Source organism: Streptomyces bugieae (assembly GCF_036352915.1).
Lineage (GTDB): Bacteria > Actinomycetota > Actinomycetes > Streptomycetales > Streptomycetaceae > Streptomyces > Streptomyces endophytica.
The window spans coordinates 1-56,302 of record NZ_JAZBJP010000043.1 but is presented as its reverse complement, the minus strand read 5'-3'; the positions used below and the strand labels follow the sequence as shown (position 1 = coordinate 56,302).

Below are 56,302 nucleotides of genomic sequence, written 5' to 3'. Positions count from 1 at the left end.
TTCCGGCGGGGCGGGGGGCGGGACCCAGGTGGGGTTCCCAGGGGCCCCGGGGGGGGCGGAAGCCCCCCGGGGTGCGCCCAGGGGCAGGAGCCCCGGGGCGGACGGGCAGGCGGGTGGGCGAACGGAACTCGTAAGGGTTGACCCGTAAGGGGTGGGAAGGCCCCCTGCGGGCCACAACGTGGCGTCAGGAAGCGGTATTCCCGGGTGCGGCAGCCCCAGGGGCCGGGTTCGCGAAGGTGGTGCGGACCCTCAATGCGCGTCGCAGGTCGTCGAGTTGGTCGGTGAGTTTGCGGCGGAGGGCGGGGGTGGGGTTGCGGTCGGTGAGGCAGGCTTCGCCGAGGTGGAGGGTTTCTTCGTCGACGAAGGTGGCGGGGAAGGCGTAGCGGCCGGCGGCTTCGGCGAGGGCGGCGCCGCGGGCGGCGGCGAGGCCGGGGACGTCGGTGAAGTAGCGGGCGACGTAGGGCCGGAGCAGGTCGTGGTGTTCGGGGGCCCAGAAGCCGGTGGCGGTGGCGGTGAAGAGGTAGTTGGAGAGGGCGGTGTCCTCGTCGGTGGTGAAGAGGGCTTCCCAGGCGGCTTGTTTGGCGGCGGGGTCCGGGAGGGCGGCGCGGCAGCGGGCGGCGCCTTCGCGGCCGGTGGCGCTGGGGTCGCGGGCGAGTTCGGCGTCGATCGTGGCGTGAAGTTCGGCGGGGGGCGCGGCGCCGAGGGTGGCGAGCCGGCCGAGGATGCGCCAGCGCAGTTCGGGGTCGAGGTGGGGGCCGCCGGGGACGCTGCCGTCGTCGAGCCAGTCCTGGATGCCTTCGGGGGTGGTGGCGCTGTCGATGAAGGCGCGGACGGCGGTGAGCCGGAGGCCGGCGGCGGTGCCGTGTTCGGGGCCTTCGGTGCGGCGGAGTATGTCGCGGCTGAGGCCGGTGAGGGTGGTCAGGGCGGTGTGGCGGTCGGTGGGGGTGAGGTAGCGGTCGGCGATCTGGGTGCGGGCGAAGGAGAGGACGCCCTGGAGGATGGCGAGGTCGGTCTCGTGCGGGAGGTGGGCGCGGGCGGCGTCGAGGTAGGCGGTGGGGGCGAGTTCGCCGTCGCGGACCATGTCGCGGGCGGCGTTCCAGACGACGGCGCGGGTGAGCGGGTCGGGCAGGCCCGACAGGGCGGCGAGGGCGGTGTCCCAGGAGGCGGGGTCGAGGCGGACCTTGGCGTAGGTGAGGTCCTGGTCGTTGAGGAGGAGCAGGGCGGGGCGGCGGCCGGTGCCGGTGTGGGCGGCGTCGTCGGGGACGTCGAGGGTGAGCGGGGTGCGGGCGACGAGGCGGCCGGGGGTGTGCGGGTCGGGGTCGTAGAGGCCGACGGTGAGGCGGTGCGGGCGGGTGCCGTCCTGGCTGCCGGTCTGTTCGACGGTGAGGTGCCAGTGGCCGTCGGTGTCGCCGACGACGGGGGTGAGGGTGTCGACGCCGGTGGTGCGCAGCCAGCGGGCGGCCCAGGTGTGGACGTCGCGGTGGGTGGCGCGGGCGAGGGAGTCGATGAAGTCGGCGAGGGTGGCGTTGCCGAAGCGGTGGCGGGCGAAGTGGTCGTTGATGCCGGCGAGGAAGTCCTTCTCCCCCATCCAGGCGACGAGTTGGCGCAGGGCGGAGGCGCCCTTGGCGTAGGAGATGCCGTCGAAGTTGAGGAGGGCGGAGGCGGTGTCGGGAACGTCGTCGGGGGCGGGGGCGACGGGGTGGGTGGAGGGGCGCTGGTCGGCGTCGTAGCCCCAGCCCTTGCGGGCGATGGCGAAGTCGGTCCAGGTGTCGGTGAAGCGGGTGGCTTCGGAGAGGACCTGGTAGCCCATGTATTCGGCGAAGGACTCGTTGAGCCAGATGTCGTCCCACCATTGGAGGGTGACGAGGTCGCCGAACCACATGTGGGCCATTTCGTGGGCGATGACCATGCCGCGGGTCTGGCGTTCGGTGTCGGTGACGGCGGAGCGGTAGACGAATTCGTCGCGGAAGGTGACCAGGCCGGGGTTCTCCATGGCGCCGGCGTTGAATTCGGGGACGAAGGCCTGGTCGTAGGAGTCGAAGGGGTAGGGCTCCTCGAAGATCTGGTGGTAGCGGTCGTAGCAGCGGCGGGTGAGGTCGAGGATTTCCTCGGCGTCGGCGTCGAGGTGGGGGGCGAGGGAGCGGCGGCAGTGGATGCCGAAGGGCAGTCCGGCGTGTTCGGTGCGGACGGAGTGCCAGGGGCCGGCGGCGACGGCGACGAGGTAGGTGGAGATGAGGGGGGTGGGGGCGGCTTTCCAGTGGCCCTCCCCCAGGTGTTCGGTGATGCCGTTGGCGAGGACGGTCCAGTTTTCTGGGGCCTGGACGGTGAGGGCGAAGACGGCCTTGAGGTCGGGCTGGTCGAAGGCGGCGAAGACGCGCTGGATGTCCTCCATGAACAGCTGGGTGTAGACGTAGGCCTCGCCGTCGGCGGGGTCGGTGAAGCGGTGCATGCCCTCGCCGGTGCGGGAGTAGCGCATGGTGGCGTGGAGGTGGAGTTCGTGGGGGCCGGCGGTGAGGCCGGTGAGGGGGAGGCGGTTGTCGTCGAGGGTGGCCGGGTCGAGGGGCCGGCCGTCGAGGGTGGCGGTGTGCAGCTCGGCGGGGCGGAGTTCGACGAAGGTGTCGCCGTCGGTGCGTGCGGTGAAGTGGATGACCGTACGGGAGCCGAATCGCTCGTCGCCCTGGGTGAGGTCGAGGGCGATGTCGTAGCGGTGGACGTCGATGTGGCGGGCTCGGGTCTGCGCCTCGTCGCGCTGCAGTTGGGGCATGGTGGCCATGCTGCCGTACGGTCGCTCGGCGGCGCACGGGGGTTTGCCGGGGGCGGTGGGCGGGGCGGGTCAGCCGACGAGGGGTGGGTTGTCGGGGTCGGGGATCTGGGTGGACCAGCCGCCGGGGACGCTTTTGACCTGGCGGTCGCGGAAGCGGACGGGGGCGGTGCCGACGCGGCGGGTGAAGAGGCGGCTGAAGTAGGCGGGGTCGTCGTAGCCGACGCGGCGGGCGACGGCGGCGACCGGGAGTTCGGTGCCGACGAGGAGTTCCTTGGCGCGGCCGAGGCGGATGCCGAGGAGGTAGTCCTTGGGGCTGCAGCCGGCGCCGCGGCGGACGGCGGTGCGGAGTTCGGTGGGGGTCATGCCGTGGCGGGCGGCGTGTTCGGCGACGGAGAGGGGGAGGAAGGCGTCGCGGGCGAGGGCGGCCAGGACGGGGTCGCCGTCGGCGTCGGTGTCGGCGCGGGCGCGGCGCAGGGCGACGAGGAGTTCGTGGACGGCGGCCGCGGTCTCGACGTCGAGGAGGGGGTTGCCGCGGCGGGCGGCGCGGGCGATCTTGCCGATGGCGGTGCGGGCGGGGCCGGTGTCGGCGAGGGGGACGACGGGCCGGTCGGGGTCGATGTAGCCGAGTTCGGTGTAGGTGGCGGTGGCGGGGCCGGTGAAGTCGACGAAGCTTTCGTCCCAGCCGGTGTCGGGGTCGGCGCCGTAGTGGTGGGTGACGCCGGGGAGGATCCAGAGGAGGGCGGGGGCGGTGAGGGTGTGGCGGTGGCCGTCAGGGGTGGTGTACCAGCCGCGGCCGGCGCGGATGACGATGGCGACGTGGTGGTCGAGGGTGCGGGGACCGACCGGGGGGAGGGTGCCGTGCTGGAGGCCGACGCCCAGGCAGACCAGGCCGAGCCGGTGGTGGACCGGGCTCGGGGTGAAGTAGCGCATCCAGGTGTGGTACACGCCGGGGCTCCCGTCGCTCCGTACCGGGCGGTGTCTTCCGGGTCGTTCGGGTCTGGTTGATCCGGGGGCACGCCCTGACCGCTTCCGTCCAAACAACGCCGATCTTTGTCCATGGACCGGCGGGCCGCCAGAGGGCGAGGGTGATCGGTGAGGTGAGCGCGCCCGCGCGTGCCCGGCCGGCCCGGTCGGGCGGGTGCGGGCGGCCCGGGAGGGGGCGTGGTGGCGCGGTTCGTGGTGGGTGAGCGGGATTTCGAGCTGGACGGGCGGCCGGTGCGGTTGCTGTCGGGGGCGCTGCACTACTTCCGGGTGCACGAGGCGCAGTGGGGGCACCGGCTGGCGATGCTGAAGGCGATGGGTCTGAACTGTGTGGAGACCTATGTGCCGTGGAATCTGCACGAGCCGCGGCCCGGGGAGTTCCGGGACGCGGAGGCGCCGGGCCGGTTCCTGGACGCGGTGCGGGCGGCGGGGCTGTGGGCAATCGTCCGTCCGGGGCCGTACATCTGCGCGGAGTGGGAGAACGGCGGGCTGCCGGAGTGGCTGACGGGGCCGCTGGGGTCGCGGGTGCGGACGTGGGACGCGGCGTATCTGCGGGCGGTGGAGGGGTGGTTCGGGCGGTTGCTGCCGCAGGTCGTGGCGCGGCAGTGCACCGTCGCGGGGCCGGACGGGCGGGACGGCCCGGTGGTGATGGTGCAGGCGGAGAACGAGTACGGCTCGTACGGCAGTGATGTGCGGTATCTGGAGTGGATCGTGGGGCGGCTGCGGGAGCTCGGGGTGGAGGTGCCGCTGTTCACGTCGGACGGGCCGGAGGACCACATGCTGACGGGTGGTGCGGTGCCGGGGGTGCTGGCCACCGCGAATTTCGGCGGTGCGGCGCGGGAGGCGTTCGCGGCGCTGCGGCGGCACCGGCCGGCGGGGCCGTTGATGTGCATGGAGTTCTGGTGCGGGTGGTTCGCGCACTGGGGCCGGGTGGCGGAGCCGCGGGAGGCGGCGGACGCGGCCGGGGCGTTGCGGGAGATCCTTCAGTGCGGTGCCTCGGTGAACGTCTACATGGCGCACGGCGGGACGAGTTTCGGCGGGTGGGCGGGGGCGAACCGGGCGGGTGAGCTGCACGACGGGGCGTTGCTGCCGACGGTGACGTCGTACGACTACGGGGCGCCGGTGGACGAGCGGGGGCGGCCGACGGAGAAGTTCTGGCGGTTCCGGGAGGTGCTGGCGGAGTGGGCCGGGGGGCCGCTGCCGGCGGTGCCGGAGCCGCTGCCGGTGCTGTCGTCGCCGGCGGTGGTGGAGCTCGCGGAGTGGGCGCCGGCCGGGGCGGTGATGGACGCGCTGGGCGGGGCCGAGGTGATGGGCGGCGGTCCGGCGACGTTCGAGGAGCTGGGTGTGGACCGGGGGCTGGTCCGTTACCGGGTGGCGGTGCCGGGGCCGCGGGAGGGGTATCCGCTGCGGCTGCGGGGGTTGCGGGACCGGGCGGTGGTGTGTGTCGACGGGGTGCGGCGGGCGGTGGTGGACGGCGAGGACGCGGTGGTGGGGGACGTGGCGGGGCCGGCGTCGGTGGAGGTGTGGGTGCAGTCGCTGGGGCGGGTCAACTACGGTCCGCGGCTGGGTGAGCCGAAGGGCATCACGGGCGGGTTGCTGCACGAGCGGCAGTTCCTGCACGGGGTGCGGTCGCGGGGGCTGCGGCTGGATGCGCTGGAGGGGCCGGGGGCGCTCGCCGAGGTGCCGTTCGGGCCGGTGGCGCGGGCGGCGGGCGGGGCGGGGCTGTACCGGGGGGTGGTGACGGTGGCCGGGCGGCCGGGGGACGCGGAGGTGACGCTGCCGGGCTGGGTGCACGGGCTCGTGTGGGTCAACGGGTTCTGTCTGGGCCGCTATCGGGCGATGGGGCCGCAGCGTTCGCTGTACGTGCCGGGGCCGGTGCTGCGGGCGGGCCGCAACGAGGTGCTGGTGTGGGAGTGGGAGGGCGCCCCGGCCGCTGTGGGGGAAGGGGCCGGGGCGCCCGGTCTGGTGCCCGCGGCGGGTTGACCGCCGCGGGTGGGGAGCCGTGGGGGCGCACCGACCCGCTCCCACGGCCCCGACTACACCTCGCGCACCTCGAAAGAGTCCAGGACGAACTCCGCGGTTCCGTCGTCGCCGATTTTGTGCAGCCCGATCCATGCCTCGCCGGTGGCCGGCGCGGTGAACTCGTAGGTGTGGGTGGCGGGTCGGGTGGCGACGGGGAGCGGGGCGCGGGTCAGTTCGCGGGGTGCGGGGTCGTCGACGGCGGTGATCCAGGCGTACTGGTCGGCGCGTTCGTTCTCGTAGCGGAAGGTCACGCGGTAGCGGTGGCCGGGGGTGAAGCGGACGGTGTGCGGGACGGTGCGGTAGACCAGGCCGGTGTTCTCGCCGCGGGACTTGAGGGACTGGCCGCCGTCGATGACGTCGTCGATGGCTTTGCCGTTCCAGCCGGCCTGGGTGTAGGGGGCGTGCCGCTGGGCGATGTGGGTGCGGGGGTCGGTGCTGCCGCCGGCGTCGCCCTTGACGAAGACGCCCCAGCCCTGGGGGACGTGCTCGAAGTCCTCGTATACGAGGGTGCCCTGCTTGGTGGTGGGGGTGGCGGGGACGACGCGGACGTTGTCGAAGCGGACCCGGGCCGCTCCGGCGGCGGCGGTGAGGGCGAGGGTGGTGGGGCCGCCGCCTTCGGGGACGGTGAAGTGGGTGAAGAGGCGCTGGAAGCGGGTGCCGGACTTGCGGTCGGCGGCGACGTAGTTGCCGGCGGTGGAGGTGTCGGTCCAGTTGGCGGTGGTGAGGCCGTCGGCGGTGCGGATCTCCAGGGCGGCGCGGCGGCGTTCGCCGGGGGTGGCGCCGACCTCGACCTGGACGGAGGCGGCGTAGCTGCCGGGGGCGAGGCGGGTGAGGTTCTGGGCGACGCGGGCGGCCGGGCCGGCGCCGATGACGAGCTCGTGGTCGCCGCGGTCGTTGGCCCGGACGGTGGCCGGTCCGGTGGTCCGCCAGGCGTCGAGGGTGCCGGAGTGGAAGCCGGGGTCGGTCAGCGGGGTGCCTTCGCCCCAGCGGGGGTCGGGCTGGGCGGGGGCCGGGTCGCGGTGGACGACGTACGGGACGCCGGCCTCGGCGGTGAGGGTGATCCGGCCGGCGCGGACCGGCAGCCGGGTGTGCCGGGTGCGGCCCTGGTCGGTGAGCCGGTAGGCGTGCACGGTGGTGGCGGCGGACCAGCCGCGGGGCAGGTCCCAACTCGTGGTGCCGCCGCGGGGGTTGTAGTGGTAGAGCTTGCCGGGGTCGGTGGCGCGGCGGGGTTCCCAGGGGAGCAGGTAGCTGCCGCCGTCGTAGACCAGCCGGCCGTCGGTGGTGATCCGGCGGGTGCCGCCGGTGTCGCTGACGGCGGTGTGGGTGGGGCCCTCGAAGGTGATCTCGTGGTCGGTCCAGGTCTTGATCGGGTAGGCCTGGAGGTATTTGGCGGGCAGGGCGTCGGTCCAGATGATGGCGTAGAAGGCGTGCCAGTCGGTCTTGCCGACCCAGCCCTCGAAGTTGCCCATGCGGCCGCTGCCGAGGAGGGTGGGCCACTTGTTGGCGAAGACGTCCTTGTGGTGGTTGCGCAGGAAGCGGATCAGCCGGGAGTTGATGCCGCGGGAGGTGTCGGGGCCGTAGTCGGTCTCGTTGGCCCAGTGCGACCAGAGGGAGGACCGTTCCAGGCCGTGGCCCCATTCGGTGGCGATCTGCCAGCCCTGGTCGCGCAGATGGCGCTGGAGGCGGTCGGAGTTCCAGCCGGATTCCCGGAAGACGTCGAGGTAGAGGGTGGTCAGGGCGGGGTCGGTCTCCTTGCGGAGCCGGGCGAAGCGGGCGGCGATGGTGCCGGCGACGAGGTCGCGGCGGGCGTCGATGCGGTAGGACTGGTCGAGCCAGTCCCACTGCTTGTCGTCCTTGTTGACGAGCTGCTCGGAGAAGGCGTGCGCGACGGGGTAGGACTCGGTGGCGTTGACGTGCACCGCGAAGTCGCTGTTCCACTTCTTTCCGGCGCGCAGCAGGGTGTTGAGGTCGGCGAGGCCGCCGGCCCGTTCGTTGTAGTTGCCGCCGTAGTCGGGGTGCGCGGAGTCGTGGCCTTCGGACTGGTAGCCCTTGAGGAGGGTGAACTGCCGTAGTCCGTCGGTGGCCAGGGCGATCCGTTTGACGTGGTCGAGGGTGGCGAGGAACGGGTTGGTGGCCTGGCTGGCGAAGTTGAACGGGATGTGCGGGACGACGCGGAGGTGCTGGTCGTCGGCGCCGAGCGGCATGACCATGATGTCGCGCAGGGCGATCGCGGCGTCCTGCCAGTCGATGCGGCCGTCGCCGTTGCGGTCGCCGGTGACGATGACGGTCGCGTACGGCAGCGGGTCGGTGGCTCCGGTGGGCTGGCCGGCCGCGCGGTGGGTCCACTGCCCGGGGGTGAGGGTGGCCGCCACGAAGCCGTCGCCCCGCACGGTCTGCCGCCACAGCCGGCCGTTCTCCCAGGTGGTGGCGCCGGTGGGCTTGTCGTAGACGGTGTTGGTCTCGATGCCGGCGGCCAGTTGGTCGGTGGCGACGACGGCGTAGGCGCAGCCGGTGGGGGCGGCCTCGGCGGGGGTGTGGTCGGTGACCTCGACGAGGGTGTCGCCGCTCTTGGCCTTGTCGAGTTCGATGCGGGCCGCGAGCAGGGTCGCGCCGGGCTGGTCGCTGCGTACGGAGAGCAGGGCGAGGCCGGGGATCTGGAGGGTGCCGATGCGCAGGGCGGGGGTGTCGGCGATGCGGGTGACCCGCCAGGTGGTCCGCCGGTCCTGGACGGTGATCTCGACGGTGACGGTGGTGCCGCCGTCGAAGGTGAGGGTGTAGGTGGCGCGGTCGGCGCGGGCGAGGTGGGTGACCTGGGGGGTGCGGGCGGTGCCGTCGACGAGGACCTGGGTGACCGGGGTGTGCTGGCCGTGCAGGACGGCTCCGGTGGCGCGGTCGGTGTAGGAGACGATGCGCGGGAAGGCGGTGTCGACGCGGACCTCCAGCGCGGCGGACCGCAGCAGGGCCTCGGCGGCGCGGGGCGCGGCCTCGGCGGCGCGGGGCGCGGCCGCGGCGGTGCGGGCGCCGAGCGGGAGGGCCCCGGCGACCGGGGCGAGCGCGGTGGCGGCGACGACCTTTCTGCGGCTGGGCCCGCGCGGGGCACCGGTCTGTTCGTTCACGCGCGCTGTCCTCCTTCGTGCGGCACTGCCTGTCGGCGGACAGCGTGCTGCGGGCGCGGGGGGTGCGCCTATGGACAAAGGAGGGGGAGGTGTTGGACAGATGTGGCGGAGGGGCGGGTCGCGGACCGGGGCGGCGGCGGGGGACGGCGGTCGGTCGGGGGTGCGGCTGGCGCGGTGCGGCCGGCGGTCGGTCGGGGGTGCCGCTCAGCGCGGTGCGGCGGGCGGCCGGGCGGGTTGGGCGGTGCCGGCGGGGCATTCGACGGGTCCGTGGTGGCCGCCGAGCAGGACGTAGGCCAGGGCGGCGGCGGACGCGGCGAGGAGGACGGTGGCGAGGACGGTGGCGCGGCGGTCGCGGTCGGGGTCGGGGCCCGGGGGCCGGGTACGGGGGTCGGTGGGCATGCCGTTCACGCTAGGCAGCCGGGCGCCGCCCGCCCAGGGGCCCTACGGTCATCGGCGGCGGCAACAAGCCCCGGCCGGAGGGGTGAGCTCGGTCCCGGGCGGGGCGGGACGAAGGTCCCGGCGGGCGGGGACCGAGGTCCCGGGCGTCCGGGCACGGCGAAGGGCCCGGGAGCGGCTCCCGGGCCCTTCGGTGCGTGGGTGGTGCGGGGCGGGGGTCAGCCGCCGAGCTCGCCCGCGGCCTTCTTGATGTCCGCGGCGAAGGTGCTCACCTCGGAGTAGACGCCGGGCTTGCCGGGCCGTGCGCAGCCCTCGCCCCAGGAGACGATGCCGACCTGGAGCCACTGGCCGGCGTCGTCCTTGCGGAACATCGGGCCGCCGGAGTCGCCCTGGCAGGTGTCGACGCCGCCGGTGTCCAGCTTGCCGGCGCAGATCTCGTCGCCGGGCGTGAGCTGGTCGCCGTACGCCTTCTGGCAGGTGGCGTCGTCGACGAACGGGACGGTCGCCTTGAGGAGGTAGCGCTGCTGGTCGCCGCCCTCCTTGTCGGCGCCCCAGCCGGCGATGGTGAAGTCGCCGTTGTTGAGCTTGGTGTCCTCGGCGATCTTCAGGGTGGGCTGGTCTATCGGCTTGGCGAGCTTGATCAGCGCCCAGTCCTTGCCCTTGCCGTTGTAGCCGGGGGCCTGCAGCACCTTGGTGGAGTTGACCTTGACGGCGGCGGAGTCCTGGAGGTCCACCACGCCGGCGGTGGCGGTGATGGAGGTGTTGTCGCCGCTTCCGTCGACGCAGTGCGCCGCGGTCAGCACGATGTCCTTGGCGTAGAGGGCGCCGCCGCAGCCCATCGACAGCCGGACCATGAAGGGGAATTCGCCCTGGTCGGCCTTGGTGCCGCCGACGACCTTGGTGTGCACGGAGCCGGACGGGTCGGGTGCGGGGGCGGCGGAGGCGGTGCCGGGCTGGAGGCTGAAGGCCGCCAGGGCGACCGCGCCGAGGGCGGTGGTTCTCGTGAGGAGCTTCCGGTAGCTGCGCAACGGGCTTCCTTTCGTGGGGGGTTGCACGTCGCTGACGAGCCCATGCCAACACCGGAGCCCAGGTGGCCGTCGAAGGATCGATGTGGAGGACGACAGCCCGCCGCTTGGCGTCCGGACCCAGTGGGGGATGAGTCCGTGGAGCGCCCTGTGATTATCCGGAGTGTCAGATCGGGGTGACAAGGGTGCGCATCCGGCCAACTCCCCGCGGCAGCCACGCCCCGAGGGCCGTACCGGACATTCCCGGCGGCGCCGTACAGTGGCCGGATGACGACCGGTGACCGCGGCATCGAGCACGGCTATCCCCACCTCGACACGGTCCGTTCGGCCGTCCACGCGCTGTTCGCCCGGCTGTCGTACGACACGATGAGCACCTTCGGCACCAGCGTGCTGCCGGTCGACGTGGCCTTCGACGACACCGAGGACCTGCATCTCGGCGCCCAGCGGGTCGCCCGGGCGCTGGTGCGGCAGCTGCATCTGCCCGACGCGCGGATCGTGGTGACCTTCCGGGAGATGGAGCACGCCGCGAACGTCGAACTCACCGCGGGGCCCGAGTACTTCATCGAGCTCAACGACCGCTTCCGCTCCCACCGCAAGGACATCGGCGCCGCGCTGGCCCACGAGGTGATGCACGTCTACCTGCACCGCCTGGACCTGTCGTTCCCCGGCACCCGCGACAACGAGATCCTCACCGACACCGCCACCACCTACCTCGGCGCGGGCTGGCTGCTGCTGGACGCCTACCGCGAGCACGGCCCGTTCTCGCAGAAGCTCGGCTATCTGACGCCGGAGGAGTTCGGCTATGTGCTCGCCAAGCGGGCCGCGTTCTTCGGTGAGGACCCGGCGCCGTGGTTCACCAGCCCGCAGGCGTACGACGCGTACACCGCGGGCGCGGCGCGGGCCCGGCAGGACCTGCGACGGCCGCCGCTGGCCGCCGCCGGGTGGGCCGCCCGGCTCCGCTACGCCAAGGACCGGCGGGCGGCCCGGGATCCGCAGCGCTCCGGCCGGCCGTCCGGGCCGGGCGGGGACGACTACGCCGTCGAGGGCCCGGACCCGCTGCGGGTGTCGTTCCCCTGCCCCGCCTGCCACCAGCGCCTGCGCCTGCCGGTGCGGGGGCGGCTGCAGGCCCGGTGCGGGCTGTGCAAGACGCTGCTGGACTGCGACACCTGACGCCTGGCCAGGAGGCCGAAGCCGGCGGCTAGACCCAGCCCTCCAGCCCCGTCAGGAAGCCCTGGAGGTCGTCGCGGTGGATGGTGTGGCCGGCGCCGGGCACGGTACGGACCTCGAAGCCGCGCCGGGTGAGTTCGGCGGCCGCCTCGTCGGTGAAGAGGAACCCCTCCCCCGCGATCTGCACCAGCGAGGGGACGACCGGCTTCTCCGGCGTGCGGTCCGTGCGGTGCTCGGCGGACAGCGCGAGCGCGGTCGCGGTGTCCCAGTCGGCGAGCGTGGCCAGTTCGATGTCGACGTCGGCGTCGGACCAGCGCGGGTTGAAGCCGCGCACCATCGCCCGGTCGGCGTTCTTGAACGGCAGGAACACGGCCGGGTCGACGGGCTGCCCGGTGCGGCCCAGTGCCCAGGCCGGATCGCAGTAGACCGCGCGCCGCGGCTGCAGCCGCTCCACGGCCAGGGAGAGCGCGAGGCCGCCCAGGGAGTGGCCGATGACGACCTCGGGCGCGGCGGGCAGGGTCTCCACGAGGTCCTCGGCGAAGAGTTCGGCGCCGTACTCCCCGCGCGGGCTGCGGCCGTGGCCGCGCAGGTCGACGGCGAGCACGCGGTAGCCCCGTTCGGCGAGCGCCGGGCCGACCCGGTGCCAGGTGCGGTGGTCGGACATCATTCCGTGGACCAGCACCGCGGTCCGGCCGCCGGCGCCCCATTCGTGGGTGTGCAGCTGCATGCCCGTACCTCTCTCCCGTACGTCCGCGCTCCGGTGGGCGGCGCCCCGGGCCGGCTCTCCCCGGCAGAGGGCGCACCCGGCCGACGTTACACGTGTAATTAGGGGCGGGGAACGAGCCGCGCCCGGGCCCGCCGGGCAAAACCCCTGTGCGAGGATGCCCCGCAGGATGACTGACCCAGCCGGCCCCCGGGCCACCCCGACTCCCCCGACCAGCGCGGCCGTTGCCCGGCTCGCCGGGGTCTCGCGCGCGACGGTCTCGTACGTCCTGAACGGCCAGGCCGAAGGCCGGGTCGGGGCCCGCACCCAGGCCAGGGTCCGGGCCGCCGCCGAGGAGCTGGGGTACGTGCCGCACGCCGCGGCGCGGACCCTGCGGGCCGGGCGGGGCAGCATCGTGCTGCTGGCCGCCCCCGCCGACACCGTCCCGGCCTTCGGCCCGCTCTTCACCCGCTTCCTGGCCGGCTTCCAGACCGCGCTGCACGGCCTCGGCTACACCGGCGTGCTGCACGGCGCGCCCGCCGCCTCGCCGATGGCGGCCGCCCGCGCCTGGGCCGAACTGCGGCCGGCCGCCGTACTGGCGCTGCACGGCCCGCCGTTGGACGCCGCCGCGGTCGACCTGCTGCACCGCGCGGGCACCGCCGCGGTCCTCACCCACGGGCCGTCCGCGCCGCCCGGCGCCCATGCCCTGCTGCTCGACCAGCGGGAGGCCGGGCTGCGGGCGGGCGCGCACCTGCTGGCCGGCGGCCGGCGCCGGATCGGGGTGGTCCGGCCCGCCGATCCGGGTCTGGCGGACTTCGCCGGGGCGCGCCTGGCGGGCGTACGGGAGGCGGCGGCCGGCCGGCCCGGCGCCGAGGTGCGTCCGCTCGACCTGGAACCGACCGAGGAGTCCGCGGCCCGGCTGGCGGCCCGCTGGCCCGGGCTGGGCCTGGACGGGGTGTTCGCCTACAACGACGAGTACGCGATGCTGCTGATGCGGGCCCTGCAGGACGCCGGGCACACCGTCGGCACCGGGCCGGACGAGATCGGTGTGGTCGGCGCGGACGATCTGCTGCTGGCCCGGCTGCTGCGTCCCCGGCTGACCAGCGTCCGCGCCGAGATCACCCCGCCGGACCGGATCGCCGCCCTGGTCGCGGCGCTGATCCGCGACCCGGACCGGGCCCCGGCGGTCCACCGGTTGGGCACGTTCCGGGTCGAGGCGCGGGAGTCGGGGTGAGGGGCGGCGCCGGGTGGGGCACGGGCCTGTGGTGCGGCTACCGCCAGTCCTTCTCCGGGGTGGCCGCGGCCAGCACCGCCCGGGCGTTCTCCCGGATCGGCCCGCCGTGCGCGACGCACACCGTCCCGACGTCGTCGAGCGCGGCCAGCCGCCGGAAGGAGGCCTCGGCCTGCTCCCGTGAGACGTTGAACGGCCCGAGCACCGCGCGGTCGCCGTCCGGGGAGGCGCCGATGACGTCCCCGGGGAACAGCAGCCCGCTCGCGGGCAGATGCAGGGCGATCCCGCCGGGCGTGTGACCGGGGACCGCGAGCACCCGGACCGGCTCCGGCCAGCCGTCGAGGGTGTCGCCGTCGTGCAGTTCCCGGTCGACGGCGAGGTGCCGCAGCGGCGGGACGCCGGCGGCCGCGAAGTCCGCCATGACGCTTTCGTGCAGCCGGCGTTCGGCCGCGGTGAGGACGGGCGCGGGCTCGGCGGCGGTGCCGCGGACGTAGGGGGCGTCCGGCGCGCCGGCCAGCACCTCGGCCCCGGTGGCCTCGACCAGGTCGGCGGCGGAACCCATGTGGTCCACGTGGCAGTGGGTGAGCACGATCTGCCGCAGCCGGTCCGGGCGGCCGCCGAGCCGGGCGAGCGCGTCGAGGACGGCCGGCGCGGAACCGGGGACGCCGGTGTCGACCAGGGCGAACCCGTCGTCGGGCAGCGCGATCAGATAGACGTGCCCGGTGGGGAAGGGGAGTTGCCAGACGGTACGGCTGATACGGGTGAGTGGGTCCATGGCCCGGACGCTAACCGCGGGGCGCGGCACCGGTCGCCGGGTTGCGCCGTGGGCGGATTGAGCGAACGGCGAACGGCGAGCGGACGGGCGCGGGCGCGGCACCGCTCATCGGGGCGGCGAAGGCTATGGGCAGTCCGGGGAAATCCGGCCGGAACCGGTCTTGCGTCTGCCACGTCCCATCCGTGAACCAAGGAGGCATGTCATGCGAGGAATCCCCCACTCCCGCACCCGTACGCTCACCGCCGCGCTCGCGCTGGCGGTGTCCGGCGCCGTCGCCCTGTCCGGCTGCGGCAAGCCGCAGCAGAAGGTCGGCAGCGCCCCGCCGCCGAAGAAGCCGGACGCGTTCGAGCAGCGGGCGGACCAGATCGTGCGGGACTGGCCGAAGATCTCGCCGGTGCACGGCCGGCAGCAGGCGCTGCTGCCGCTGGTGAAGGCCCAGCCGCCCAAGGACGGCGGCAAGGCCCGGGAGATCACCGTGACCGTCGGGCACAGCCCCTGCGACGCCCACTTCGGCGCGCGCAGCCACGAGTCGAAGGGGCTCGTGGTCGTCACCGGCTGGGGCAAGCGCAAGAGCTCCAAGGGAATGTGCACCGAGATGCTGGCCACCGACAAGGTGACGATACGGCTGAAGGACGCCCTCGGTGACCGCAAGGTCGTCGACGCGGCCACCGGCAAGCAACTGCTGAAGGGCTGACCGGAGAAGGGCCGAGGGCTGACCGGCCGGCGGGGCCGACGGGCCGACAGGCACGGCGCTGCGGCATTCGCCTTGGAGCGCGCTCCAGCGCCTACCCTCGCCGTATGAGCCCTTCCCTCGCCACCACCACCCGTGTCGACCTGCCCGAGCTGCTGGAGTTCGTCCGCCCCCGGCACCGCGCGATCCTGCTCACCCGCCGCTCCGACGGCACCCCGCAGGCGTCGCCGCTGACCTGCGGGGTGGACGACTCCGGCCGGCTGGTGATGTCGACGTATCCGGAGCGGGCCAAGGTCCGCAACCTGCGGCGGGTGGCGTCGGCCAGCGTGCTGGTGCTGTCCGACGAGTGGAACGGCCCGTGGGTGCAGATCGACGGGGAGGCGGAGGTCATCGACGCGCCGGAGTCGGTCGAGCCGCTGGTCGAGTACTACCGCAACATCGCCGGTGAGCACCCGGACTGGGACGAGTACCGCGAGGCGATGCGCACGCAGGGGAAGTCACTGATCCGGGTGACCCCGCTGCGCTGGGGCCCGATCGCCACCGGCGGTTTCCCGGCCCGCCTCGTGACCGGCGACGACCGGTCGTCGGACAGCCGGGAATCCGGCGACCAGGCATCCGACGAGCGGACTTCCGGGGACCGGGCATCCGACGACCGGGCCTGACCGCGGTCAGCCGCGCGGGGCGGGGAAGGTCAGGGAGGGTGAGAGGGCCTCGTCGGGGAGGCCGAGGCGGTCACGGAAGGCCGTGCGGCCGGTTTCGGTGACGCTGAGGATGCGGGTCGTCGGGGACTTGACGATCCATCGGCGCTCCAGGGCATGGCGGTAGAGGGCGGCGCCGAGCGCACCGGAGAGATGCGGGCGCCGCACCGTCCAGTCGAGGCACGTACGGACATGCGCGCGGTGGGCGAGGGACGGGCCGGTGTCGGGGATGCCGAGGGCGGCCAGCCAGTGGGCGCCGGCGGCGGTGAGGACCAGGCCGTATTCCCGTGCCAGCAGGCCGCGTTCGGTCATCACCTCGGCGAGGGCGCAGCCCAGGGCGCCGGCGATGTGGTCGTAGCAGGTACGGGCGTGGTGCAGGGCCCGGCGCTGGTTGGCCTCGGCCAGTGAGCGGATCGGGACCGGGCGGTAGGGGGCGAGTCCGGCGAGGTTCTCCAGGGTCTCCGCGGTGTCCGGGCCGGCCAGGCGGACGTAGCGCCGCCGCCCCTGGCGTTCTTCGGCGAGCAGCCCGCCGGCGACCAGGAGGTTGAGGTGCTCGGTGGTCGTGGAGGGTGCCACCGCGGCGTATTCGGCGAGTTCTCCGGCGGTCCAGGTGCCGCCGTCGAGCAGGGCCATGCAGATGGCGGCGCGGGTGCGGTCCGCGAGCAGCGCCGCGAGCGCGGCGAGATCGGGGGTCTCCGCGAGTTTTTCCTGATCTGCGTCCCATCGGTTCATGTACACAGAGTAACCTCTGATAACATTTCGGTGAGCACCGAATCATCCGGCTTCTATCCTCGACGGCATGAGAGGCGCGCTGGAGAAGAGCAGTTCGGTCACCCCGGCGCTGCTGTCCACGGAGAACGACGACGGAACCTTCGTCCTGGTCGAGCTGCGGATCCGGTGGGAGCTCGGCCCGGTCGTGAGCCTCTGGCTGCCGGCCCGGGGGCGTACCGCCAGGAACCTCGCGGTACGCCCGGACGTCGTGTTCAATCTGCCGCCGGACGCGACGGGGACCGAAGAGGGACCGGGGGCGCTGCCGCCCTCGACGGACGCACCGTGGACGGAGCCGTCGGAGCTGGTGCGGCCGCCCCGACTGGCGCACTGCCCGGTGCAGTTGGAGGCCCGCCGGGTCGGCGAGCGTACGGTGACCGACGGGGCGTGGACGCAGATCGAGGCACAGGTGCTGCGGGTGCACGCGGATCCGCGGTGGGTACTGCCGCTGAGCGACCGGCGGATCGACCTGGGGGCGTGGCATCCACCGGTGCACGACTTCCGACCGTCGGCCGCTCCCCCGGCCCAGACCGCACCGGCCCCCGCCCGGGAGATGGCCCGCCAGCTGGGCCGCCGCTACCCGACGTCCGAACGCAGCGGTTCGTAGGGGGAGTTGAGGGGGGCGCGGGGGCGTCGAGGGGGGCGGACGGGGGGCCGGCAAGCCGACTCGGCCGGTCCGTCGCGGAACATCCCCTCGACGAACCGCCGCGTCGCCGTCTCCGCCATGACGGCGCTTCCCCTTTCGGGATCCGCGGGTCAGAGGCTGCGGGCGGTGATGTCGCCGTGGGCGGTGGTCGCGCGGAAGTTCAGACCGGCCGCGCCGTCGGTGTTCCGCAGCGCGTTGTGGATCCGGCCGGAGGCGGTGCCGGCGTCCAGGGAGGCGGAGACGCCGCGGGCGGCGCCGACCGAGATGTCGCCGGACTCGGTGCGCAGCGTGACGGTGCCGCGCACGGCCTCGGTGACGCGGAGGTCGCCCTTTTGGGTGCTGATCTCCGCGGGACCGCCCAGGCGGCCGACCGTGATGTCGCCGGCCTGGGTGGTGAGGTCGGCGCTCGCGGTCTCGTCGAGCTCGACCGTGGCCTGCTGGCCCTCGAAGGCGACGTCACCGAGGCGTCCGACACCCCGGAGTTCGGCGAGGGCGGCCTTCGCCTCGACGCGGGAGCCGGCGGGCAGCTGGACGGTCACCTCGACGGATCCGGAAGCGCCGAGGAGCCGGTTCTTCGGCGGTGCGGCCTCGATCCGCAGGACGCCCTCGCCGTACGCGACCGTGATCTGCTCCGCCGCCTTCACGTCGCGGCTCTTCGAGGCGTCCGCGGGCAGGACCTCGACCGTGGTGTCGGCCCGATCGGCGGCGACCAACCGGATGCGTCCGGCGGGGATGTCGAGGACGGCGGAGACCGGGGCGGGGGTGTCGAACTTCTGCATCGTGCGCTCCTTCAGCTCGTTGTTCCTTATGACGGAAACGCTACGTTGCATTCCAAGTTCTAGCAACAAGCTTGTTGCGCCAAATCAGCATCAGTGCAGGTGGAAGCCTGTAATTCGTTGCAACGCTTTCCAGGCTAATGCAACGACATGGACCCCAAACGTTGCAATGAATTGAGGGTGAAGGCTACGGCGAAGGCCCAGGGCCACGAAGTGGAGGCCGCCTCCGCCGGGAACCGGGCGAACGCCGCCGCGAGCGCTGCGTCGACGACGACGTCCGTGGGGGGGGGGGGGCGGGGGGGGGGCTCGTGGGGGGCGGGGCCGGGGCCCGTCAAGGGGTGGGCCCGTGGGGAGGCGGGGCCCGTAGGGGTGGGGCGAACGGATTCCCTAGGGGATGCGAGCGCCCCCTTCGGGGCCCTCAACGGGGAAGGGGGCGTGGGTATTCCGGCAGATGTGGCGGTTGCGGAAAGACCCGCGGCGCCTGCCCTCCGGTCGGGGAGAAAAGACAGGCGCCGCGGACGGGATCCGGGGCGGGCCCCGGATCCCGTGCCTCCGTACGACGTTGTACGGGACATTCAGGGACGGTCGCGCGAAGTGCGCGGCCGGGTCAGACGGCCAGTGCGCGGTCCGTCGGCTTGATGGGGGCCGGCAGGGCGCTGGCGCCCGTCAGGAAGCGGTCCACACCGCGGGCGGCGGAGCGGCCCTCGGCGATGGCCCACACGATCAACGACTGGCCGCGGCCGGCGTCACCGGCGACGAACACGCCGGGGACGTTGGTGGCGAAGTCGGCGTCGCGGGCGACGTTGCCGCGGGCGTCGAGCTCCAGGCCGAACTGCTCGACCAGGCCGTTCTGCTGGTCGGTGCCGGTGAAGCCCATGGCGAGGGTGACCAGTTGGGCGGGGATCTTGCGCTCCGTGCCCGGCTTCTGCTCCAGCTTGCCGTCGACGAACTCCACCTCGATGAGGTGCAGCCACTGGACGTTGCCGTCCTCGTCGCCCTCGAAGTGGGTGGTGGAGACGGAGTAGACCCGCTCGCCGCCCTCCTCGTGCGCGGAGGTGACCTTGTAGAGCATCGGGAAGGTCGGCCACGGCTGCGTCACCGCGTTCCGCTCCTCGCCCGGGCGGGGCATGATCTCCAGCTGGGTGACGGAGGCCGCGCCCTGGCGGTGGGCGGTGCCGACGCAGTCCGCGCCGGTGTCGCCTCCGCCGATGACGACCACGTGCTTGCCCTCGGCGGTGATCGGGGCAACGGTCAGGTCACCCTCCTGCACCTTGTTGGCGAGCGGCAGGTACTCCATCGCGAAGTGGATGCCCTTGAGCTCCCGGCCGGGCACCGGCAGGTCGCGGGAGGTGGTGGCGCCGGCGGCGATGACGACCGCGTCGTAGCGCTTGCGGAGCTTCGCCGCGTCGATGTCGCGGCCGATCTCCACCTCCGTGCGGAACTTGGTGCCCTCCGCGCGCATCTGCTCGATGCGGCGGTTGATGTGGCGCTTCTCCATCTTGAACTCGGGGATGCCGTAGCGGAGCAGGCCGCCGATGCGGTCCGCGCGCTCGTACACCGCGACCGTGTGGCCGGCCCGCGTCAGCTGCTGGGCGGCGGCGAGACCGGCCGGGCCGGAGCCGATGACGGCGACGGTCTTGCCGGAGAGGCGCTCGGGCGGCTGCGGGGTGACGTCGCCGTTGTCCCACGCCTTGTCGATGATGGAGACCTCGACGTTCTTGATGGTCACCGGCTGCTGGTTGATGCCCAGCACACAGGCGGCCTCACAGGGCGCGGGGCAGAGGCGACCGGTGAACTCCGGGAAGTTGTTGGTCGCGTGCAGCCGCTCGCTGGCCTCGGTCCAGTCCCCGCGGTAGGCGTAGTCGTTCCACTCGGGGATGAGGTTGCCGAGCGGGCAGCCGTTGTGGCAGAAGGGGATGCCGCAGTCCATGCAGCGCGACGCCTGCTTGCTGATGATCGGCAGCAGGGAGCCGGGCTGGTAGACCTCGTTCCAGTCCTGGACGCGCTCCTCGACGGGGCGGGTCTTGGCAGTCTCGCGCTCGTGGGTCAGGAAGCCCTTGGGGTCAGCCATTGGTCGCCGCCTCCATCATCTTCTCGTGGGTCTCGGACTCGGAGAGCCCGGCCTGCTCGGCGGCTTCCTTGGCGGCGAGCACTGCCTGGTACGTGGGCGGGATGACCTTGCTGAACCGCGGGGCCGCGGCATCCCAGTCGGCGAGGAGCTTCTCGGCGACGGTGGAGCCGGTCTCCTCCTGGTGGCGGCGCACCACGTCGTGCAGCCACTGCTTGTCGTTCTCGTCCAGCGGGTGCACCGCGCCGACGAGTTCCTTGTTGACGTTGTTCTTGTCCAGGTCGATGACGTAGGCGAAGCCGCCGGACATGCCCGCCGCGAAGTTGCGGCCGGTCTCGCCCAGGACGACCGCGTTGCCGCCGGTCATGTACTCGCAGCCGTGGTCGCCGACGCCCTCGGAGACCACCGTGGCACCGGAGTTGCGGACGCAGAACCGCTCGCCGACCCGGCCGCGCAGGAACAGCTCGCCGCCGGTGGCGCCGTAGGCGAGGGTGTTGCCCGCGATGGTGGAGTACTCGGCGAGGTGGTCGGCACCGCGGTCCGGGCGGACCACGACCCGGCCGCCGGACAGGCCCTTGCCGACGTAGTCGTTGGCGTCGCCCTCCAGGCGCAGCGTGATGCCGCGCGGCAGGAACGCGCCGAAGGACTGGCCGGCCGAGCCGGTGAAGGTGATGTCGATGGTGTCGTCGGGCAGGCCGGCGCCACCGAACTTCTTCGTCACCTCGTGGCCGAGCATGGTGCCGACGGTCCGGTTGATGTTGCGGATCGCGACCTGGGCCCGGACCGGCTGGGCGGCCTCGGCGGTGTCCGCGGCCAGCGCGTCGGCGGCGAGCTTGATCAGCTCGTTGTCGAGCGCCTTCTCCAGGCCGTGGTCCTGCTCGACGACCTGGTGGCGGACCGCGCCGTCGGACAGCTCGGGGACGTGCAGCAGCGGGGCGAGGTCGAGGCCCTGCGCCTTCCAGTGGCTGACGGCCCGGGTGGTGTCGAGGATTTCGGCGTGGCCGATGGCCTCGTCGAGGCTGCGGAAGCCCAGCTCGGCCAGGAGCTCGCGGACCTCTTCGGCGATGAACTGGAAGAAGTTGACGACGTATTCGGCCTTGCCGTTGAACCGCTCGCGCAGCGTCGGGTTCTGGGTGGCGATGCCGACCGGGCAGGTGTCCAGGTGGCAGACGCGCATCATGACGCAGCCGGAGACGACCAGCGGTGCGGTCGCGAAGCCGTACTCCTCGGCGCCCAGCAGGGCGGCGATGACGACGTCGCGGCCGGTCTTGAGCTGGCCGTCGGTCTGCACGACGATGCGGTCGCGCAGGCCGTTGAGCAGCAGGGTCTGCTGGGTCTCGGCGAGGCCGAGCTCCCAGGGGCCGCCCGCGTGCTTCAGCGAGGTCAGCGGGGAGGCACCGGTACCGCCGTCGTGGCCGGAGATGAGCACGACGTCCGCGTGGGCCTTGGAGACGCCCGCGGCGACCGTGCCGACGCCGACCTCGGAGACCAGCTTGACGTGAATCCGCGCCTGCGGGTTCGCGTTCTTGAGGTCGTGGATCAGCTGGGCGAGGTCCTCGATGGAGTAGATGTCGTGGTGCGGCGGCGGGGAGATCAGGCCGACGCCCGGGGTGGAGTGCCGGGTCTTGGCGACCCAGGGGTAGACCTTGTGGCCGGGCAGCTGGCCGCCCTCGCCGGGCTTGGCGCCCTGCGCCATCTTGATCTGGATGTCGTCGGAGTTGACGAGGTACTCGCTGGTGACGCCGAAGCGGCCGGAGGCGACCTGCTTGATGGCCGAGCGGCGCGCCGGGTCGTAGAGGCGCTCGGGGTCCTCGCCGCCCTCACCGGTGTTGGACTTGCCGCCCAGCTGGTTCATGGCGATGGCGAGGGTCTCGTGCGCCTCCTGGGAGATGGAGCCGTACGACATGGCGCCGGTGGAGAAGCGCTTGACGATGTCGGCGGCCGACTCGACCTCGTCCAGGGGGAGGGACGGGCGGTCGGACTTGAAGCCGAACAGGCCGCGGAGCGTCATCAGGCGCTCGGACTGCTCGTTGACCCGCTCGGTGTACTTCTTGAAGATGTCGTAGCGGCGGCTGCGGGTGGCGTGCTGCAGCCGGAAGACGGTGTCCGGGTCGAAGAGGTGCGGTTCGCCCTCGCGGCGCCACTGGTACTCGCCGCCGATCTCCAGCGCGCGGTGCGTGGCGGCGATGCCGGAGGCCGGGTAGGCCTTGGCGTGCCGGGCCGCGACCTCCTTGGCGATGACGTCCAGGCCGGCGCCGCCGATCTTGGTGGCGGTGCCGTGGAAGTACCGGTCGACGAACTCCTCGTCCAGGCCGATGGCCTCGAAGACCTGCGCGCCGCGGTAGGAGGCGACGGTGGAGATGCCCATCTTGGACATGACCTTCAGCACGCCCTTGCCGAGCGCCTTGATGAGGTTCTTGATGGCCGTCTCGGGCTCGACGTCGGGCAGGAAGGTGCCGGCGCGGACCAGGTCCTCGACGGACTCCATGGCCAGGTAGGGGTTGACCGCGGCGGCGCCGTAGCCGATGAGCAGGGCGACGTGGTGCACCTCGCGGACGTCGCCGGCCTCGACGAGCAGCCCGACCTGGGTGCGGGTCTTGGTGGCGATGAGGTGGTGGTGGACCGCGGCGGTCAGCAGCAGCGAGGGGATCGGCGCGTGCTCGGCGTCGGAGTGCCGGTCGGAGAGCACGATCAGGCGGGCGCCGTCGGCGATGGCGGCGTCGGCCTCGGCGCAGATCTCCTCGATGCGGGCGGCCAGCGTCTCGCCGCCGCCGGAGACCCGGTAGAGGCCGGAGAGGGTCACGGCCTTCATGCCGGGCATGTCGCCGTCGGCGTTGATGTGGATGAGCTTGGCCAGCTCGTCGTTGTCGATGACCGGGAAGGGCAGGGTCACGCTGCGGCAGGAGGCCGCGGTGGGCTCCAGGAGGTTGCCCTGGGGGCCGAGGGAGGAGATCAGCGAGGTGACCAGTTCCTCGCGGATGGCGTCCAGCGGCGGGTTGGTGACCTGCGCGAAGAGCTGGGTGAAGTAGTCGAAGAGCAGCCGGGGGCGCTCGGAGAGCGCGGCGATCGGCGAGTCGGTGCCCATCGAGCCGATCGGCTCGGCGCCGGCCTTGGCCATGGGGGCGAGCAGCACCCGCAGCTCTTCCTCGGTGTAGCCGAAGGTCTGCTGGCGGCGGGTGACCGAGGCGTGGGTGTGCACGATGTGCTCGCGCTCGGGCAGGTCGGCGAGCTCGATCAGGCCGGAGTCCAGCCACTCCTGGTAGGGCTGCTCGGCGGCGAGCTGCGCCTTGATCTCGTCGTCCTCGATGATGCGGTGCTCGGCGGTGTCGACGAGGAACATCTTGCCGGGCTGCAGGCGGCCCTTGCGGACGACCTTGCCGGGGTCGATGTCGAGGACGCCGACCTCGGAGGAGAGCACGACCAGGCCGTCGTCGGTGACCCAGTAGCGGCCGGGGCGCAGGCCGTTGCGGTCGAGGACCGCGCCGACCTGGGTGCCGTCGGTGAAGGTGACGCAGGCGGGGCCGTCCCAGGGCTCCATCATCGTGGAGTGGTACTGGTAGAAGGCGCGCCGGGCCGGGTCCATGGAGGTGGAGTTCTCCCACGCCTCCGGGACCATCATCAGCACGGAGTGCGGCAGCGAGCGGCCGCCGAGATGCAGCAGCTCCAGGACCTCGTCGAAGGAGGCGGAGTCGGAGGCGTCCGGGGTGCAGACCGGGAACAGCCGCTCCAGCTTCTCGGCGTTCTCCGCGCCGAAGAGCTTCGAGGCGAGCTGGGACTCGCGGGCGCGCATCCAGTTGCGGTTGCCCTGGACGGTGTTGATCTCGCCGTTGTGCGCGACGAAGCGGTAGGGGTGCGCGAGCGGCCAGCTCGGGAAGGTGTTGGTGGAGAAGCGGGAGTGGACGAGGGCGATCGCGGTGGCGAAGCGGCGGTCGGACAGGTCCGGGAAGAAGGGCTCCAGCTGGCCGGTGGTCAGCATGCCCTTGTACACGATCGTGCGGGCGGACAGCGAGGGGAAGTAGACCCCGGCCTCGCGCTCGGCGCGCTTGCGCAGCGCGAAGGCCTTGCGGTCCAGCGCCAGGCCGGTGTTCTCGCCGTCGGCGACGAAGAGCTGGGAGAAGGCCGGCATGGTGGCGCGGGCGCCGTTCCCGAGCAGCTGCGGGGCGACCGGGACGACGCGCCAGCCGATGACGTCCAGGCCCTCTTCGCCGGCGATCGTCTCGATGCGGGAGACGGCGTCGGCGGCGGCCTGGGCGTCGGACGGCAGGAAGGCGATGCCGACGGCGTAGGCGCCGGTCTCGGGGAGCTCGAACGTGACGTTCTCGCGCAGGAACGCGTCCGGGACCTGGAGCAGGATGCCGGCGCCGTCGCCCGAGTCGGGCTCGGAGCCGGTGGCACCGCGGTGCTCCAGGTTCGTCAGGACGGTGAGCGCCTGTTCGACCAGTGCGTGGCTGGCCTCGCCGGTGAGGGTGGCCACGAAGCCGACGCCGCAGGCGTCGTGCTCGTTGCGCGGGTCGTACATCCCCTGCTGGGCGGGGCGCCCGTCCATGGGCGACCAGGCGGCGGCGTGGGCGCTGCTGGTGGTCGCGGAGTGCGTGGACGCGAAACGCATCGGCTCTCCCAACGTCGTCGTGGCATAGGCATTGCCGAGGGACGACGTTGGCCCTCCGCGAAATTTCGTGCAGGTTACAGGATGGCCCGCTTCCCGAGAACCGAAAAGAGGCTTCCAAAATGCGGACACCGCACGCGCGGTGAGTCGTGAACGCGGACGGAAACCAGCCGTCCCACAAGGCGGCGTTCGGCGAGCGACATTGCCCGCGACGCCTGGGGCTTATGCCCGGTCGTCAACAAACCGAAACCGCGGGGTAACGGGTTAATTATGCAGTCACCCGCATGACACGTCACCCTACGACGGTTCCGAACAGTGCTCCCAAGGCGTACGTCACACCCGAGGCGGCTCCGCCGAGGGCGAGTTGGCGCAGTCCGCTGTACCACCAGGAGCGGGCCGTCACCCGCGCCACGACGGCACCGCAGGCGAACAGTCCGACCAGTGCGAGCAGCACCGCGGGCCAGATCGCGGAAGCCCCCAACAGGTAAGGAAGGACAGGAAGAAGCGCGCCCAGCGCAAAGGATCCAAAGGAAGAAATGGCGGCAATGGCCGGAGAAGGAAGGTCGGACGGGTCTATTCCGAGTTCCTCGCGGGCGTGGATCTCCAGCGCCTGCTCGGGGTCGCGGGAGAGCTGTTCGGCGACCTGGCGGGCGAGCTCCGGCTCGACGCCGCGGGACTCGTAGAGGGCCGCGAGCTCCTCCTGCTCGTCCTTGGGGTGCTTGCGCAGCTCGTCGCGTTCGATGTCCAGCTCGGCCTGCACCAGCTCGCGCTGCGAGGCGACCGAGGTGTACTCCCCCGCGGCCATCGAGAAGGCACCGGCGGCCAGCCCGGCGAGGCCGGTGATGATGATCGTCTGCTGTGACAGCGCACCGCCCGCGACACCCGTCATCAGGGCGAGGTTCGAGACCAGGCCGTCCATCGCGCCGAAGACGGCGGGGCGCAGCCAGCCGCCGTTGACATCGCGGTGGGTGTGGTTGTCGCGGTGTGCCACATGCGTCGGCGCCGCGGCATCCATGATCTCCATGACGGACATATCGGGACCTGCTCCCTTCCGCGAGGTGTGGGCCGATGGCGGCACTTCCCCCTGCAACCCCTCGAAGTTATGCGGGGAGCACCCTCCGCCGCTAGCAAGGAAGGCCGAACTTACCGCGCTGACCTGCGGCTTCTTCAAAAAGTCGGGAATGGGAGGCCGGTCACGGGCGGTGATCGGGCCGCTTGCGGGCCCGCTCGTGGTTCCCTCGGGGGTTCGTAGGGGCGTCCCGGCCGGGGCGTCGACCGGGTGACCTCGCGGCCCCGCGCAGGAGAGCCGGGGCGCCGCGTGGCACGCATAGCACCATGAGCGCAGCGGACCCCCCGTCCCCGGAGCCGGGCGCCCCGGGCCCGGCCGGCGACGGCGTACGCGACCGGGCCCGCGGGGCGCTGCTCGGGCTCGCCGTGGGGGACGCGCTGGGCGCCCCCGCGGAGAACATGAAGCCCTCGCAGATCCGCCGCCGCTGGGGCCGGATCGAGGGCTATGTCGAGGACGACCCGGCCGGCACCGACGACACCGAGTACGCGATCTTCTCCGGGCTGCTGCTGGCCGCGCACGGCTCGGCACTGACCGTCGCGGACGTCGAGGCGGCCTGGCACCAGTGGATCGCCGACCGGGACGAGGGCCCGTTCCGCGGCGCCGGCTTCAGCGAGCGCGGCACCCTGGAGAACCTGCGGCGCGGCCTGGCCGCCCCGATCTCCGCGCAGCACCGGCACGCCTGGAGCGACGGGCTGGCGATGCGCGCCGCGCCGTTCGGGGTGTTCGCGGCCGGCCGGCCCGCCGAGGCCGCCCGGCTGGTCGCCATCGACGGCACGGTCAGCCATGACGGCGAGGGGATCTACGGCGGCCGGGCGGTGGCCGCCGGGGTCGCCGCCGCGATGGTCGCCCTCCCCCCGGGGCCCTCGGCGCGCTCCGGGCCAGGGGGGACGCCGCTCACCGACGTGGTGCTCGCCGCCGCGCTGTCCGTCGTCCCGGAGGACTCCTGGACCGCCCGCTCGCTGCGCCGGGCGGTGGCCGCGGCCCAGCGCTGCGGCCACGATCCGGGCATCACCCAGCTCGGTACGGAACGCGCGGTGCGCTCCGCCGTCGTGGTCGGCGGCTATCCCTGGACGGACCTGGCGCCGGAGGCGGTCGGGCTGGCCTTCGGGGCGTTCGCGGCGGCCCGCGGCGACTTCCGGGGCTCGGTGCTGACCGCGGTCAACATGGGCCGGGACGCCGACACCACGGCCGCGGTCGCCGGGGCCCTCGCCGGAGCCCTGGGCGGGGCCACCGCGATCCCCGAGGACTGGGCCCGCGCCATCGGCCCGGCCCGCGGCAGCTGCCTGCCGTCGATGGCCGGCTACCACGTTCTGGACATCGCCGACCTGCTGGCACCGGGCGGGGCGGGCGGGGGCCCGTCCGGGGCGTCCCCCGGGGCGTGGCCCGTTCCCGGGGCCGGAGCCACCGGGGCGCAGGCCGGCGCCGGGGTGGGGCCGGGATGAGCCACGGGATGAGCGGCCGGGTGGGTGGCGGGACGGGCGCCGGCGGGCCCGTGGACGCCGCGCACGGCCGGATCGAGGGGCTGCTGCTCGGGCTGGCCGCGGGGGACGCCGCCGGGTGGCCCGCGGCCCGGCACCGGGCGGCGCGGATGCCGGAGTGGACCCGGCGGCTCACCCGCGAGCTGGACACCTTCGCGGAGCAGAACGCCACCACCACCCTGCCGGTGCCGATCGCCCTGAACCAGCCGCCCGAGCCGCTGCGGCTGGGCCCGTCCGACGACGCCGAGTGGGCGGCCTTCACCGCCGGGTCCGTGCTGACCGCGGCCGGGGCGCTGCTCAGCGACCTGGGCCGGAGCCGCCGGATGCGGGCCGCCCTCGACCTCGCCTGGAACGCACTGGCGAGCGAGGTCGCCGCGGCCGCCGACCGGGCCCCCGAGGTGGAGTCCGCCGTCCTGCCGCTGCGCGCCCGGATCTCCGTACGCGCCGGGCTCGGCAACCTCGCCGCCGGGCTGCGGCCGCCCGCCACCGGCCACGACAACCCGCACTTCTTCGACGACGCGGCGTGCGTCCGGGCCGCCGTCCTGGCCGTGGTGCACCCGGGCGACCCGGCCGCGGCGGCGGACCTGGCCGAGTACGACGCGCGCTACACCCAGGACGGCGACGGGGTGCACGGGGCCCGGGCGATGGCCGCCGCGGTGGCCGCCGCGCTCGGCGGCGCCCCGGCGTCCGCCGCGGTCGACACCGCGCTGGCCCAGCTGCCCGACGGCACCGAGATCCGCCGCAACGCCCTGCACGCGGTCCACCTCGCCCGGACCCACGCCGCCGACCGGCCCGGCCGCCCCGGCACCGCGTTCGCCCTGGTGCCGGTGCTGGAGCACGAGATCGTCGACCACGTCTACAGCTACGGCATCGCCGCCGCCGAGACCGTGCCGGTGGCCCTGGCCCTGGCCCTCGCGACCGACGGGCAGGTCGCCGAGGCCGTGCCGGCCGCCGCCTGCCTCTCCCGGGTCGCCGACTCCGCGCCCGCCCTCGCCGGGGCGCTGACCGGCGCGCTCGGCGGTGCCCCCGGACTGCCCCGCACCTGGCGCGACGCCTGCCGGGTGCTGTCCGGCTGCGCACTGCCCCGGCTGGCCGGCACCGACCTCGTCGAACTGGCCGGCGCGCTGGCCCGGGCGGAGCTGACCGCCCCGGAAGACCCCGCGGGCACCGGCCCCGCAGCCCCGCCCGGAGCCGCCCCGGAGGCCGCTCCGGACCCCTCCCCCTCCCCCGCCCCCCTCGTGGAAGGACTCGTCCGCACATGACGTACACCAGCGACACCGCACCAAAGGCACCGGGCGCGCCCGATGTCCTCGGCGTCGGGGACACCCAGATCCTGCCCGTCACCCCCGTCGCGTCCGCCCCGCCCACACCGGCCCCCCCGGTCGCCCCGCCGGTCAGGCCCGATGCCCCCTCCCTGGAGGACCGGGCGATCGGCGCTCTGGTGGGGGCCGCGGTCGGTGATGCGCTCGGTGGTCCGGTCGAGGGCCGGACGCCGGAGGAGATCGTCAAACGGTACGGCGGCCGGGTCACCGGCATCGTCGGCCCGTTCCACGACGACTGGCGCACCGCCCGCCCCCTCGCGCCTTACCACAAGGGCAACGGCCACGTCACCGACGACACCCTGATGACCCATGCGCTGGTCCGGGTCTACGAGTCGGTGCGCGACCACCTCGACGCCTACGACGTCGCCGACCACCTCGTCCCGGACCTGATCGGCACCCCGCGCTGGATCCCGGAGCTGGAGGCCGAGGCGCTGCCGCTGCAGCGGATCTTCCTCGCCGAGAAGTGGATCGTGGCCCGGCTGCACTACGGGCACGCCGATCCGCGCGAGGCGGGCGTCGGAAACATCGTCAACTGCGGTGCGGCGATGTACATGGCGCCGGTCGGCGTGGTCAACGCCGGTAATCCGGACCGGGCCTACGCCGAGGCGCTGGACATCGCCGGTGCGCACCAGTCCTCCTACGGGCGGGAGGCGGCCGGGGTGTTCGCCGCGGCGGTGGCCGCCGCGTTCATGCCCGACGCCACCCCGTCCTCGGTCGTCGTGCAGGCCCTGCGGCTGGCGAAGGACGGCACCCGCGCCGCGATCGAGGCGGTCTGCGAGGCGGCCGCACCGCTGCGCGACCACGAGTCGGCGCTGGCCCCGCTGCGGGCCGCGGTCGCCCCGTTCGACACCGTCGGCCCGGACTACCGCAACCCCTCGCTCGGCGCCCGCCGCCCCTCCCGGCTGCACGCGATCGAGGAACTCCCCATCGCACTGGGCATGTTGCTGGTCGGCGGCGGCGACTTCCGGTCCACCGTGCTGGGCTCGGTCAACTACGGCCGGGACTGCGACTCGATCGCCACGATGAGCGGCGCGCTGGCCGGTGCGCTGCGCGGCGCCTCGGCGGTGCCCGAGGAGTGGAGCGCCGAGGTCGCCCGCGCCAGCCGCCTCGATCTGCAGGCCCCCGGCGCGGCGCTGGCGACCGTCGCCCGCGAGATCTTCACCCGCGACCGGGCCCGGGCCCGCACCCACGAGCAGGCGTTCACCGCGATCTCGGCCATCCCGGCCCTGGCGGAGGCGGGCGCACGGTGACGGCCAAGGCGCCGGCCGCCGCCCGGCCCGCCCCGGCCGCACCGCTCCGGCTGACCTGGGTGCAGCCCGAGGACCTGCTCGGGCACGAGCTGCGGCAGGCGGCGGAGGACGGCCGGGACGCCGCCGCGGTGGCCCGGATCGCGCGGCGCTGGCAGGCGGCGGGCGGGACGCCGGCACCGGAGCGGGCGGGCGCCTCGGACCGCCCCGCGGACCCGGAACTGCGCGCCACCGCGACCGCCCTGCTCGACGAACTGGCCGCACTGCCCAGCCCGTTGGCGGTTGACGAGCCGACGGATCTGACAGCCATTCAGGCGGCTTGTCCGTCATGGCCGTTGGCACGGACCGGCGCGGGCCCCGGTGGGCCGGCCGCCGCCCGGCTGGAGGCCGCCTGGCTCGGGCGGGCGGCCGGCTGCCTGCTCGGCAAGCCCGTGGAGAAGCTGCCGCTGGACGGTATCCGGGCGCTCGCCCGCGCGACCGGGAACTGGCCGCTGACCTCGTACTTCACCGACGAGGGGCTCGATCCGGCGGTGGCCGCGCGGTACCCGTGGAACCGCCGCAGCCGCGCCACCTCGCTCGCCGGGAGCATCGACGGGATGCCCGAGGACGACGACCTCAACTACCCGCTGCTGAACCTGCTGCTGCTCGAACGGCACGGGCCGGACTTCACCGCCGCCGACGTGGCCCGGTTGTGGCTGGACGAGCTGCCGGCCGGGCGGACCTTCACCGCGGAGCGGATCGCGTACCGCAACCTGCTGGACGGCATCGAGCCGCCGCACACCGCGCGCCACCGCAACCCGTTCCGGGAGTGGATCGGCGCGCAGATCCGGGCGGACGTCTTCGGCTGGACCCGGCCCGGCGACCCGGCCGCGGCCGCGGCGCTGGCCTGGCGGGACGCCACGCTCAGCCACACCGCCAACGGCGTCTACGCGGCGATGTTCACGGCCGCCGCACTGGCCGCGGCCGGAGGGGGGTCCCCCCGCTCGAGCGAAGCCGGGGGTGAGGGAGGCACCGATGTGCACGGCGCGCTGCGGGCCGGGCTCGCGGTGGTACCGCCCCGGTCCCGGCTGGCCCGGGCGGTCCGCCGCGGCATCGCCCGGGCCTGCGAGGCGCCGGACCGCACACCGGCCGGATTCGCCGCCGTCGCCGACCAGTTGCACACCGCCTACGGCCACCACCACTGGGTGCACGCGGTGCCGAACGCCGCGCTGCTGGCCGCGGCGCTGACCCATGCCGACGGCGACTTCGCCGGTTCGGTCTGCCGGGTGGTGTCCGGCGGCTGGGACACCGACTCCAACGGGGCGACCGCGGGTTCGCTGACCGGGCTGCTCGCCGGCGCGCCGGACGCGCTGCCCGGCCACTGGACCGCGCCGCTGCGCAACCGGCTCGCCACGAGCGTCGGCGGGCTGGACGGCATCGGCTTCGACGCCCTCGCCCACCGCACCGCCGCGCTCGTCGTCCCCCCGGACCGAGTCGCCCCCTTGCCCGACCGACCGGAGGTCACCGCACCATGACCGACCCGTCCCTGTCCGGGATGTCCCGGCCCGCTGCCGCCGGCCCGGACGCCGCCCCCTCCCCCGGCCCGCTCGACGGGCTGCGGGTGCTCGACCTCGCCACGCTGTTCGCCGGCCCGCTCGCCGCCACCCTGCTCGGCGACTTCGGCGCCGAGGTGATCAAGGTCGAGCATCCGCACCGGCCCGATCCCGCGCGCGGGCACGGACCCGCCAAGGACGGCGTCGGGCTGTGGTGGAAGCTGCTGGGCCGCAACAAGAGGACCATGACGCTCGACCTGTCCCATCCGGACGGCCGGGAGGTGCTGCTGCGGCTGGCCGCCGGGGCGGACGTGGTCATCGAGAACTTCCGGCCCGGAACCCTGGAGAAATGGGGGCTGGGCTGGGCCGAGCTGTCCGCGGTCAACCCGCGGCTGGTGCTGGCCCGGGTCACCGGCTTCGGGCAGTTCGGCCCGTACGCCCGGCGGGCCGGGTTCGGCACCCTCGCCGAGGCGATGAGCGGCTTCGCGGCGATCACCGGCGAGCCGGACGGGCCGCCGACCCTGCCGCCGTTCGGCCTCGCCGACGGCATCGCGGCGCTCACCGCGTCGTACGCCGTGATGGCCGCGCTGCGCGGGCGGGAGGCCACCGGCCGCGGCCAGGTCATCGACCTGGCACTGATCGAACCGCTGCTGACCGTCCTCGGCCCGCACCCGCTCTGGTACGACCAGCTCGGCCACGTCCAGCCGCGGACCGGCAACCGCTCCGCCAACGTCGCCCCGCGCAACACCTACCGCACCGCCGACGGCTCCTGGGTCGCGGTCTCCACCTCCGCCGAGTCGGTCGCGGAGCGGGTGATGCGGCTGGTCGGCCGGCCGGAGGTGATCGACGAGCCGTGGTTCGCGACCGGCGCCGGCCGGGCCCGGCACGCCGACGAGCTGGACGCGGCGGTCGGCGACTGGATCGCCCGGCACGACCGGGCCGAGGTGCTGGCCGCCTTCGAACTGGCCGAGGCGGCGATCGCGCCCGTCTACGACGTCCGGGACGTGCTGGCGGACCCGCAGTACGCGGCGCTGGGCTCGATCACCGAGGTCCCGGACGACGAGCTCGGCCCCCTGCGGATGCAGAACGTCCTCTTCCGGCTGTCCGAAACCCCGGGCGCCATCCGGTGGGCCGGCCGCCCGCACGGCGCGGACACCGACGAGGTACTGGCCGCCCTCGGCCTGGACGAAGGGGAGATCACCGGACTGCGGGAGGCGGGCGCGCTGTGACCAAGGCCCCGCCGATGCCCCAGGAATCCCCCGTCGCGACGCCGCTGACCTGGCTCTATGTGCCCGGCGACCGGCCCGGGCCGGTCGCCAAGGCGCTCGGCTGCGGGGCCGACGTGGTGGTCCTCGACCTGGAGGACGCGGTCGCCCCGGACCGCAAGGAGTACGCGCTGCGGGCCACCGCCGAGCTGCTGAGCGACCCGGCGCCGGGCCCGGTGCCGGTGCACGTCCGCGTCAACGCGCTGGACGGTCCGCTCGCCGAGCACGAGATCCGCACCCTCGCCGCGCTGCCGGGGCTGGCCGGGCTGCGGCTGCCCAAGGTGCAGGGGCCGGCCGACATCCGCCGGGCCGCGGGCTGGGCCACGACGGCCGCCGGGCCGCTCGGCGGGCCGGCCGGCGGACGGTTCGCGGAACCGGTCGCCACACCGCTGGCCGCGCCCGCCCTCACCGGCCGGCTCGCCGCCGGACGCACCGCCCGCGGCCCCCGCACCGCCCGGCCCGGCCCCGGCACGGCCACCGCCACCCTCGCCCCCGCGGCCGGCCCGGCCACCCGCGCGCTGCCCGCCACCCCGGCGCTCTACGCCCTGCTGGAGTCCGCCCTCGGCATCGAGCACGCCTTCGTCATCGCCACCGCCCACCCGGCGCTGCGCGGGATCGCGCTCGGCGAGGCCGACCTGGCGGCGGAGCTGGGGGTACGGGACGAGGCGGGGCTGGCGTGGCCGCGCAGCCGGGCCGTGGTCGCGGCCCGGGCGGCCGGGCTGGCACCGCCGCCGCAGTCGGTCTACCCGGACGTGCACGACCTGGAGGGCCTGGCCCGGTCCTGCGCCCAGGGCCGGGCGATGGGGTTCCTGGGCCGGGCGGCGATCCACCCGCGCCAGCTGCCGGTCATCGAAGCGGCCCACCTCCCCTCGCCGGAGGAGATCGAGGCGGCGGCGGAGATCGTCCGGGCGGCCGCCGCGGACGGCGGGGCCCAGGTGCTGGCGGACGGGCGGTTCGTGGACGCGGCCGTGGTGGCCGGCGCCCGGCGGGTGCTGTCGCTGGCCGAGCGCAGACAATGAGGCGGCCCGGGACACCGGGTCCCGGGCCGCCTCAGGCCTCGAAAAAGGTCAGATCCCGATCCTCACGACTTCTTGCTGTCCGCGGCCTCGGCGGCCGGCGCGTCAGCAACCGGCTCGTCGGCGGCCGCCGCCTCCGGCTTCCCGTCCCGCGCCGGGTCCGCCTGCTCCGCCTTTTCCGCCTGCTCGGTCTTTTCCGTCTTGCCTGCGGGCTTCTCCGTCTTCGCGGCGGGCTTGTCGGCCTTCGCGGCGGGCTTGTCGACCGAGACCTTGTCCCGGCCCCCGTCCTCGGCTTCCGCGGAGGCGCCGTCGGTGGGCTCGCCCTCCCCGCCGTCCTTGCCGGCCGCGGCGGCCTCCGCGGCCGCGCGCTCCTCCAGCGCACCGGGCTCGACGACCTCTTCGCGGCCGGGCACCTTCTTGGCGGAGACCACGAAGTAGACCACGGCCAGGACGAAGACGATCAGCGCGGTCCAGACGTTCAGCCGCAGGCCCAGGATGTGGTGCGCCTCGTCGACCCGCATGTACTCGATCCAGGCGCGGCCCGCGCAGTAGGCGGCGACGTACAGCGCGAAGGCCCGTCCGTGGCCGAGCCGGAAGCGCTTGTCGGCCCAGATCACCAGCGCCGCGACGCCGATGCACCACAGGCACTCGTAGAGGAAGGTCGGGTGGTACGTGCCGCCGACGCGTCCGATGGCCGGGTCGGAACTGATCTTCAGCGCCCAGGGGACGTCGGTGGGCTTGCCGTAGAGCTCCTGGTTGAACCAGTTGCCCCAGCGGCCGATCGCCTGGCCCAGCGCCAGGCCCGGCGCCAGCGCGTCGGCGTAGGCCGGCAGCGGGATGCCGCGGCGGCGGCAGCCGATCCAGGCACCGACCGCGCCGAGCGCCACCGCACCCCAGATGCCCAGGCCGCCCTCCCACACCTTGAAGGCGTTGAGCGGGTGCCCGTCCTTGCCGAAGTACGGCTCGTACGTCGTGATGACGTGGTAGAGGCGGCCGCCGACCAGCCCGAAGGGCACGGCCCACACGGCGATGTCCGCGACCGTGCCGGAGCGGCCGCCGCGCTGGACCCAGCGCTTGTTGCCGAGCCAGACGCCCACGAAGACGCCGATGATGATGCAGAACGCGTAGCCGCGCAGCGGGATCGGGCCGAGGTGTACGACGCCGACCGACGGGCTGGGAATGAATGCGAGTTCCATGGCAGGGACGACGCTACCGCGCCGGGCCGGGTCGGCGACAACCCGCCCGGCAACGGCTCCGTAACGACCCCGCCGGTGCGTCGTGACGCTGTGTGGTCAGAAGGCGGGCGAGGCCGCGGCCCCCCGGTGGGCGTGCGCGCCGGTGCCGGGTGCGGCGCCGGCGCCCGTGCCGGGCGAGGCACTCGTGGCGGGTGAGGCGTGGTGGCCCCGTGATGCGCGGTGGCCCGACGATCCGCCGTGGCCCGGCGAGGCGGGGGCGGACGGGGCGCCGGTGCCCGGCTGCTTGCCCTTGTCGGCGTCGAGGACCATCTGCTTCAGGTCCGCCGGGGTCATCCGGCCGCCCTTGACCTTGGACAGGTCCTTGCCGTTGAGCAGGACGGTCGGGGTGCCGCGGTATCCGGAGGAGGCGAAGGCGTCGTTGGACTTGCGGACGAAGGCGTCGTATTTGCCGTCGTTGACGCATGCGGTGAAGGCGGGGGTGGTCAGGCCCTTGACCTTGCCGGCCAGTTGGAGGAGGACCTTCTTGTCGGCGAACTTGTCCTCCTGCTCGGGCGGCTGGTTCGCGTAGAGGACGTCGTGGAAGTCGCGGAACCGTCCGGCGTCCTGGGCGCACAGCGCGGCGTTGGCGGCGTTGAGGGAGCCCTTGCCGCCGGCATTGCCGTCGATGATCGTCACGAGGTGGTACTCGCTCTTCAGCCGGCCCTGGTCCTGGAGTTCGTGGATCACCGGGCGGAAACCGGTCTCGAACTGCTGGCAGGCGGGGCAGCGGAAGTCCTCCCACACCGTGAGGGTGGAGGGGGCGTTCGGTGCGCCCACCGTGACGGCTGGTCGGTCGCCGCCGCTGGCCTGCTTCGGCAGGGCCGTCTCGTTGTCGGAGCTGCTGCCGCCGCTGCCCGACGACATCACCCAGGCGGTGATGCCGCCGGCGATGGCCAGCACCACCAGCACCGCCCCGGCCACGATCGCCTGCCGGCCGCGCCGGGCGCGCGCCTGCTCCTTCTCCCGCTGGGCCTGCAGCCGCTCGCGGGCGCTTCTCTTACCCTCTTGGTTCTTCTGGCTCACGCCCCTGACAAACGAAGCGGAGGGGTGCCGTCGCACCCCTCCGCACCGATGTTCGCCCTATCGAGGGACGGCGTTCCGTGCCGCCGTGGAGGTCCGCCCGGCCGGCGGCTGTCCCTCCCGGCCTGCGGCTGTCCCTTCCGGCCTGCGGCTGTCCTTCCCGGCCTGCGGCCTCAGGAGCGCTTGCGCACGCCCTCGGCCAGCTCGCCCGCCAGGGCGCGCACCCCGGCGAGACCGGCTTGTTCGTCGCCGTCGGCCTCCAGCAGCCGCTTGACGAACGCCGAGCCGACGATCACCCCGTCCGCGAACTGGGCCACCTCGGCGGCCTGGGTGGCGTTGGAGACGCCCAGCCCGACGCAGACCGGCAGCTCGGTGGTGGCGCGGGTGCGCACCACGAGCTCCTGGGCCTCCCGGCCGACGGACTCGCGGGTGCCGGTGACACCCATCAGCGAGGCGGCGTAGACGAAGCCGCTGCCGGCCGCGGTGATCTTGGCGAGCCGCTCGTCCCGGCTGCTCGGCGCGACCACGAAGACGGTGGCCAGGCCGTGCTGCTCGGCGGCCTTGCGCCACACCTCGGACTCCTCGACGGGGAGGTCCGGCAGGATGCAGCCGGCGCCGCCGGCCTCGGCCAGGTCGGCGGCGAACCGCTCGACACCGTAGGCGTCGACGGGGTTCCAGTACGTCATGCACAGCACCGGTGCGCCGGTGGCGGCGTGCACGTCGCGGACCGTGCGGATGACGTCGACGATCTTGATGCCGCCGCGCAGCGCGATGTCGTCGGCGGTCTGGATGACCGGGCCGTCCAGGACCGGGTCGCTGTGCGGCAGGCCGACCTCGACGATGTCGCAGCCGCCGTCCAGCATCTCGGTCATCGCGCGGACGCCGCCGTCGACGGTCGGGAAGCCGGCCGGGAGGTAGCCGACCAGCGCGGCGCGGTTCTCCGCCTTGGCCTGGGCCAGTACGGAATCGAGCAGTTCGATGTTGCCTGCCATCACTTCTCCCCCTCGCCGGTCGGCTGGACCGCGCCGTTGACGTCGGCGCCGCCCTTTCCGTCGTACAGCCCGAAGTACCGCGCCGCGGTGTCCATGTCCTTGTCGCCGCGGCCGGAGAGGTTGACCAGCAGCAGGCCGTCGGCGCCCAGCTCGCGGCCGACCTCCAGGGCACCGGCCAGCGCGTGGGCGCTCTCGATGGCCGGGATGATGCCCTCGGTCCGCGACAGCAGCCGCAGTGCCTGCATCGCGGCGTCGTCGGTGACGGCGCGGTACTCGGCGCGGCCGACGTCCTTGAGGTAGGCGTGCTCGGGGCCGATGCCGGGGTAGTCCAGGCCGGCCGAGATCGAGTACGGCTCGGTGATCTGGCCGTCCTCGTCCTGGAGGACGTAGCTGCGCGAGCCGTGCAGGATGCCGGGGGTGCCCTCGGTGAGGGTGGCGGCGTGCTCGCCGGTCTCGACGCCGTGGCCGCCCGGCTCGCAGCCGATCAGCCGGACGTCGGTGTCGGGCAGGAAGGCGTGGAACAGTCCGATGGCGTTGGAGCCGCCGCCGACGCAGGCCAGCGCGGCGTCCGGCAGGCGGCCGGCGCGCTCCAGGATCTGCCGGCGGGCCTCGACGCCGATGACGCGGTGGAAGTCGCGCACCAGGGCCGGGAAGGGGTGCGGGCCGGCGACCGTGCCGAAGAGGTAGTGGGTGCGGTCGACGTTGGCGACCCAGTCGCGGAACGCCTCGTTGATGGCGTCCTTGAGGGTGCGGCTGCCGGACTTCACGGCGATGACCTCGGCGCCGAGCATCCGCATCCGGGCGACGTTGAGCGCCTGCCGCTGGGTGTCGACCTCGCCCATGTAGATGGTGCAGTCGAGGCCGAAGAGGGCGCAGGCGGTGGCGGTGGCGACGCCGTGCTGGCCGGCGCCGGTCTCGGCGATGACCCGGGTCTTGCCCATGCGCTTGGTGAGCAGCGCCTGGCCCAGCACGTTGTTGATCTTGTGCGAGCCGGTGTGGTTGAGGTCCTCGCGCTTGAGGAACACCCGGGCGCCGCCGGCGTGTTCGGCGAAGCGCGGCACCTCGGTGAGCGCGCTGGGGCGCCCGGTGTAGTTGACCATCAGGTCGTTGAGCTCGGCCGCGAACGCCGGGTCGGCCTTGGCCTTCTCGTACTCGGCCGCGACCTCGTCGACCGCGGCGACCAGCGCCTCGGGGATGAACTTGCCGCCGAAGGCGCCGAAATAGCCCTCGGGGCTGGGCACCTGCCCGTCGGGGTCGGGAAGGAAGAAATCGGAGGACATGAAACGCGCTCCTCGATCGGGGCGTACGCCCCGCACTATCGGATTTCGGACATCACGCTACGGGAGAGACTGCCGCGCAGGCCGGTACCGGGGACGGACGTCCGTCCCGGATCAGCGTGCGGCAGCGCTGCGCCATCGGCGCCCGTTGATCTGTCCCGGCTCCGAGCCGATGTGGTAGCGCACCCGCCGTCCGCGGACCCGGCGGGCCGGCGCGCGGCAGCCGCGCGGCCGGCAGCCGCGGCCCAGTCCCGCATGCCGGCCGTCGCCGGGGGCAGCGGCGAGCAGCGCCGCCGGCCCGGGGCGGTGGCCCGGGCCGGGGCGGCGGATGCGGAAGGCGATGGCGGTCATCCGGGGCGTCCGGGGCCTCAGGCCCGTCCGTGGCGGATCGCCGGGTGGGAACCGGCGGCGACCAGGTCGGCCACCGCGGTCTTGGGGTCCTTGCCGGTGACCAGCGACTCGCCGACCAGGACCGCGTCCGCGCCGTCGTTGGCGTACGCGATCAGGTCGTGCGGTCCGCGGACACCGGACTCGGCGATCTTGACGATGTGGTCCGGGATCTCGGGGGCGACCCGGGCGAAGTTGCCGCGGTCGACCTCCAGCGTCTTGAGGTTGCGGGCGTTGACGCCGATGATCCGGGCGCCGGCGTCCACCGCGCGGGCGACCTCTTCCTCGTCGTGCACCTCGACCAGCGGCGTCAGCCCGATCGACTCGGCCCGCTCGATCAGCGAGACCAGCGCCTCCTGCTCCAGCGCGGAGACGATCAGCAGCGCGAGGTCGGCACCGTAGGCGCGGGCCTCCCACAGCTGGTAGGCGGTGACGATGAAGTCCTTGCGCAGCACGGGGATGTCGACCCGGGCCCGGACGGCCTCCAGGTCGGCCAGCGAACCGCCGAACTTGCGCTGTTCGGTCAGTACGGAGATCACCGCGGCGCCGCCGGCCTCGTAGTCCGCGGCCAGGCCGGCCGGGTCGGCGATCGCGGCCAGCGCGCCCTTGGAGGGGCTGGAGCGCTTGACCTCGCAGATGACCGTGACGCTCTCGCCCTTGAGTGCCGCGACACCGTCCATCGCGGGGCGTGCCTTGCGGGCCCGCTCCTTGAGCTCGTCGAGGGAGGTGCGCGCCTGCCGCTCGGCCAGGTCGGCGCGGACCCCGTCGATGATCTCGTCGAGCACACTCACGCGAGCGGCCTCCTTCTTGAGCGGGGGAGGTGGACAGTGGCCCGTGGGACGCACTGCCCCATCCGGCACTCCGATGGTATCCGCCACGGGATGCAGGTCCCGCATCCGGTTGACCGTGGTCCCACAAGCTGGACACCTCCGCGCCGGCGGCTCATGGCGCCAGACCACTGCCGAAGGGGAGGTTGCGGACGGTCGTGAAGACCAGCAGCAGGCCGCCCAGCGCCCACCAGTGCACGGCGCGCGGCCGCGGTCCGGCCGTGCGGAGCCCGCGGGCCGCCCGGCCGGCCCAGACCGCCCAGAAGGCCGCGCCGGCGGCACAGGCGGCCACCAGGAGGGCGTTGGCGGCCAGGGCGGCGGCCAGGTCCGCGTGGGCGAGGGCGTGGGCGCTGCGGAGCCCGCCGCAGGCCGGGCAGAGGACGCCGGTGAGGTGCCGCAGCGGGCACACGGGGTAGTGGCCGGGCTGGTTGGGATCGACGGCGCCGACGTAGCCGAAGGCCGCGAGGGCGGCGGTCAGCGTGCCCAGCGGGGCCCGGAGGCGGCGGGGCAGTCCGGCCGCCGGCGGGGCTGCCGGCGGAGCTGGGGGCCGGGCACCGGCCGCGCGATCGCTCACGTGCCGATTGTGCGCGGATACGCGCGAAGGCGCAGCTTCTCGGCCGCCGTACGGAGTGGACACGGACGGCGGGTACGGCACCCGCGGGGTGCGTACGGGCCGGGAAGCGGCGCCTTCGGGGGCAGGGCGGTCCGGAGGATCACCCGGTGCGGGGCGGGCTCAGCCCTCCTGCGGCTGCGCCTGGGGGGTGCGGGCCTTGGCCGCGCCCTTGGGCTCCTGGCCCAGGCCGGCCGCGCGCATCAGACCGCCCACCACGGCGCCGGCACCGATGAGCACCATGCCGGCCCAGAAGCCGGGCACGCTCCCCAGCACGATGAAGGCTCCGGCGACACAGAAGCCGATGAACGAGATGATGACGCCCGTCCAGGCTGCGGGGGTGTGTCCGTGGCCACTGCTCGACATGAGTGCTCCTCGTTGCTCTATCGCGCCGGGGTCCGGGCGCGGTGATCCTCGGCGTCCATTGTCACCGATGCCGGGCGGGGCCCCTTTACCGGGTGGGGTCCTCACCGCGGTCCAGGGACTTCCAGATCTCCTCCGGGCGGTCCAGGTCCGGGGCCGCCGGGGCGCGGCGCGGGCCGCGGGCGCCGCCGGGCGTGCGCTCGTAACGGCCCGACATCGCAGGCCAGCGGCGCCCGAACACCAGCGCCAGGACGCCGGCGACGAGCAGCAGCAGACCGCCGGCCGCGGCCACCCAGGGCCAGCCGGTGTGCGTGACGTGATGCACATCGGCACCGGTCAGGCCGACGGCGGTGGCCGCCTTCTCGCGCAGTGCGGAGGTGTCGGAGTTGCCGAGCACGGCGGCGACGACGATGCCGGTGCCGCTGAGCGCGAGCAGCGTGGCGACCGCGATGCGGCCGGCCCGGCGGACCGCGAAGACGGCGACCAGCGCGGCCAGGCCGACCACGGCCAGTGCGCCGGGCACGCCGGTGACATCGGCGCCGGTGACCGTGCGCGGCAGTTCGCCCTGGGCCAGCACCGCGGAGCCGCGGGCCCAGGTGCGGCCGGAGGCCAGCAGGGCCAGGCCGGCGCCGGCCGCGCCGGTCAGCAGCGCGAGCGCGAGGCTGCGCCGGGCGCCGCCGGCGGGCCGGGCCGGACCCGACGGGGTGCCGGCCGGGGGCGCGGTCTCGGCCGGAGGCGCGGTGTCCGGGGACTCGGTGGCGTCCGAGGACTCGGTGGCGGCGGGGGTCTGCGGTGCGGCACTCACGCGTACCACTATCGCGCACCGGCCGGAGGGGGCCGGTGCGCGGGGGTGGTACCGGACGGGCGGGCGGCTAGCGCCCCAGGTGGTTGGCGGTGTGCACGGCGCGGAGCACCGCCGCCGCCTTGTTGCGGCACTCGGTGTCCTCGGCCACCGGGTCGGAGTCGGCGACCACGCCGGCGCCCGCCTGGACGTAGGCGGTGCCGTCCCGCAGCAGCGCCGTGCGGATCGCGATGGCGGTGTCGGAGTCGCCGGCGAAGTCGAGGTAGCCCACGCAGCCGCCGTACAGGCCGCGCCTGGTCGGCTCCAGCTCCTCGATGATCTGCATGGCGCGGGGCTTGGGCGCGCCGGAGAGGGTGCCGGCCGGGAAGCAGGCGGTGAGCACGTCGAAAGCGGTGCGGCCCTCGGCAACCTCGCCGGTGACCGTCGAGACGATGTGCATCACGTGGCTGTAGCGCTCGATGGACATGAAGTCGACGACCTCGACGCTGCCCGGTGCGCAGACCCGGCCGAGGTCGTTGCGGCCCAGGTCGACCAGCATCAGGTGCTCGGCGCGCTCCTTGGGGTCGGCCAGCAGCTCGTCGGCGAGGGCCTGGTCCTCCTGGACGGACGCACCGCGCGGGCGGGTGCCGGCGATGGGGTGGACCATGGCCCGGCCGCCCTCGACCTTCACCAGCGCCTCGGGGCTGGAGCCCACCACGTCGAAGGCGCTGCCGTCGGCGGCCTCGAAGCGGAAGAGGTACATGTACGGGCTGGGGTTGGTGGCCCGCAGCACGCGGTAGACGTCCAACGCGCTTGCGGTGCAGGGGGTTTCGAAGCGCTGGGAGGGCACCACCTGGAAGGCCTCGCCGGCCCGGATGCGCTCCTTGATGTCGTCGACGGCGTCCTGGTAGGCGGGGCCGCCCCATTCGGCGGTGTACGCGGGGACCTCGGACGGCGGCAGCGCGGCGGCGCTGGGCGGCGCGGGCCGGGCGAGGTCGTCGGCCATGGTGTCCAGGCGGGCCACCGCGTCGGCGTACGCCTCGTCGATGCCGGTGTCGAGGTCGTTGTGGTTGATCGCGTTGGCGATCAGCAGGACCGTGCCGTTCCAGTGGTCGAGGACGGCGAGGTCGGAGGTGAGCAGCATGGTCAGCTCGGGCAGCCGGAGGTCGTCGGCGGTGCTGTCGCCGATCTTCTCCAGGCGGCGCACGATGTCGTAGCCGAGGTAGCCGACCATGCCGCCGGTGAAGGGCGGCAGGCCCGCGCCCTCGATGAGGTCGCGCGGGGTGTGCAGCGTCTCGACGGTGGCGCGCAGGGTGGCGAGCGGGTCGCCGTCGGTGGGCACGCCGACCGGCGGGGTGCCGAGCCAGTGCGCCCGGCCGTCGCGGGTGGTGAGGGTGGCGGCGCTGCGGACGCCGACGAAGGAGTAGCGCGACCACGTGCGGCCGTTCTCGGCGGATTCCAACAGGAAGGTGCCGGGGCGCTCGGCGGCGAGTTTTCGGTACAGCCCGACCGGTGTGTCGCCGTCCGCGAGCAGGCGCCGGGTGACGGGGATGACCCGCCGGTCCTTGGCGAGCGTGCGGAAGGTGTCGAGGTCCGGATGGGCGGTGCCGGTGGTTCCCGTGGTCATGGCAGCGGAGCCTACTGGTCCCGGGGGTCCCCGGTCGTCAGCACATCGGCGTCGAAGCAGGTGCGGGCGCCGGTGTGGCAGGCGGCGCCGACCTGGTCGACCTTCACCAGGAGGGTGTCCGCGTCGCAGTCCAGGGCGACCGACTTGACGTACTGGACGTGGCCGGAGGTGTCGCCCTTGACCCAGTACTCCTGGCGGCTGCGGGACCAGTACGTGCAGCGTCCGCTGGTCAGCGTGCGGTGCAGCGCCTCGTCGTCCATCCAGCCCATCATCAGCACCTCACCGGTGTCGTACTGCTGGGCGATGGCGGGCACCAGGCCGTCGGCGCCGCGCTTGAGGCGGGCGGCGATCGCGGGGTCCAGTGCGGAGTCGGCGAGGGGCGTGCGGCTGCTGCTCATGGCTCCATTGTGCCGTGCGGACCCTGTCATCCTGCAGATATGCCCCCGCAACCGCCGCCGCCCGTACCACCGCCCCCGCCACCGGAGCCGGACCGGGCCGCGCGGGTGGCGGCGCGGGTGCTGGGGGCGGTGTTCGCGGCGGCGGTGGTGGTGGCGGTGGTGGTCGTGCTGGTGCTGCTGCACCGCTGAGGGCCCGGCGGCCCGGGCCCGGTGGCCCGCAGCCGCCGGTCAGATGCCGAGCTTCGCCGCCAGCAGCCGGTCGATCGCTTCCTTGTCGCCGTCCAGCTGCACATCGGCGACCTGCTGCCGGCCGAAGGCGAACATCGTCAGCTCGCCGGGCTCGCCGACGACCGTGACCACCGGTGTGCCGCGGTGGGCGACCGCCGTGCGTCCGTCCGGGCGGCGCAGCACCAGCCCGACCGGTGATCTGCGGCCCAGCACCCGGGCCATCCGCTCGATCCGGGCCCACAGCGCGTCCGCGAAGACGGGGTCCACCTCGCGCGGGGTCCACTCCGGGCGGGCGCGCCGGACGTCCTCGGCGTGGACGTAGAACTCGACGGTGTTGGACGCCTCGTCGATCGGCTTGAGCGCGAACGGCGACAGCCTGGGCGGGCCGGTCCGGATCAGGTGGATCAGCTCGCCGTACGGTTTGGCCGCGAATTCCGCCTGCACCCGCTCCAGCCGGCCCGCCAGCGGTTTGACCAGCAGCCCGCCGGCCACGTCGGCGCGCCGCTCACGGACGACCACGTGCGCGGCCAGGTCCCGGGTGGTCCAGTTCGCACAGAGCGTCGGCGCCTCGGGCCCGGCGCTCTCCAACAGGTCGGCGAGGAGGAGTCGTTCACGCTTCGCATGGGTCGACATAACGGCCAGCCTACGGCCGGTCGCGATCACCTGCCACGGCGCCGCGCGGACCCCGCGGCGGGCCGGGGCGCGGGCGAGGGGCGGCGGACGGCCCGAGGCCCAGGTGTTCCTTGAGGATGCGTTCCAGTTCGCGGGCGGCGCGGGACGGGGAGACGTCGCCGCGGTGGGCGACGGAGACGACGCGGTGCATGCCGGGGGTGGCGAAGGGCGTGATGCGCAGGCCGGAGCGCTCGGCGACCATGCTGGGCACGACGGCGATGCCGAGGCCGGCGCGGACGAAGCCGAGGACCGCGTCCATCTCGCCGCCCTCGACGGTGAAGGTCGGCTCGAAGCCGGCCGCGCGGCACGCGGCGGTGGTGAATTCCCGCAGGTCGTAGCCGCGGCGGAACATGGCCAGCGGGCGGCCGCGGAGGTCCTCGACGTGGATCCGGGTGCGCCGGCCGGTCACCGGGGCGGGGCGGTCCGGGGCGGAGACCACGACCAGTTCCTCGCGCAGCAGCTCGGAGGTGGCCAGGGCGGGGGCCTGGACGGGCAGCGGGGTGATGATCAGGGCGAGGTCGAGGGCGCCGTCGGCCAGGGCGCGCACCAGGTCCTGGGAGCCGTCCTCGGTGACGATCAGGTCGACGCCGGGGTAGGTCGCGTGGAAGGCGCTCAGGACGTCGGGGACGAGGCTGGCGCAGAGGCTGGGCGGGGCGCCGAGCCGGAGCCGGCCGCGGCGCAGCTGGGCGACCTCCTGGACCTCGCGGCGGGCGGTCTCGGCGTCGGCGAGGATCCGGCGGGCGAGCGGCAGCAGGGTCTCGCCGGCGTCGGTGAGGGTGATGTGGCCGCGGGCGCGGTGGAAGAGCTCGGCGCCCAGCTCCCGTTCCAGGGACCGGATCTGCTGGGAGAGCGAGGGCTGGGCGACGTGTTCGCGCTCGGCGGCGCGGGTGAAGTGGCGGGTGTCGGCGACCGCGGTGAAGTAGCGGAGCTGCTGCAGCTGCATAAGGGGAATGTAAGGCATCGATAGCCTCAGCCTATGGAGATGAGCCGGAGCATGTCTTGGACTGATGACGGGGCGCTCCTTACGGTCGGGATCCATGGCACTGGGCATACGGACGGACCGACGGCCGTCGAAGACGGGCAGCGCGCGACAGCGCTCGATGAGGGGTGGTGGCCGGGCGACGGGCGGGCGCACCCTGTGGGACAGCTCCGTCGGCAAGAAGACCGTGATGGCCGTGAGCGGGCTGGTCATGCTGCTCTACCTGGTCGTCCACATGATCGGGAACCTGAAGATCTTCTTCGGGCCGGGCGAGTTCGACCACTACGCGCACTGGCTGCGGGTGGTCGGCGAGCCGTTCATGCACTACGAGTGGACGCTGTGGCTGGTCCGCGTCGTGCTCCTCGTCGCCGTCGTCGCCCACGCCACGTCCGCGTACCAGCTCAGCCGCCGCGACATCAAGGCGCGCCCCACCAAGTACGTGCACAAGAAGCGGCGGGCCAGCTACGCGACGCGCACCATGCGCTGGGGCGGGATCATCCTCGGCCTGTTCCTCGTCTGGCACCTGCTCGACCTGACGACCGGCACCGTGCACCCCGGCTTCCGGCCCGGCCACCCGTACCGGAACGTGGTGGACACCTTCTCCACCTGGTACGGCAACGTCCTCTACATCGTCGCGATGCTGGCGCTCGGCCTGCACGTCCGGCACGGCTTCTGGAGCGCCGCGCAGAGCCTCGGCGTGGGCAGCCGCACCCGTGACCGTTTCCTGAAGACCACCGCCAACGTCCTCGCGCTGGTGCTGACGGTGGGCTTCGTCTCCGTACCCGTCGCCGTCATGACCCAAGTGGTGAGCTGACCATGTCTCCTTACGCCGACTACGCGACCGGGGAGCCGGTCGCCGACACCAAGGCGCCGGCCGGACCGGTCGCCGAGCGCTGGGACACCCGCCGCTTCGAGGCGAAGCTGGTCAACCCGGCCAACCGCCGCAAGCACACCGTCATCGTCGTCGGCACCGGGCTCGCCGGCGGTGCGGCCGGTGCCACGCTCGCCGAACAGGGCTACCACGTCGAGCAGTTCTGCTACCAGGACTCCCCGCGCCGGGCGCACTCCATCGCCGCGCAGGGCGGCATCAACGCGGCGAAGAACTACCGCAACGACGGCGACTCGGTCCACCGGCTCTTCTACGACACCGTCAAGGGCGGCGACTTCCGGGCCCGCGAGTCCAACGTGCACCGGCTCGCGCAGATATCGGTCGAGATCATCGACCAGTGCGTGGCCCAGGGCGTGCCGTTCGCCCGCGAGTACGGCGGGCTGCTCGACACCCGCTCCTTCGGCGGCGTCCAGGTCTCCCGCACCTTCTACGCCCGCGGCCAGACCGGCCAGCAGCTGCTGCTCGGCGCCTACCAGGCGCTGTCCCGGCAGATCGCGGCCGGGAACGTCACGATGCACCCGCGGACCGAGATGCTGGACCTGATCGTCGTGGACGGCCGGGCCCGCGGCATCGTCGCCCGCGACCTGATCACCGGCACGATCGACACGTATTTCGCGGACGCGGTGGTGCTCGCCTCCGGCGGCTACGGCAACGTCTTCTACCTGTCGACGAACGCCATGAACTCCAACGCGACCGCGATCTGGCGGGCGCACCGGCGCGGCGCGTACTTCGCCAACCCGTGCTTCACGCAGATCCACCCGACCTGCATCCCGCGCACCGGCGACCACCAGTCGAAGCTGACGCTGATGAGTGAGTCGCTGCGCAACGACGGCCGGATCTGGGTGCCGAAGGCCAAGGGCGACACCCGGCCGCCCGCCGAGATCCCCGAGGACGAGCGCGACTACTACCTGGAGCGCATCTACCCGTCCTTCGGCAACCTCGTCCCCCGCGACATCGCCTCGCGCGCCGCGAAGAACGTCTGCGACGAGGGCCGCGGCGTCGGCCCCGGCGGGCAGGGCGTCTACCTGGACTTCGCCGACGCGATCGCGCGGATGGGCCGCACGGCCGTGGAGGCCAGGTACGGCAACCTCTTCGACATGTACCAGCGGATCACCGACGAGGATCCGTACGAGGTGCCGATGCGGATCTACCCGGCCGTGCACTACACGATGGGCGGCCTGTGGGTCGACTACGACCTGGCGACCACCGTCCCCGGCCTGTTCGCGATCGGCGAGGCCAACTTCTCCGACCACGGTGCCAACCGGCTCGGCGCGTCCGCGCTGATGCAGGGCCTGGCCGACGGCTACTTCGTCCTGCCGTCGACGATCAACGACTACCTGGCGCGCCATCCGCACGAGGACGAGATCGGCGCCGACCACCCGGTCGTCCAGGAGGTCCTCGCCGAGACCGAGGACCGGCTGCACCTCCTGCTGGCCGTCGACGGCGACCGCACGCCGGACTCCTTCCACCGCGAACTCGGCGAGCTGATGTGGGAGTTCTGCGGCATGGCCCGCAGCGACGCGGGGCTGCGGAAGGCGCTGGAGCGCATCCCGCAGATCCGCGAGGAGTTCTGGCGCCGCATCAAGGTGCCCGGCACCGGCGAGGAGTTCAACCAGTCGCTGGAGAAGGCCAACCGGATCGTCGACTACCTGGAGCTCGCCGAGCTGATGTGCCTCGACGCGCTGCACCGGGCCGAGTCCTGCGGCGGCCACTTCCGCGAGGAGTCCCAGACCCCGGACGGCGAAGCGGCCCGCGAGGACGACGCGTTCTCCTACGCCGCCGCCTGGGAGTTCACCGGCACCGGCGAGGCACCCACCCTGCACAAGGAAGACCTGGTCTTCGAGTACGTCCACCCCACCCAGCGGAGCTACGCATGAGGCTCACCCTGCGCGTCTGGCGCCAGAAGAACGCCGGCACCGAAGGTGCCATGTCCCCGTACGAGGTGGACGGCATCTCGCCCGACATGTCCTTCCTGGAGATGCTGGACGTCCTCAACGAACAGCTCATCCTGTCCGGCGAGGAACCCGTCGCCTTCGACCACGACTGCCGCGAGGGCATCTGCGGCGCCTGCTCGCTCGTCATCAACGGCGAGGCGCACGGCCCGGAGCGCACCACCACCTGCCAGCTGCACATGCGGTCCTTCCAGGACGGCGACACCCTCGACATCGAGCCGTGGCGGGCCTCCGCCTTCCCCGTGATCAAGGATCTCGTCGTCGACCGCTCGGCCTTCGACCGGATCATCCAGGCCGGCGGCTACATCACCGCCCCGACCGGCTCCGCGCCGGAGGCGCACGCGACGCCCGTGCCGAAGCCGGACGCCGACTTCGCCTTCGAGCACGCCGAGTGCATCGGCTGCGGGGCGTGTGTCGCCGCTTGCCCGAACGGGGCGGCGATGCTCTTCACCTCCGCCAAGGTCAACCACCTGGGCGTCCTGCCGCAGGGCGCCCCGGAACGCGCGTCCCGGGTGCTGGACATGGTGTCCCAGATGGACGAGGAGGGCTTCGGCGGCTGCACCCTCACCGGCGAGTGCGCCACCGCCTGCCCCAAGGGCATCCCGCTGTTCAGCATCACGAAGATGAACCGCGAGTTCGTCCGGGCGGCCCGGAAGGGGCGCTGAGCGCCCCGCCCGCGCCGGGGCGGGGCACCGTGGTCAGCGCACCGGGTGCCCCGCCTCGCGCAGGGTCTGCTTGACCTCGCTGATGCGGAGGTCGCCGAAGTGGAAGACGGAGGCGGCGAGGACCGCGTCGGCGCCGGCGGCGACGGCCGGGGGGAAGTGGGAGAGCCGGCCGGCGCCGCCGGAGGCGATGACCGGGATGGTGACGTGCTTGCGGACCGCCTCGATCATCTCGACGTCGTAGCCGTCCTTGGTGCCGTCGGCGTCCATGGAGTTCAGCAGGATCTCGCCGGCGCCGAGTTCGGCGGCGCGGTGGGCCCATTCGACGGCGTCGATGCCGGTGCCGCGGCGGCCGCCGTGGGTGGTGACCTCGAAGCCGGACGGTGTGCCGGCGTCGGTGCGGCGGGCGTCGACCGACAGGACCAGGACCTGGCTGCCGAAGCGTTCGGCGATCTCGCGGATCACGTCGGGGCGGGCGATGGCGGCGGTGTTGACGCCGACCTTGTCGGCGCCGGCCCGCAGGAGTTTGTCGACATCCTCGGGGGTGCGGACGCCGCCGCCGACGGTCAGCGGGATGAAGACCTGTTCGGCGGTGCGACGGACCACGTCGTAGGTGGTCTCGCGGTTGCCGGAGGAGGCGGTGATGTCGAGGAAGGTCAGCTCGTCGGCGCCCTCGTCGCCGTAGATCTTGGCCATCTCGACGGGGTCGCCGGCGTCGCGGAGGTTCTGGAAGTTGACGCCCTTGACGACCCGGCCGTTGTCGACGTCCAGGCAAGGGATGACTCGGACCGCCAGGGTCATCGCGGATCTCCTTCGGGGGCCCGGGGTGCGCTCCCCGGGGTTGCGCTGTCGCGGAATGCTTCGAGTTCGACCTGCACCAGCACCCGCGGATCGACGCAGCCGGAGACCACGACCATGGTCGCGGCGGGCCGCACGGCGTCGAAGAGCTCCTTGTGGGCCCGGCCGACGGCGTCCACGTCACGCACGTGGGTGAGGTACATACGGGTGCGGATGACGGATTCGGCGCCCAGGCCGAATTCCCGCAGCGCGTCGAGGCCCTGCCGGAAGGCCGCGAGCGCCTGTTCGTACGGGTCCCCCTCGCCGTGCAGCACCGTGCCGGTGAACGGCAGGGTGCCGGCGACGAGGACCCGGTCCCCGGCCGCGACGGCACGTGCATGGCCGAAGGCCCCCTCCCAGGGGCTGTCGGACTGGACGCGCCGCACGGCCTCGCTCATCGGGACACCGCCTCCAGGGCTTCCTCCAGGGTGAACGCCTTGGCGTAGAGCGCCTTGCCGACGATGGCGCCCTCGACGCCCTCCGGCACCAGGCCCGCGATGGCCCGCAGGTCGTCGAGGGAGGAGACACCGCCGGAGGCGACGACGGGGCGGTCGGTGGCGGCGCAGACGTTCCTCAGCAGCTCCAGGTTGGGGCCCTGGAGGGTGCCGTCCTTGTTGATGTCGGTGACGACGTAGCGGGCGCAGCCCTCGGAGTCCAGACGGGCCAGCGTCTCGTAGAGGTCGCCGCCGTCGCGGGTCCAGCCGCGGCCGCGCAGCGTCGTCCCCCGGACGTCCAGGCCGACCGCGATCCGGTCGCCGTACTCGGCGATGATCTTGGCGACCCACTCGGGGTTCTCCAGCGCCGCGGTGCCGATGTTGACCCGGGTGCAGCCGGTGGCCAGCGCCGCGGCGAGCGAGGCGTCGTCGCGGATGCCGCCGGACAGCTCGACCTTGATGTCCATCGAGCGGGCCACCTCGGCGATCTGCGCGCGGTTGTCGCCGGTGCCGAAGGCCGCGTCGAGGTCGACGAGGTGCAGCCACTCGGCGCCGGCACGCTGCCAGGCGAGGGCCGCCGCCAGCGGGTCGCCGTAGGAGGTCTCCGAGCCGGACTCGCCGTGCACCAGGCGGACGGCCTGGCCGTCGCGGACGTCGACGGCGGGCAGCAGTTCAAGCGTGTTCACAGCGTTCACAGCGTTTCGATCCAGTTGGTCAGGAGCTGGGCACCGGCGTCGCCGGACTTCTCGGGGTGGAACTGGGTGGCCCACAGCGGGCCGTTCTCGACCGCGGCCACGAACGGTTCGCCGTGCGTGGCCCAGGTGACCTTGGGCGCGGCGAGGTGCGGGTTGCCGATCTCCAGCTCCCAGTCGTGCACCGCGTAGGAGTGCACGAAGTAGTAGCGGGCGTCGGCGGGCAGCCCGGCGAACAGCTGCGAGCCCTCGGGGGCGTCGACGGTGTTCCAGCCCATGTGCGGGACGATGTCGGCCTTGAGCGGGCCGACCGTGCCGGGCCACTCGTCCAGGCCCTCGGTCTCCACGCCGTGCTCGATGCCGCGGTTGAAGAGGACCTGCATGCCGACGCAGATGCCCATGACCGGGCGGCCGCCGGCCAGCCGGCGCCCGACGATCCAGTCGCCGCGGGCCTCCTTCAGCCCGCGCATGCAGGCGGCGAACGCGCCCACGCCGGGGACCAGCAGCCCCTCGGCGTTCATCGCCCGGTCGAAGTCCCGGGTGATCTCCACGTCCGCACCGACGTGCGCCAGCGCGCGCTCCGCGGAGCGGACGTTGCCGAAGCCGTAGTCGAGGACGACGACCTTCTTACGGGAGGACGGAGCGGTCAATTCCACACCTCCAGCCGCAGCACACCGGCGGCCAGGCACATCGCCGAGCCGACGGAGAGCAGCACGATCAGGCTCTTGGGCAGCTGCTGCTTCCAGAAGGAGTAGACGCCGCCGAGGAGGAAGAGCCCGAGGAGGATGAAGACGGTCGACAGGCCGTTCACAGGGCTCCCTTGGTCGACGGGATGATCCCGGCCGCGCGCGGGTCGCGCTCGCTGGCGTAGCGCAGGGCCCGGGCCAGGGCCTTGAACTGGCACTCCACGATGTGGTGGGCGTTGCGCCCGTACGGGACGTGGATGTGCAGGGCGATCTGCGCCTGGGCGACGAAGGACTCGAAGATGTGCCGGGTCATCGTCGTGTCGTAGCTGCCTATCATCGGCGCCATGTTCTCGGGCTCGGTGTGCACGAGGTACGGGCGGCCGGAGAGGTCGACGGTCACCTGGGCGAGCGACTCGTCCAGCGGGACGGTGCAGTTGCCGAAGCGGTAGATCCCGGACTTGTCGCCGAGGGCCTTCTTGAAGGCGGCACCGAGCGCGAGGGCGGTGTCCTCGATGGTGTGGTGGGTGTCGATGTGCAGGTCGCCGTCGGTCTTGACCTTGAGGTCGAACAGGCCGTGCCGGCCGAGCTGGTCGAGCATGTGGTCGTAGAAGCCGACACCCGTCGACACGTCGACCTCGCCCCGGCCGTCGAGGTCGATCTCGACGAGCACGGAGGTTTCCTTCGTGGTGCGCTCCACGCGCCCGACGCGGTTCATGCGCTCTGCTCCTTCAGGGGTGTGGGGGTGTCCCCCACGAACTTCACTAGTTCACGGGCCGCGTCGAGGAACGCGTCGTTCTCCGCCGGGGTGCCCGCGGAGACCCGCAGCCATCCCGGTACGCCGTTGTCGCGGACCAGCACGCCGCGGTCGAGGATCTGCTGCCAGACCGCGTGGGCGTCGTCGAACCGCCCGAACTGGACGAAGTTGGCGTCCGACTCCGTCACGTCGTAGCCGATGGCGCGCAGTTCGTCGACCAGCCGGTCGCGCTCCTGCTTGAGCTGCTCGACGTACCCCAGCAGGGTGTCGGTGTGCTCCAGCGCGGCCAGCGCGGTGGCCTGGGTGACCGCCGAGAGGTGGTACGGCAGCCGGACGAGCTGGACCGCGTCCACCACCGCCGGGTCCGCGGCGAGGTAGCCGAGGCGCAGCCCGGCCGCGCCGAAGGCCTTCGACATCGTGCGGGAGATGACGAGGTGGGGCCGCCCGGCGAGCAGCGGCAGCAGCGAGTCGCCGTGGCTGAACTCGATGTACGCCTCGTCGACCACGACCATCGACGGCTTGGCCGCCTGGGCCGCCTCGTACAGGGCGAGCACCGCCTCGGCCGGGACGGCGTTGCCGGTGGGGTTGTTGGGGGTGGTGATGAAGACGACGTCGGGGCGGTGCTCGGCGATGGCGCGCTCGGCCGCCGGCACGTCGATGGTGAAGTCGTCGTTGCGCGGACCGGAGATCCAGCCGGTGCCCGTGCCGCGCGCGATGAGCGAGTGCATCGAGTACGAGGGCTCGAAGCCGATCGCGGTGCGGCCCGGCCCGCCGAAGGTCTGCAGCAGCTGCTGGATGACCTCGTTGGAGCCGTTGGCGGCCCAGACGTTGTCGATGCCGACCTCGTACCGGCCGGTGCGGGTGAGGTAGCGGGCCAGCTCGGTGCGCAGCTCGACCGCGTCCCGGTCCGGATAGCGGTTGAGGTCGCGGGCGGCCTCGCGCACCCGCTCCGCGATCCGCTCGACCAGCGGCTCGGGCAGCGGGTAGGGGTTCTCGTTGGTGTTCAGCCGTACCGGGACGTCCAGCTGCGGGGCGCCGTAAGGGGACTTGCCGCGCAGTTCGTCGCGCACCGGGAGGTCGTCCAGGCCGGCCACTGCGGAGTTGCGGGTCATGGGTGCGGTGCCTTGCTTCGTTCGCGTCACTTGCCTTCGGGGACCTTCCAGCCGAACCGGGCCTTGACGGCCGCCCCGTGTGCGGGCAGGTCCTCGGCCTCGGCCAGCGTCACGACGTGGTGCGCGACCTCGGCCAGCGCGTCCTTGGTGTAGTCGACGATGTGGATGCCGCGCAGGAACGACTGCACGGACAGTCCCGAGGAGTGGCAGGCGCAGCCGCCGGTGGGCAGGACGTGGTTGGAGCCCGCGCAGTAGTCCCCGAGCGAGACCGGCGCCCAGGGGCCGACGAAGATCGCGCCGGCGTTCTTCACCCGCTGGGCGAGGGCGGCCGCGTCCGCGGTCTGGATCTCCAGGTGCTCCGCGCCGTACGCGTCGACGACCCGCAGGCCCTCCTCGACGCCGTCCACCAGGACGATCGCGGACTGCCTGCCGGACAGCGCCGGGACGATCCGGTCGTCGACGTGCCGGGTCGCGGCGACCTGCGGCTCCAGCTCCTTCTCGACGGCCTCGGCGAGCTCCACGGAGTCGGTGACGAGGACCGCGGCGGCCAGCGGGTCGTGCTCGGCCTGGCTGATCAGGTCGGCGGCGACGTGCGCGGCGTCGGCGGTGTCGTCGGCGAGGATGGCGATCTCGGTCGGTCCGGCCTCGGCGTCGATGCCGATCTTGCCGGTGAAGTAGCGCTTGGCGGCGGCGACCCAGATGTTGCCGGGGCCGGTGACCATGTTCGCGGGCGGGCAGGACTCGGTGCCGTGCGCGAACATCGCGACGGCGGTGGCGCCGCCGGCCGCGTAGACCTCGTCCACGCCGAGCAGCGCGCACGCGGCGAGGATCGTCGGGTGCGGCAGCCCGCCGAAGTCGGCCTGGGCCGGGGAGGCAAGCGCGATCGACTCGACACCGGCCTCCTGGGCCGGCACCACGTTCATGATCACGGACGACGGGTAGACCGAGCGGCCGCCCGGGGCGTACAGCCCGACCCGCTCGACCGGCACCCACTTCTCGCTGACCGTGCCGCCGGGGACGACCTGGGTGGTGTGCGGGGCGCGGCGCTGGGCGCGGTGGACGATGCGGGCGCGCCGGATGGACTCCTCCAGGCTCGCGCGCACGGCCGGGTCGAGCTCCTCCAGGGCACGGGTCAGCGCGGCGGCCGGCACCCGGACCTGGTCGAGCGTGACCCCGTCGAACCTCTCCGCGTACTCGATCAGCGCCGCGTCGCCACGATGATGCACGTCCTCGCAGATCGGCCGCACCTTCTCCAGGGCGGCTTCCACGTCGAACTCGGCACGGGGCAGCAGGTCGCGCAGGGCGCCGCCCTCGGGAAGGGCGTCACCGCGCAGATCGATTCGGGAGATCACGCCCCCAGTGTCTCAGACCCGATCCTGCGCCCGGCCGCCCGTATCACTCAGTGATACACAGCGACGCGGGGGCCGGACGCAGGGTGACCCGGCGCCCTGAAGTTGACCGGAGTTGGCCCTGACCACGCGTGTTCAACCGGTCACCGGGCGGGCAAGGGCCACGTAGCGGCGTACGGGGAGACCTGCGGGAGCGGCTGTGGGACGCGCGCGGACCGGCGCACGGGATGCGTCCGAACAGGTTGCGACACGCGAAGACGGCGGGGCAGGCACGCGCCGCGGCGGACCACGGAATGGCAAGGGGGACACAGTGACGGAGACCAGGGACGGCGACGCGCCCGCCGACCTGCGGCTGACCTCGGCGGAGTGGAGCATGTGGCAGGCGTTCCGCAACGGCAGCACCTGCGATCTGCACATCGGGGACCCGGTCCGCGACGATCCGCACGGGCAGCACCTGTGGGGCCCGGAGCGCCGGGTGCGGGCCCGCGTGGTGGCGCTGCTGCTGCTCGACGGACCGCCGGCGCAGCCGGGCCGGGTGTCGGCGCTGAAGCTGACCGGCGCGTACATCACGGACACTCTCGACGTGGCGGGCGGCACGATCAAGCCATTCGTGGAGCTGCGGGACTGCCGCTTCGAGGCCGAGGTGGTGCTGCCGGAGAGCCGGTTCAGCACGCTGCGGATGGTGAACTGCGCGATACCCCGGCTGGAGGCCGCCCGGCTGCACACCGAGGGCGATCTGCATCTGCCGCGGTGCGTGGTGCAGTCCGGCATCCGCCTCACCGACGCCCACATAGGCACCGACCTCATGCTCAACCAGACCGTCGTGCACAAGGACCGCCAGGGCCGGTCCATCATGGCGGACGGCCTGACCGTGGCCCAGGACCTGCAGGCGGAGATGCTGGAGTCCTATGGCGAGCTGTCGCTGCGCGGCGCCACGGTCGGGGTGTCGCTGAGCCTGCGCGGCAGCCACCTGAGCAACCCGTTCGGCCGCCGGGCGCTGAACGCCCCGCAGCTGACCGTCGAGCGCACCCTCTATCTGACCGCCGCGGGCCTGGCGAACTCCCCGTTCTCCAGCGGCACCACTCCCCCGTACGGCATCACCAACACCCCGCCCCGCGGCACCCGTATGCAGCGCTTCGAGTGCGAGGGCGGGATGCGGCTGGACGACGGCCGGTTCGGCGACGCGGTCGACTTCGAGCACGCGCGGTTCGTCATGGAGTCCGACCAGGAGCTGTCGCTGCGCCGGATCCAGACGCCGGAGCTGCGCTTCCTCGGCGAGCGGCCGCAGCGCGGCCGGGTGATCCTCTCCGGCGCCCGGGTCGTCAACCTCGTCGACAAATCCGCGAGCTGGCCCGGCCTGGGCGGCCTGTGGATGGCCGGCTTCGCGTACGAGACGCTGATCCCGCGCGGCCACTTCCCGCTGGCGCTGCGCCTCCAGTGGGTCGCCGCGGCCACCCCCGAATACGCGCCCGAGCCCTACGAAATGCTCGCCGCCTCGCTGCGCGCCAGCGGCGAGGATTCCGACGCCCGCGAGGTCCTGCTGGCCAAGCAGCGCCGCCGCCGCGAGACGCTGCCGCTGGCCGCGAAGGCGTGGGGCTTCCTCCAGGACTGGACCGTCGCCTACGGCTACCGCCCCGGCCGCGCCGCGGTCTGGATGGCCATCCTCTGGGCCATCGGCACGGCCTACTTCTCGACGACCCCGCCCCCACCCCTCAAGGCGGGCGAGGCACCCCCCTGGAACCCGTACCTCTACTCCCTCGACCTCCTCCTCCCCGTCATAGACCTCAACCAGGACGCCGCCTGGAAACCAGGAGGAACCGCCCAATGGGCAGCGGCGATCCTCATCCTGGCGGGCTGGGTCCTGGCAACAACGGTGGCAGCGGGGGCGTCCCGCCTGTTGCGGCGGCAGTAGCCCCACGTACCGTTCCGCTGCGCTTTGCGGCGCCCCGTACGTACCCGTCTCTCCCGCCGCGGGACGTCTCGCCGTTGCGCCTGGCGGCGGGCGTGGTGTTGTCGGCACGTGGACGTCACGTGCACCCCCACCGTCCTTAACTTCCCCTCTCACGGGAGGGGACGGGCCGGAGGGGCCGGTTGTGTGGACGTAAAGCGTCAGCAGTCCACACAACCGGCCCCGGAGGCCCGTCCCCGCACCCACAAACCACCCAGCCCGCCGCAGG

The 56,302-nt window shown here is 73.6% G+C and carries 49 protein-coding genes and 1 pseudogene; 17 read left to right on the top strand and 33 right to left on the bottom strand.

Features of this window, described 5'->3' with window-relative positions; translation table 11 throughout:
* Positions 1-184: 184 nt before the first annotated feature.
* Both pepN and V2J85_RS36145 read right to left on the bottom strand, forming a co-directional pair.
* The gene (pepN, locus tag V2J85_RS36150) at positions 185-2,764 is read right to left on the bottom strand and encodes an aminopeptidase N (protein ID WP_330823889.1); all 2,580 of its coding nucleotides are present in this window, start codon (positions 2,762-2,764) and stop codon (positions 185-187) included.
* Positions 2,765-2,833: 69 nt separating this feature from the next.
* Entirely contained in the window at positions 2,834-3,709 is an 876-nt protein-coding gene (locus V2J85_RS36145; protein ID WP_261952076.1) for a helix-turn-helix domain-containing protein, read from the bottom strand.
* Between the two features lie 219 nt (positions 3,710-3,928).
* On the opposite strand from V2J85_RS36145, the gene V2J85_RS36140 reads away from it, so the two are divergent.
* Positions 3,929-5,728: a beta-galactosidase gene (locus V2J85_RS36140; RefSeq protein ID WP_330823888.1), complete on the top strand. Its 1,800-nt coding sequence runs from the start codon at positions 3,929-3,931 to the stop codon at positions 5,726-5,728.
* Between the two features lie 53 nt (positions 5,729-5,781).
* Here the strand turns inward: V2J85_RS36140 and V2J85_RS36135 are convergent, their stop codons facing one another.
* The 3 genes from V2J85_RS36135 to V2J85_RS36125 all read right to left on the bottom strand — a co-directional run bounded on the left by V2J85_RS36135 (position 5,782) and on the right by V2J85_RS36125 (position 10,307).
* A complete protein-coding gene (locus V2J85_RS36135; RefSeq protein ID WP_330823886.1) occupies positions 5,782-8,883 on the bottom strand; it encodes an endo-alpha-N-acetylgalactosaminidase family protein in 3,102 nt (1,033 codons plus the stop codon).
* Between the two features lie 204 nt (positions 8,884-9,087).
* A complete protein-coding gene (locus tag V2J85_RS36130) occupies positions 9,088-9,282 on the bottom strand; it encodes a hypothetical protein (protein WP_261952074.1) in 195 nt (64 codons plus the stop codon).
* A gap of 215 nt (positions 9,283-9,497) precedes the next feature.
* On the bottom strand, positions 9,498-10,307 hold the full coding sequence (locus tag V2J85_RS36125) for a S1 family peptidase (RefSeq protein WP_261952073.1): 810 nt from the start codon (positions 10,305-10,307) through the stop codon (positions 9,498-9,500).
* Between the two features lie 264 nt (positions 10,308-10,571).
* Here V2J85_RS36125 and V2J85_RS36120 point away from each other — a divergent pair, with 264 nt between their 5' ends.
* The gene (locus V2J85_RS36120) at positions 10,572-11,474 is read left to right on the top strand and encodes a hypothetical protein (RefSeq protein ID WP_330823885.1); all 903 of its coding nucleotides are present in this window, start codon (positions 10,572-10,574) and stop codon (positions 11,472-11,474) included.
* Between the two features lie 28 nt (positions 11,475-11,502).
* Here the strand turns inward: V2J85_RS36120 and V2J85_RS36115 are convergent, their stop codons facing one another.
* Positions 11,503-12,198: an alpha/beta fold hydrolase gene (locus V2J85_RS36115; protein ID WP_261952071.1), complete on the bottom strand. Its 696-nt coding sequence runs from the start codon at positions 12,196-12,198 to the stop codon at positions 11,503-11,505.
* A 166-nt stretch (positions 12,199-12,364) separates the two neighbouring features.
* Here V2J85_RS36115 and V2J85_RS36110 point away from each other — a divergent pair, with 166 nt between their 5' ends.
* Positions 12,365-13,408, top strand: a complete 1,044-nt coding sequence (locus V2J85_RS36110; RefSeq protein WP_330823884.1) for a LacI family DNA-binding transcriptional regulator — start codon at positions 12,365-12,367, stop codon at positions 13,406-13,408.
* Positions 13,409-13,445: 37 nt separating this feature from the next.
* On the opposite strand, the gene V2J85_RS36105 is transcribed toward V2J85_RS36110, so the two are convergent.
* Positions 13,446-14,180: an MBL fold metallo-hydrolase gene (locus tag V2J85_RS36105; protein WP_330823883.1), complete on the bottom strand. Its 735-nt coding sequence runs from the start codon at positions 14,178-14,180 to the stop codon at positions 13,446-13,448.
* Between the two features lie 202 nt (positions 14,181-14,382).
* Between V2J85_RS36105 and V2J85_RS36100 the strand changes: the two genes are divergently transcribed.
* Entirely contained in the window at positions 14,383-14,874 is a 492-nt protein-coding gene (locus V2J85_RS36100) for a hypothetical protein (protein ID WP_261952068.1), read from the top strand.
* 104 nt (positions 14,875-14,978) lie between these two features.
* Positions 14,979-15,443, top strand: a pseudogene (locus tag V2J85_RS36095) (PPOX class F420-dependent oxidoreductase); the annotation flags it as partial.
* 96 nt (positions 15,444-15,539) lie between these two features.
* On the opposite strand, the gene V2J85_RS36090 reads toward V2J85_RS36095, so the two are convergent.
* Positions 15,540-16,301, bottom strand: coding sequence for an ArsR/SmtB family transcription factor (locus tag V2J85_RS36090; RefSeq protein ID WP_261952067.1), 762 nt, complete (start codon positions 16,299-16,301; stop codon positions 15,540-15,542).
* 67 nt (positions 16,302-16,368) lie between these two features.
* Here V2J85_RS36090 and V2J85_RS36085 point away from each other — a divergent pair, with 67 nt between their 5' ends.
* Positions 16,369-16,944, top strand: a complete 576-nt coding sequence (locus tag V2J85_RS36085; protein ID WP_330823882.1) for a hypothetical protein — start codon at positions 16,369-16,371, stop codon at positions 16,942-16,944.
* A gap of 149 nt (positions 16,945-17,093) precedes the next feature.
* Here the strand turns inward: V2J85_RS36085 and V2J85_RS36080 are convergent, their stop codons facing one another.
* The 4 genes from V2J85_RS36080 to V2J85_RS36065 all read right to left on the bottom strand — a co-directional run bounded on the left by V2J85_RS36080 (position 17,094) and on the right by V2J85_RS36065 (position 25,457).
* A complete protein-coding gene (locus tag V2J85_RS36080) occupies positions 17,094-17,762 on the bottom strand; it encodes a DUF4097 domain-containing protein (RefSeq protein WP_261952065.1) in 669 nt (222 codons plus the stop codon).
* A gap of 604 nt (positions 17,763-18,366) precedes the next feature.
* Complete coding sequence (locus V2J85_RS36075) at positions 18,367-19,830, bottom strand: glutamate synthase subunit beta (protein WP_261952064.1); 1,464 nt, start codon at positions 19,828-19,830, stop codon at positions 18,367-18,369.
* Entirely contained in the window at positions 19,823-24,436 is a 4,614-nt protein-coding gene (gene gltB, locus V2J85_RS36070) for a glutamate synthase large subunit (RefSeq protein ID WP_330823881.1), read from the bottom strand. Before gltB ends, V2J85_RS36075 begins: the two co-directional genes overlap by 8 nt.
* A gap of 289 nt (positions 24,437-24,725) precedes the next feature.
* Complete coding sequence (locus V2J85_RS36065) at positions 24,726-25,457, bottom strand: VIT1/CCC1 transporter family protein (protein ID WP_261957171.1); 732 nt, start codon at positions 25,455-25,457, stop codon at positions 24,726-24,728.
* 311 nt (positions 25,458-25,768) lie between these two features.
* Here V2J85_RS36065 and V2J85_RS36060 point away from each other — a divergent pair, with 311 nt between their 5' ends.
* From V2J85_RS36060 to V2J85_RS36035, 6 genes are read left to right on the top strand one after another with little or no spacing between them, the layout of a single operon-like run.
* Positions 25,769-26,944 carry an ADP-ribosylglycohydrolase family protein gene (locus V2J85_RS36060; RefSeq protein ID WP_261952062.1) on the top strand — a complete coding sequence of 392 codons (1,176 nt, stop codon included), beginning with the start codon at positions 25,769-25,771 and terminating at the stop codon, positions 26,942-26,944.
* Positions 26,941-28,242, top strand: coding sequence for an ADP-ribosylglycohydrolase family protein (locus V2J85_RS36055; protein ID WP_410011164.1), 1,302 nt, complete (start codon positions 26,941-26,943; stop codon positions 28,240-28,242). Before V2J85_RS36060 ends, V2J85_RS36055 begins: the two co-directional genes overlap by 4 nt.
* Complete coding sequence (locus V2J85_RS36050) at positions 28,239-29,552, top strand: ADP-ribosylglycohydrolase family protein (protein WP_330823880.1); 1,314 nt, start codon at positions 28,239-28,241, stop codon at positions 29,550-29,552. The genes V2J85_RS36055 and V2J85_RS36050 overlap by 4 nt, the downstream gene beginning before the upstream one ends.
* On the top strand, positions 29,549-31,063 hold the full coding sequence (locus V2J85_RS36045) for an ADP-ribosylglycohydrolase family protein (protein ID WP_330823879.1): 1,515 nt from the start codon (positions 29,549-29,551) through the stop codon (positions 31,061-31,063). Before V2J85_RS36050 ends, V2J85_RS36045 begins: the two co-directional genes overlap by 4 nt.
* Positions 31,060-32,310 (top strand): CaiB/BaiF CoA transferase family protein, encoded by a 1,251-nt coding sequence (locus V2J85_RS36040; protein WP_410011163.1) that lies wholly within the window; start codon positions 31,060-31,062, stop codon positions 32,308-32,310. Before V2J85_RS36045 ends, V2J85_RS36040 begins: the two co-directional genes overlap by 4 nt.
* Positions 32,311-32,324: 14 nt before the next feature.
* The gene (locus V2J85_RS36035; protein ID WP_261957168.1) at positions 32,325-33,365 is read left to right on the top strand and encodes an HpcH/HpaI aldolase/citrate lyase family protein; all 1,041 of its coding nucleotides are present in this window, start codon (positions 32,325-32,327) and stop codon (positions 33,363-33,365) included.
* Positions 33,366-33,427: 62 nt separating this feature from the next.
* Here V2J85_RS36035 and lgt read toward each other — a convergent pair whose 3' ends face one another.
* The 11 genes from lgt to hisI form a co-directional block, all read right to left on the bottom strand.
* Positions 33,428-34,558: a prolipoprotein diacylglyceryl transferase gene (gene lgt / locus V2J85_RS36030; RefSeq protein WP_261952059.1), complete on the bottom strand. Its 1,131-nt coding sequence runs from the start codon at positions 34,556-34,558 to the stop codon at positions 33,428-33,430.
* Between the two features lie 96 nt (positions 34,559-34,654).
* Positions 34,655-35,620 carry a DsbA family protein gene (locus V2J85_RS36025; RefSeq protein ID WP_261952058.1) on the bottom strand — a complete coding sequence of 322 codons (966 nt, stop codon included), beginning with the start codon at positions 35,618-35,620 and terminating at the stop codon, positions 34,655-34,657.
* Between the two features lie 170 nt (positions 35,621-35,790).
* On the bottom strand, positions 35,791-36,609 hold the full coding sequence (trpA, locus tag V2J85_RS36020) for a tryptophan synthase subunit alpha (RefSeq protein ID WP_261952057.1): 819 nt from the start codon (positions 36,607-36,609) through the stop codon (positions 35,791-35,793).
* A complete protein-coding gene (gene trpB, locus V2J85_RS36015) occupies positions 36,609-37,889 on the bottom strand; it encodes a tryptophan synthase subunit beta (RefSeq protein WP_330823878.1) in 1,281 nt (426 codons plus the stop codon). Before trpB ends, trpA begins: the two co-directional genes overlap by 1 nt.
* A 111-nt stretch (positions 37,890-38,000) precedes the next feature.
* Entirely contained in the window at positions 38,001-38,237 is a 237-nt protein-coding gene (trpM, locus tag V2J85_RS36010; protein ID WP_330823877.1) for a tryptophan biosynthesis modulator TrpM, read from the bottom strand.
* 17 nt (positions 38,238-38,254) lie between these two features.
* Positions 38,255-39,064 (bottom strand): indole-3-glycerol phosphate synthase TrpC, encoded by an 810-nt coding sequence (gene trpC / locus V2J85_RS36005; RefSeq protein ID WP_261952054.1) that lies wholly within the window; start codon positions 39,062-39,064, stop codon positions 38,255-38,257.
* Positions 39,065-39,215: 151 nt separating this feature from the next.
* The gene (locus V2J85_RS36000) at positions 39,216-39,674 is read right to left on the bottom strand and encodes a DUF2752 domain-containing protein (protein ID WP_419836864.1); all 459 of its coding nucleotides are present in this window, start codon (positions 39,672-39,674) and stop codon (positions 39,216-39,218) included.
* Between the two features lie 159 nt (positions 39,675-39,833).
* Complete coding sequence (locus V2J85_RS35995; protein ID WP_261952052.1) at positions 39,834-40,076, bottom strand: HGxxPAAW family protein; 243 nt, start codon at positions 40,074-40,076, stop codon at positions 39,834-39,836.
* Between the two features lie 85 nt (positions 40,077-40,161).
* Entirely contained in the window at positions 40,162-40,878 is a 717-nt protein-coding gene (locus tag V2J85_RS35990; RefSeq protein WP_410011162.1) for a TIGR02234 family membrane protein, read from the bottom strand.
* A gap of 67 nt (positions 40,879-40,945) precedes the next feature.
* Entirely contained in the window at positions 40,946-42,481 is a 1,536-nt protein-coding gene (locus V2J85_RS35985) for an anthranilate synthase component I (protein WP_330823876.1), read from the bottom strand.
* 11 nt (positions 42,482-42,492) lie between these two features.
* On the bottom strand, positions 42,493-42,879 hold the full coding sequence (hisI, locus tag V2J85_RS35980) for a phosphoribosyl-AMP cyclohydrolase (RefSeq protein WP_261952049.1): 387 nt from the start codon (positions 42,877-42,879) through the stop codon (positions 42,493-42,495).
* Positions 42,880-42,918: 39 nt separating this feature from the next.
* On the opposite strand from hisI, the gene V2J85_RS35975 reads away from it, so the two are divergent.
* Entirely contained in the window at positions 42,919-43,068 is a 150-nt protein-coding gene (locus tag V2J85_RS35975) for a hypothetical protein (protein WP_158795122.1), read from the top strand.
* 39 nt (positions 43,069-43,107) lie between these two features.
* Here V2J85_RS35975 and V2J85_RS35970 read toward each other — a convergent pair whose 3' ends face one another.
* Both V2J85_RS35970 and V2J85_RS35965 read right to left on the bottom strand, forming a co-directional pair.
* A complete protein-coding gene (locus V2J85_RS35970; protein ID WP_330823875.1) occupies positions 43,108-43,740 on the bottom strand; it encodes a TIGR03085 family metal-binding protein in 633 nt (210 codons plus the stop codon).
* 10 nt (positions 43,741-43,750) lie between these two features.
* A complete protein-coding gene (locus V2J85_RS35965; RefSeq protein ID WP_261952047.1) occupies positions 43,751-44,722 on the bottom strand; it encodes a LysR family transcriptional regulator in 972 nt (323 codons plus the stop codon).
* A 94-nt stretch (positions 44,723-44,816) separates the two neighbouring features.
* Here V2J85_RS35965 and V2J85_RS35960 point away from each other — a divergent pair, with 94 nt between their 5' ends.
* From V2J85_RS35960 to V2J85_RS35950, 3 genes are read left to right on the top strand one after another with little or no spacing between them, the layout of a single operon-like run.
* The gene (locus tag V2J85_RS35960; protein WP_410011161.1) at positions 44,817-45,572 is read left to right on the top strand and encodes a succinate dehydrogenase; all 756 of its coding nucleotides are present in this window, start codon (positions 44,817-44,819) and stop codon (positions 45,570-45,572) included.
* 2 nt (positions 45,573-45,574) lie between these two features.
* Positions 45,575-47,524, top strand: coding sequence for a fumarate reductase/succinate dehydrogenase flavoprotein subunit (locus V2J85_RS35955; protein ID WP_330823874.1), 1,950 nt, complete (start codon positions 45,575-45,577; stop codon positions 47,522-47,524).
* Entirely contained in the window at positions 47,521-48,264 is a 744-nt protein-coding gene (locus tag V2J85_RS35950; RefSeq protein WP_330823873.1) for a succinate dehydrogenase/fumarate reductase iron-sulfur subunit, read from the top strand. The genes V2J85_RS35955 and V2J85_RS35950 overlap by 4 nt, the downstream gene beginning before the upstream one ends.
* 33 nt (positions 48,265-48,297) lie before the next feature.
* On the opposite strand, the gene hisF is transcribed toward V2J85_RS35950, so the two are convergent.
* From hisF to hisD, 8 genes are read right to left on the bottom strand one after another with little or no spacing between them, the layout of a single operon-like run.
* Positions 48,298-49,062, bottom strand: coding sequence for an imidazole glycerol phosphate synthase subunit HisF (gene hisF / locus V2J85_RS35945; protein ID WP_261952044.1), 765 nt, complete (start codon positions 49,060-49,062; stop codon positions 48,298-48,300).
* Positions 49,059-49,496 carry a Rid family hydrolase gene (locus V2J85_RS35940; RefSeq protein ID WP_330823872.1) on the bottom strand — a complete coding sequence of 146 codons (438 nt, stop codon included), beginning with the start codon at positions 49,494-49,496 and terminating at the stop codon, positions 49,059-49,061. The genes hisF and V2J85_RS35940 overlap by 4 nt, the downstream gene beginning before the upstream one ends.
* Positions 49,493-50,218: a bifunctional 1-(5-phosphoribosyl)-5-((5-phosphoribosylamino)methylideneamino)imidazole-4-carboxamide isomerase/phosphoribosylanthranilate isomerase PriA gene (priA, locus tag V2J85_RS35935; RefSeq protein ID WP_330823871.1), complete on the bottom strand. Its 726-nt coding sequence runs from the start codon at positions 50,216-50,218 to the stop codon at positions 49,493-49,495. Before priA ends, V2J85_RS35940 begins: the two co-directional genes overlap by 4 nt.
* A gap of 5 nt (positions 50,219-50,223) precedes the next feature.
* Complete coding sequence (gene hisH, locus V2J85_RS35930) at positions 50,224-50,874, bottom strand: imidazole glycerol phosphate synthase subunit HisH (protein WP_410011160.1); 651 nt, start codon at positions 50,872-50,874, stop codon at positions 50,224-50,226.
* Positions 50,871-51,035: a hypothetical protein gene (locus V2J85_RS35925; RefSeq protein ID WP_030413628.1), complete on the bottom strand. Its 165-nt coding sequence runs from the start codon at positions 51,033-51,035 to the stop codon at positions 50,871-50,873. The genes hisH and V2J85_RS35925 overlap by 4 nt, the downstream gene beginning before the upstream one ends.
* Positions 51,032-51,625 (bottom strand): imidazoleglycerol-phosphate dehydratase HisB, encoded by a 594-nt coding sequence (gene hisB / locus V2J85_RS35920; RefSeq protein WP_330823870.1) that lies wholly within the window; start codon positions 51,623-51,625, stop codon positions 51,032-51,034. Before hisB ends, V2J85_RS35925 begins: the two co-directional genes overlap by 4 nt.
* On the bottom strand, positions 51,622-52,776 hold the full coding sequence (locus V2J85_RS35915) for a histidinol-phosphate transaminase (protein WP_261952039.1): 1,155 nt from the start codon (positions 52,774-52,776) through the stop codon (positions 51,622-51,624). Before V2J85_RS35915 ends, hisB begins: the two co-directional genes overlap by 4 nt.
* A gap of 26 nt (positions 52,777-52,802) precedes the next feature.
* Positions 52,803-54,128, bottom strand: coding sequence for a histidinol dehydrogenase (gene hisD, locus V2J85_RS35910; RefSeq protein ID WP_261952038.1), 1,326 nt, complete (start codon positions 54,126-54,128; stop codon positions 52,803-52,805).
* 307 nt (positions 54,129-54,435) lie between these two features.
* Here hisD and V2J85_RS35905 point away from each other — a divergent pair, with 307 nt between their 5' ends.
* Positions 54,436-56,037: an oxidoreductase gene (locus tag V2J85_RS35905; RefSeq protein ID WP_261952037.1), complete on the top strand. Its 1,602-nt coding sequence runs from the start codon at positions 54,436-54,438 to the stop codon at positions 56,035-56,037.
* Positions 56,038-56,302 lie beyond the last annotated feature (265 nt).

What these genes read in the sequence shown, in the direction of transcription:
- pepN (WP_330823889.1), bottom strand. Translation starts at nt 2,764, where the DNA reads ATGCCCCAACTGCAGCGCGACGAGGCGCAGACCCGAGCCCGCCACATC.
- V2J85_RS36130 (WP_261952074.1), bottom strand. Translation starts at nt 9,282, where the DNA reads ATGCCCACCGACCCCCGTACCCGGCCCCCGGGCCCCGACCCCGACCGC.
- V2J85_RS36120 (WP_330823885.1), top strand. Translation starts at nt 10,572, where the DNA reads ATGACGACCGGTGACCGCGGCATCGAGCACGGCTATCCCCACCTCGAC.
- V2J85_RS36115 (WP_261952071.1), bottom strand. Translation starts at nt 12,198, where the DNA reads ATGCAGCTGCACACCCACGAATGGGGCGCCGGCGGCCGGACCGCGGTG.
- V2J85_RS36110 (WP_330823884.1), top strand. Translation starts at nt 12,365, where the DNA reads ATGACTGACCCAGCCGGCCCCCGGGCCACCCCGACTCCCCCGACCAGC.
- V2J85_RS36105 (WP_330823883.1), bottom strand. Translation starts at nt 14,180, where the DNA reads ATGGACCCACTCACCCGTATCAGCCGTACCGTCTGGCAACTCCCCTTC.
- V2J85_RS36100 (WP_261952068.1), top strand. Translation starts at nt 14,383, where the DNA reads ATGCGAGGAATCCCCCACTCCCGCACCCGTACGCTCACCGCCGCGCTC.
- V2J85_RS36090 (WP_261952067.1), bottom strand. Translation starts at nt 16,301, where the DNA reads ATGAACCGATGGGACGCAGATCAGGAAAAACTCGCGGAGACCCCCGAT.
- V2J85_RS36085 (WP_330823882.1), top strand. Translation starts at nt 16,369, where the DNA reads ATGAGAGGCGCGCTGGAGAAGAGCAGTTCGGTCACCCCGGCGCTGCTG.
- V2J85_RS36080 (WP_261952065.1), bottom strand. Translation starts at nt 17,762, where the DNA reads ATGCAGAAGTTCGACACCCCCGCCCCGGTCTCCGCCGTCCTCGACATC.
- V2J85_RS36075 (WP_261952064.1), bottom strand. Translation starts at nt 19,830, where the DNA reads ATGGCTGACCCCAAGGGCTTCCTGACCCACGAGCGCGAGACTGCCAAG.
- gltB (WP_330823881.1), bottom strand. Translation starts at nt 24,436, where the DNA reads ATGCGTTTCGCGTCCACGCACTCCGCGACCACCAGCAGCGCCCACGCC.
- V2J85_RS36065 (WP_261957171.1), bottom strand. Translation starts at nt 25,457, where the DNA reads ATGGAGATCATGGATGCCGCGGCGCCGACGCATGTGGCACACCGCGAC.
- V2J85_RS36060 (WP_261952062.1), top strand. Translation starts at nt 25,769, where the DNA reads ATGAGCGCAGCGGACCCCCCGTCCCCGGAGCCGGGCGCCCCGGGCCCG.
- V2J85_RS36055 (WP_410011164.1), top strand. Translation starts at nt 26,941, where the DNA reads ATGAGCCACGGGATGAGCGGCCGGGTGGGTGGCGGGACGGGCGCCGGC.
- V2J85_RS36050 (WP_330823880.1), top strand. Translation starts at nt 28,239, where the DNA reads ATGACGTACACCAGCGACACCGCACCAAAGGCACCGGGCGCGCCCGAT.
- V2J85_RS36040 (WP_410011163.1), top strand. Translation starts at nt 31,060, where the DNA reads ATGACCGACCCGTCCCTGTCCGGGATGTCCCGGCCCGCTGCCGCCGGC.
- V2J85_RS36035 (WP_261957168.1), top strand. Translation starts at nt 32,325, where the DNA reads ATGCCCCAGGAATCCCCCGTCGCGACGCCGCTGACCTGGCTCTATGTG.
- lgt (WP_261952059.1), bottom strand. Translation starts at nt 34,558, where the DNA reads ATGGAACTCGCATTCATTCCCAGCCCGTCGGTCGGCGTCGTACACCTC.
- trpA (WP_261952057.1), bottom strand. Translation starts at nt 36,609, where the DNA reads ATGGCAGGCAACATCGAACTGCTCGATTCCGTACTGGCCCAGGCCAAG.
- trpB (WP_330823878.1), bottom strand. Translation starts at nt 37,889, where the DNA reads ATGTCCTCCGATTTCTTCCTTCCCGACCCCGACGGGCAGGTGCCCAGC.
- trpM (WP_330823877.1), bottom strand. Translation starts at nt 38,237, where the DNA reads ATGACCGCCATCGCCTTCCGCATCCGCCGCCCCGGCCCGGGCCACCGC.
- V2J85_RS35995 (WP_261952052.1), bottom strand. Translation starts at nt 40,076, where the DNA reads ATGTCGAGCAGTGGCCACGGACACACCCCCGCAGCCTGGACGGGCGTC.
- V2J85_RS35985 (WP_330823876.1), bottom strand. Translation starts at nt 42,481, where the DNA reads ATGACCACGGGAACCACCGGCACCGCCCATCCGGACCTCGACACCTTC.
- hisI (WP_261952049.1), bottom strand. Translation starts at nt 42,879, where the DNA reads ATGAGCAGCAGCCGCACGCCCCTCGCCGACTCCGCACTGGACCCCGCG.
- V2J85_RS35975 (WP_158795122.1), top strand. Translation starts at nt 42,919, where the DNA reads ATGCCCCCGCAACCGCCGCCGCCCGTACCACCGCCCCCGCCACCGGAG.
- V2J85_RS35970 (WP_330823875.1), bottom strand. Translation starts at nt 43,740, where the DNA reads ATGTCGACCCATGCGAAGCGTGAACGACTCCTCCTCGCCGACCTGTTG.
- V2J85_RS35965 (WP_261952047.1), bottom strand. Translation starts at nt 44,722, where the DNA reads ATGCAGCTGCAGCAGCTCCGCTACTTCACCGCGGTCGCCGACACCCGC.
- V2J85_RS35960 (WP_410011161.1), top strand. Translation starts at nt 44,817, where the DNA reads ATGGCACTGGGCATACGGACGGACCGACGGCCGTCGAAGACGGGCAGC.
- V2J85_RS35955 (WP_330823874.1), top strand. Translation starts at nt 45,575, where the DNA reads ATGTCTCCTTACGCCGACTACGCGACCGGGGAGCCGGTCGCCGACACC.
- V2J85_RS35950 (WP_330823873.1), top strand. Translation starts at nt 47,521, where the DNA reads ATGAGGCTCACCCTGCGCGTCTGGCGCCAGAAGAACGCCGGCACCGAA.
- hisF (WP_261952044.1), bottom strand. Translation starts at nt 49,062, where the DNA reads ATGACCCTGGCGGTCCGAGTCATCCCTTGCCTGGACGTCGACAACGGC.
- V2J85_RS35940 (WP_330823872.1), bottom strand. Translation starts at nt 49,496, where the DNA reads ATGAGCGAGGCCGTGCGGCGCGTCCAGTCCGACAGCCCCTGGGAGGGG.
- hisB (WP_330823870.1), bottom strand. Translation starts at nt 51,625, where the DNA reads ATGAACCGCGTCGGGCGCGTGGAGCGCACCACGAAGGAAACCTCCGTG.
- V2J85_RS35915 (WP_261952039.1), bottom strand. Translation starts at nt 52,776, where the DNA reads ATGACCCGCAACTCCGCAGTGGCCGGCCTGGACGACCTCCCGGTGCGC.